The organism is Streptomyces sp. NPDC039424 (assembly GCF_055639495.1).
On sequence record NZ_JBVKAI010000006.1, the window covers coordinates 113086 to 168911 of the forward strand.

A 55826-nucleotide genomic window follows, 5' to 3' on the forward strand; every position below is an offset into this window, starting at 1 on the left:
CGAACACCGGCTCGGCACCGACGTACCGTACGGCGTTGGCGGTGGCGATGAACGACAGCGAGGGCACCGCGACCTCGTCGCCGGGCCCCAGTCCGAGCGCGACCAGCGACAGGTGCAGAGCGGTGGTGCAGGAGCTGACGGCGACGGCGTGCTCGGCGCCCACCCGCTCGGCGAAGGCCTTCTCGAAGGCGGCGACCCGGGGGCCCTGGGCGACCCATCCGGACAGCACCGCGGCGGAGGCGGCCTGGGCCTCTTCCTCTCCGAGCCAGGGGATCATCACCGGGATGCGGTCGGTGCTCACTTGGCCGCCTCCCGCTCCGCGCGCCACCACTCGACCAGGTCGCGCAGCCCCGTGCGCAGGTCGATCCGCGCCGTGAAGCCGAGCCGTTCGGCGGCCTGCGATGTGTCGGCGAGTCGCCGGGTCACCCCGTTCACCGCGCGGGCGGGCCCGTGCACCGGCTCCATGCCCTGTGCCCCCATCGCCTCCAGCAGGCCCTCGGCGAGTTCCTTGAGCGAGGTCTCCGTACCGCTGGCGATGTTGAACACCTCGTCGGTGAGGTCCGACTCGGCGGCCAGGACGTTGGCTCTCGCGATGTCGCGGACATCGACGAAGTCCATGGTCTGCGCGCCGTCACCGAGGATCAGCGGCGGCTCGCCCGCCTCGATACGCTCCATCCAGCGGATGAGCACCTCGGTGTAGAGGCCGTGGATGTCCATTCGGGGGCCGTAGACGTTGAAGTAGCGCAGTGCCACGTAGTCCAGTCCGTACATGGCGTGGAAGCTGCGCAGCATGCCCTCGTTGAAGGCCTTCGCGGCGCCGTAGAAGGTGTCGTTGTTGTACGGGTGGTGCCGCTCGGTCGTCGGGAAGGTCTCGGCCATGCCGTAGACGGACGCCGAGGACGAGGCGATCACCTTGGCGACCCCGGACTCGGCCGCCGCCTCCAGGACGTTGAAGGTGCCGTCGACCAGGACCTCGTTGGCGAGCCGGGGTTCCTCCGCACACTGGGTGATGCGGATCGCGGCGAGGTGGAACACCAAGTCGGCGCCCTCGGTGACCTTCCGTACGGTGTCGGCGTCCCGGACATCGCCCTCGACGATCTCCACCACACCGCTGGACAGGGCCTGGGCGAGGTTGGCCCGCCGGCCGCGCACGAAGGTGTCGAGTACGACGATCTCGCGGGCGCCGCCCTCGGCCAGCAGGTCGACGAGGTTGGAGCCGATGGTGCCCGCTCCCCCGGTGACCAGGATCTTCTTGCCTCGTACGCTGCTCAACTGCGTTGCCCTCTCGGTGAGTTGAATCCGCTCAACGCATGGCGCGCAGGCCGACGACCGCGCCCTTGAATTCGAGGCTTCGCGACGCCGCCTCCAGAATGTCCAGCACCCTGAGACCCGCCCGGCCGTCGGTCAGTGGCGTGCGGCCCTGTCTGATCGCGTCGCCGAACTCGTCGACCATGCTGCGCAGCGCTTCCTTCTCACCGATCGCGGGCGCGACCATGTCTCCGGAGCGGTACGAGATGAGCATGTCCCGGCGCTCGTCGGCGCCGATCTCCTGGGGCGAGGCCAGGTCCACGCCCCGGTCGAAGATCGCCACGCGCTGGGCGGGGTTGAGGTCGTCCCAGATCAGGGTGCGCTGGGAGCCGCCCACCATGGTGGTGCGCACCTTCGTCGGCGACAGCCAGTTGACGTGCACGTGGGCTATGGCCCCCGTGTTGAGCTGGAGCGTCAGATAGGCCACGCAGGCCTGTCCCGCTCCGATCGGATCGGCCCCGTGCGCGGCGACGGCGACCGGCTCGACGTTGTCCGGAAGGATGAAGTCCAGGATCGACAGGTCGTGCGGGGCCAGGTCCCACATCACATCGATGTCCTTCTGGACCAGCCCGAGGTTGATGCGGACCGAGTCGACGAAATGGATCTCGCCGAGTTCGCCGGAGCGGACCAGTTCGCGAATACGGCCCACCGCAGGGGTGTAGCAGTAGGTGTGGTCGCACATCAGGGTGAGGCCGCGTTCCTCGGCCTCGGTCACCAGGCGCATCCCGTCGGCGTAGGTCGCCGCGAGCGGCTTCTCCACGAGGACGTGCTTGCCGGCGCGCAGGGCGGCCAGGGCGATGTCGAGGTGGGTGCCGGCGGGCGTGGCCACGGCGACGGCGGCCACGGAGGGGTCGGCGAGGACGGCCGCGTAGTCCGCGGTGGCCTCGACCGTCGAGTAGCCGCCGAGGACCCCCCGTGCCCGGTCCACGTCGAGGTCGCACAGCCAGCGCAGCCGGAAACTGTCGCCGGCCTGGAAGTTGCGTACGAGGTTGGGGCCCCAGTAACCGGCCCCGACGACCGCGACCCCCAACGGCTCCTGCGTCACTGTCTTCCTCTTCCTCTGGTCCATCAGTAGGCCCCCGTTCCGCGCACCACCACGGCCCCGGTGCGCGCCAGGATCGACAGGTCCAGGCCCATCGACCAGTTGTCCACGTATCCGAGGTCGAGCCGGACCGCCTCGTCCCAGGGCAGGTCGGAGCGTCCGCTGACCTGCCACAGTCCGGTGAGACCGGGCTTCACCAGCAACCGGCGCTTGATGTCCGGCGGGTATTCCTCGACCTCCTCGGGCAGCGGCGGCCGGGGGCCGACGAGCGACATGTGGCCCTTGACGACGTTGACGAGTTGCGGGAGTTCGTCGAGCGAGCTGCGGCGCAGGAACGAGCCGACCCGGGTGATCCGCGGGTCCTCCCTCACCTTGAACAGCAGTCCGTCGCTGTTCTGGTTGAGGTGCTCCAGTTCCGTGCGGAGGGCCTCCGAGTCGGGCCGCATCGTGCGGAACTTCAGCATGGTGAAGTGGTCACCGTACCGGCCCACCCGCTGCTGCCGGAACAGGGCGGGGCCGGAGCTGTCCAGTCGGACGATCAGGGCGATCAGCAGCATCGGCAGCGCGAGGAGCAGCAGCAGCGCCGCGGCGAGGCAGCGATCCAGCAGTTCCTTCGGCAGCCGAGAGATCCGGGAGAGGTTCGGCGGCTTGATCCGCACCAACGGCACCCCGTTGGTGGGCCGTACCGCCAGCCGGGAGGCGGACACGTCGGTCAGCACGGGGGCCAGCAGGAAGTCGACGCCCTGCACGGCCGCGGTCCAGGACATCCGGCGCAGGACGGAGGCGTCGAGCTCGGGCGCGGGCAGCACCACCACGGTGTTTATGCCGAGGGCCCGGACGACGTCGTTCATGCCACCGACACCGCCGAGGGCGGGGAGCCCCAACTTGCGTATCTCCGGAGCGTTCTCTGGATCGGTCAGGCACACTCCGGCGGCCTGGAGTCTCGGTGTGCCGCCGCGCCTCAGCACCGCGACCAGCTCCGCGACGCCGCGCGACGGTCCGACCAGGAGCGTCGCGCTCCCGTCCCGGCTCCGGGCCCATCGCCGGTGCAGCCGGCGGCGCAGCGTGTACCGGGCCGCGAGGGCGATCACAGCAGCCGGCAAAGCCGCCATGATCATGTCATGAAGAAGGTTCGAATCGCGGGTGAACAGCCAGTACGCGACGGCTGCCAGCGCCGGCAGCGCGACGGCCCCCCGGAGCACCCGCCGGTACTCCTCGGTCCCCAGACCCAGCGTGCTGCGGTCGTAGGAACGATGGGCCAGCATGGCCACGATCCAGGTCGGGGGCAGCACCAGGGCCACCGCCCAGCGACCGTAGGCCGCGTGGATCAAGGAGGCCGCGGCAACGGCAGCGAGGCCGTCCGCGACCAGCAGGACGATGCGGTAGTTCTGTTCCCAACGTCTTCGGCGGCCATGTGGACTTCTTCGTTCCACAACCGCTTGTTCGTGCGTGACCTCAATGGTCATGCGCCCCCCACCACATGCGCGGCTAGCCCTGACCGAAGTGCCCCCGACACAGCGGCACTGGAAAGCGAGGGAGCTTCAGCGGTTCCCCAACCGCCTCACGCACCCAGCATGCTTGTACGTACTGCCTGTTCAGATCCGTTGGAAGCCGGGCCATGACCTGCAGCAAGAACGAGTTCCCCACCCAAACCGGTCCGGCGGTCCTCAATCTAGACCACGCGGCTCACTCTCGGGAACAGTTGGACGAAACGCATGTCGCAATAGTGACACCGACGGCATACTGCCCCCGTGACGAGCATCGTGATCCCGGCCCACAACGAGGCCCGAGTCATCGGCCGGCTCCTCGATTCACTGTTGGCTGATTCTTCTCCCGAGGACGACACCGACATCGTGGTCGTATGCAACGGCTGCACGGATGACACCGCGCGGATCGCGGCCGCCCGCGGCCCGCATGTCCGGGTGGTGGAGATACCCGTGCCCTCCAAGCACGCCGCGCTGCGGGCCGGCGACGACGACGCGCGCGGCTTCCCGCGCCTCTACGTGGACGCCGACGTCGTGATCGCGAGCGCCGACGTACGGGCGCTGACCGAGCCCCTGGCCGACGAGACCTCGGGCATCCTCGCCACCGCCCCCGAACGACGGATCCCGCTGGCCTCCTGCGCCTGGCGGGTGCGCGCCTACTACCAGGTGTGGCAGCGGCTGCCCGCCGTACGCGAAGGGCTGTTCGGCCGGGGCGTCATCGCGGTGTCCAAGGCCGGGCACGCCCGGATCGCCGCGCTGCCCCCGCTGATGGCGGACGACCTCGCCGCGTCCCTCGCGTTCACGCCGGAGGAACGGCTCGTGGTCGGCACGGCCGGCGTGGTGATCCAACCGCCGCGCACCTGGCAGGACTTGATCAAGCGGCGCATCCGGGCCGCGGTGTCCACCGCCCAGGTCGAACAGCATCAGGGGCCAGAAGGGGCCTCGGCGCGCACCAGCAAGGCCGACCTGAAAGCGCTGCTCCGCCGGGAGCCGAAGCTCTTCGTGGCTGTCGTGGTGTTCGCCGCGGCGGCGGTCGCCGCCCGGCGGGGGGCCGCGAAGGCCATCCGGGCACAGGACTTCGGCACCTGGCTACGGGACGAGAGCAGCCGGCAGAACTGACCCGCACCGCACCTGGAGTCCCAGCTTGTATCTCACCGACCGTTCCCAGCCTGCCGAGGCGGACACCGACCAGGACCGAAGACGCGGGCCGGGTCGCAGGGTCGCCCCGGTCGTGCTGGTGCTGGGCACGGTCAGTCTGATCACCGACATCTCCTCGGAGATGGTCACCGCCGTCCTGCCGCTCTACCTCGTCACCACGCTCGGCTTCAGCCCGCTGGGATTCGGCGCCCTCGACGGCGTCTACAACGGCGTCAGCGCACTGGTCCAGCTCACCGGCGGCCACCTCGCCGACCGCATGCGCAACCACAAGCTGCTGGCCGGGCTCGGCTACGGCCTGTCCGCGCTGTGCAAGCCGCTGCTCCTGTTCGCCGGCAGCATCGGCACGCTCGGCACTGTCCTCGCCCTCGAACGGACCGGCAAGGGCCTGCGCACCGCCCCGCGCGACGCGATGATCTCCCTGTCCACACCGGCCGGGAACCAGGGCCGCGCCTTCGGCGTGCACCGCGCGATGGACACCACCGGCGCGATGCTCGGCCCACTGGCGGCCTTCCTCATCCTGCGCGCGGCGGCCGACGGTTACGACGCGGTGTTCGGCGTGAGCGCGTGCGTCGCCGCGCTGGGCGTGCTCGTACTGATGCTGTTCGTGCCGGGCGGACGACAAGGCGCGCAGACCGACGAAGCGCGTACGACGGAAAAAGACGAAGCAGGCACGACGGAGAAAGTGGGTGTCCCGAACGGGAAGCCGCCGGTCCGCGGGCGGGAGGCGCTGGCGCTGCTACGCCTCCCCCGGCTCCGCGCGCTCGCCGGCTGTGCCGCGCTGCTCGGGCTGACCACCGTCAGCGACGCCTTCCTCTACCTGCTCCTGCAGCGGCGGGCCGGTGTCGGCGAGCAGTGGTTCACGCTGCTGCCACTGGGCACCGCCGCCGTGTTCCTGCTGCTGGCCGTGCCCGTCGGCGTGCTCGCCGACCGCATCGGACGGCGCATGGTGTTCCTCGCCGGACACGCGGCCCTGCTCACCGCCTACGCCCTCCTGCTCCGGGCCCCGGCCACCGCGGCCCTCGTCCCGCTCGTCCTCGCCCTGCACGGCACGTTCTACGCGGCGACCGACGGTGTGCTCCCCGCCGCCCTCGCCGGAATCGTGCCCGAGCGGCTGCGCGCCAGCGGTCTCGCCATCGTCGGCACCAGCCAGGCGCTGGCCCGGTTCTGCTGCTCGCTGGCCTTCGGAGCCGCCTGGACGATGTGGGGCGACGGCCCGGCACTGGCCGGCGCCGCGGTCGGCCTCCTCTGCTGCGCGGTCGTCGCGGGCACGGTGCTGCGCCCGGCCGACGGAAACGGATGACGACGACAGCAAGACCACGGCAGCAAGACCACGACAGCACGACCACCGCAGCGACAACAACCACGAGGATCCAGATGACATCGATGCACCGTCGCCTGCTCATACTCGTCGCGGCGGTCCTGGTGCTCGCGGGCGTGGGAACCGGTGTGGTCCTGCACGCCGCCGCCCGCGCGGACCGGGCGAACCAGCCGCACGCGGGCGACCCCACGGTCAGCGCGGGCCGGCTGACGCTCGGCCAGAAGAGCCGCCTGATGTTCGTCAACGGGGCCGCCGGCCCGCACCGCACAGCGGTCGCCTCGGTCCCGTCGGCCGACCCCGGGGGCGGCCGGACCGCCTCCGACCTGAAGTGCGCCCGCTTCTACGCGGCGGCCGGCACCGGCATCTGCCTCCAGTCCAACCCCGGCGTCCTCAAACAGAGCAACCGCGCCCTGCTCCTGGACGCCGGCCTGCGCACCAAGCGCACCTTCCCGCTCGCGGGCACCCCCAGCCGGGCCCGGGTCTCGCCCAACGGCCGCTTCGTCGCCTGGACCGTCTTCGTCTCGGGCGAGTCCTACTCGTCCGCCTTCTTCTCCACCCGGACCTCGGTCCTGGACACCCGCACCATGCGGCTGACGCCCAGCCTGGAGTCCTTCTCCATCATCAAGGACGGCACGTCCTACCACGCCTCGGACATCAACTTCTGGGGCGTCACCTTCGCCACCGACGACGACACCTTCTACGCCACCCTCAACACCGCCAACAAGACCTACCTGGTACGGGGTTCACTGTCCCGGCGTACGGTCACCACCCTGGTCGAGAACGTGGAGTGCCCCTCGCTCTCCCCCGACGGGACCCGGGTCGCCTTCAAGAAGCGGGTGTTGTCCCGTACCGACCTCTGGCACGAGTACGTCCTCGACCTGCGCACCCTGCGCGAGACGCCGCTCGCCGAACGCCACAGCGTCGACGACCAGGCCACCTGGCTCGACAACCGCACCGTCGCCTACGCCCTCCCCAGCAACGGCAGAGTCAACAGCACCGACCTGTGGACCGTGCCCGCCGACGGCACCGGAAAGCCCCGCCTGCTGATCGCGGGCGCGTCCTCTCCGGCGGTGCTGTAGGCCGGGGTGACCTCACCTCTCACCGGGGCGACGCGTCGATCCGGCTGACACAAGACGACGCCCCGCAAGCGAGCAGGATCCGGCAGGGTCACTGCTCACGAGGGGGCTGTCTCACCGCCCCGCCCGTTCGGAGATCGTCGGAAGAACCTTCTCAGCGATGTCGCGGAGAACGCTGTCGTCCGGGAGGGCTCCGGACGTGCTCCACACGGTGAAGTCGTAGTAGCCGCCCCGGTCCTTCCGGTCGAGGGCCACGGACAGCGTCCTGGCCAGGGGACCTTGTTCGACCGGTCCGCCGGATCCGCTGCTGCCGAGATTGATCTCGAGCTTCATGGTGTGATCCGAGGAGAAGACCGCGGGCCGCCCGAGCACCGTAAGGGTCTTGACGTCCTGCTCACCCCCGATCTTCATCAGCTTCACGTACTGAGCAGTCGACAGCTCGTTGTAAGTGGCCGAAACGTTCACGGTGTACGTCTCGAACGTGACCTCTGCCTCCGGCTGGGCGATTTTCCCATCAGTCAGGGGAGCGGTGTTGCTGGTGCCGGAAGCCGTGGTGGCGGTCTCTTCAGGCGTCCCAAGAAGCTGGGCCAGGTCGGGCCGGTTGAGCGCCTTGCACAACTCGTCACCGGTCACAGCCAGGGGCGTCTTGTCGTAGGCCTGCGGAAGCTCCTCGTGCTCCCCGGCCGAACAGGAGGCGGCCTGCGGCGTGCTGTCGTCGGACGGCAGCACGCGTGGCCCCAGCCACAGCGCACCCGCGAGTGCCCCGAACACGGCCACGGCTGCGACGGCCTGGCCCCACGCGTTGGGCTCCTTCTCCGAAGTGCCCGCGCCGGGACGCGGCCCAGCGACGGCCCGGGCTTCGGGCTGCGCCTGGGGCTGGGGCTGGGGCTGGGGCTGGGCGACAGCATCGACCGCCGCCTTGTCCGCGGATACCGCAGGACTCGGGTTCCGGCGTGCGCGCAACGCCCGCACCACCGCGTGGACGCGTATCGCGGTGAACACGAGGAACACCACGCCGAGACCGGCCGCGACCCGGTCGTGATCGCGGACGGCGAGATACATGATGCGTACGCCAAGAACGGACCCGATGGCAATGAGCAGGGGCTCGCGGACCCAGAAGGGCAGGAGACGGAGGAGGAAACCGAGCATCCGGCGATCTCACCACGTTCGCCGCGGCGGAAGCGACAGTTCCGAAAACGTGCAGGGCTTGTCAACAAGCGCCAAGGCACTAGACGATCAAGTCCGATGTGTTCAGTGGCCGCAGGCGATCAGGGATCGCATGGTTGGTGCTCCGGCCTTGTGGTTGCGCCCGATGGCCGTGGCAAGGGCCAAGACACGTTGGGCGACGCGAACGGCGACGCCCTCGTGGGTGCGGCCGCCGTGCTGTTCCAGGTCGAGCTGGCCCTTGAGGGTGTCGTTCACCGACTCGATCAACTGCCGTACCGACTTAAGCAGGCCCTCACCCTGGCGCTTCCTCTCCCGCTTGAACGAGGGCCGCAGCAGTTCGGTGTCGCGCATGGCGAGGTCGGTCTCGAACTGCTTGGAGGCAAAGCCCTTGTCTGCGATCAGCAGCAGACCGGGCCGGTCGGCCACCAGATCGGCGTCCAGGTCGAGCATGGCCTGAAGCACTTCGCGCTCGTCCAGCTTCGGGTTCGCCAGTGCCCACAGGATCGGCATGCCTACCGGGGTGCACACCAGGTACAGGCGCAGGCCCCAGAAGAACCGGGAATGGAGGCGCAGTACCCGTATCCGGCCCAGCCGGCCAGCTCTGACCGTTTCACCGTCAGCCGCGACATCCCGCTCGGGACCGGCGTGGAGTCCACGATCCAGTGGGTGTCGGAACCAGAAGTTTGTGTCGACGGCGAGCATCCGTATCGCCTTCTTCACCAGCGGCAACGCGCCTTTGAGGCGCTTGTTGTACCCGGACTGCTGTGGCAGATACGTGAACATCGACGCCAGGTGCCTGTTCGCGTACCGCAGCCAGCGCGTCTCAGAGTGGAAGCCGAGCAGTGCCTGGGCGACTGCGAGCGTGACCAATTCGGAGTCGGTCAGCTGCGGTGGCCTGCCCATCCAGCGGCCTGTCTCCAGCTCGTCGTCGATCTTCACGTACAGTGCGGCCAGCAGGGTGTTCAGCTCGTTCGTCACGCAATGATCTTGGATAGTCTGCTCGGGATCCCCGATGCCATTCAGGCGGTTCCCCCACTCGAACCGTCCGCTCTTCCGAACTGCCGAGCGGACAGGCCGAAGACGAGACCGCCGACCAGGAACCAGGGATTCCACAGCAGCAGTGTCCACAGTCGCTGTTCCGGGCTTACGTCTACCTCCTGGCCCGCTGTGTCGGTCAGCAACAACATCTCAACCGCGATGCCGCGCACCAGCAGTACAGCGCAAACAGACCAGCCCAGAGCCTTGACCACCCGTCCGGCCAGGCCACGGGGCCGAGGCCGGGTGAGAAGCCATCCCAGCACACCGCCGACTAGGCACAGCACCCCCACTCCCCACAAGCCCACCATCACGAACCACGCCGGGCGTTCCTCGGCCAGGGGCCCCGCCGAGACACTCAGACCCCAGTTGCCGCCCAGCGCCCAGTAGAAATGAAGCGTGGCGAAAGCGACCGCCCAGGTGCACGCGATACGCCCCCACACCCCAGCCTTTGTTCTGTCCTGCGGATCTTCATGCATAGTGAGGAGCGTGCCACTGCCGTGGCACGCCACTGTGAAAAGGGTGCGGATCCTTTGAGGGGAACGCCGCCTCGGTCTTACAGCTGCCCGGGCAAGGGAGCTTGCGATGGGGCTCCTCACGGTTGCTGCGCACCCCCGCGCGGCCGGTGAACGGCCTCGCGGTCGGGTGGGAGGACGATGCGGGCCGTGCCGCCGGCCAGGTCGATGCGCGTGTGCGGCGGGTCGCCGTCGTCCTGGTCGTCGCGGCGGTTCGCCTCATGTTGCTGCTGCTCGATCTCGATCGATTTGTTGCCGTTGAATATCAGGTCAAATTCGTTGAATGCGGACCCTGTCAAGGGGCGGAGCTCGGGACCACGGCCGCAGCGGAGGACGCTACGCCGCTTGGATCGCCGCATCATCAACTCGGCCGCGCCGCAGACGAACAGGACAAAGGCCAGCGCCGGAAGCGCGGCGCCCCACATAGCCAGCATGCGGGAGAAACGCGGCGCCTGCGTCGGAAGTTCCCGCGCTTTAGTTCGAGCCCCCGGCACGCCCGCCATACAGTTGGGTCGCCGCAGGCGATCGAACACATCGGACTTAATCGTCTAGGCCACCGCCGAGGTGGGTAACCGCGTCCTCCATCGGCAGTCCGGCAGTCCGGCAGTCCGGGCCAACGATCCGGTGATCGGACGGCACCTAGACGCCGTCGTCCGGGGCGGACGCCCGGGCCGTGCGGCGGAAAGCGGTCCGGTAGGCGCTCGGGCGGTGGCCGGTGTGGCGGGCGAAGAGGGCCGCGAAGGTGCCGGGGTCCTGGTAGCCGACGGCTGCGGCGACGGCGGCGACGGTGCGGTCGGTGGTCTCCAGTAGATGGCGGGCGCGGCGGACCCGGGAGGCCTGCAGATGGGCCAGTGGGCTGCGTCCGGTCTCTTCGGCGAAGCGGCGCAGCATCGTGCGGGTGCTGACCCCGAAGGCGTCCGCGAGCGCGGCGAGGTCGTACCGCTCGGCGAGGTTCTGGTCGAGCCGCCGCATGACCCGCTGGGAGAACCCCCGGCCGGGCTGTGGGAGGAGCCGCGGGTCGACGTACGGGGTCTGGGAGTTCCGCGCGTCGTCGACGAGCGCCAACCGTGCGGTGGTGCGGGCCACCCGGGCGCCGTTGTGTCGGCGGATCAGGTCCAGCGCGAAGTCGTACATGGCGCTGAAGGCGGCCGTGGTCGTGACCCCCGTGTCGGTGACGACCAGGTGTTCGGGCCGCACGTCGGCGTCCGGGCAGCGCCTGGCCAGTTCGCCGGCGTGCAGCCAGGAGGTGGTGGCCCGGCGCCGCTCGAGGAGCCCTGCCTCGGCGAGCAGGAACGCGCCGACGCAGAGGGAGACGATGGCGGTGCCGGCGGCGGCCTGCGCGCGGATCGCCGCGATCTCGGGGGCGAGTCGGGCGAGCCGCGCGTCGAGGTCCGTGTCCGGGTGCAGTTCGAAGCCGGGGACCACGAGAACGTCGACCTCGCACAAGGGACGCACGTCCAGGCTCGCGCCGCCCGAGGCGGTGATCCGGCGGCGAGGCGAGACGACCGACACCCGGTAACCGGGAGCGTCCGGTCCGGCGACATGGCCGGCCATCGTCAACAGGTCGGGGACGCCGAACACTTCGGACGCGAAGCAGTCCGGGTACGCCAGGACCCCGACCCGCAGTGCACCCGGCCCGGCGCCCGGCCCCGCACCCTGCTCCGCCTGCCGCGCCGCCTCCGCCATAGCTCCCGTACCCCCTGTTGTCCCCGGCCCGGCCCGCCGAGCACGCACCGCTCGCCTCCTTCGCGTGTGGCGAGATTACCTCTGGCCTTGGCGATCCCGCCCCTCACCCGGTGGCCGGCCCGGGGACCAGGCTGACCCCATGAGCGACGACGATCCGATCACCGACTTCACCCGCCGGAGCGTGGCCGTGGAGGGGGTGAAGAAGACGGTGTACGTGGCCGGGGCCGGGCCTGCGGTCGTGGTGCTGCCCGAGATGCCGGGCATCAGCCCCGACGTCCTGCGGCTCGCGCGCTGGGTGCGGGACGCGGGCTTCACCGTCCATGTGCCCTCCCTGTTCGGGACGGACGGCGCCTTCCCCACGGTCGAGGGCGGCCGGGAGGTCGTCCGCCGCGCCTGTGTCAGCGCGGAGTTCCGCGCCTTCGCCGGGGGCGGCACCAGCCCGGTGACGCTCTGGCTGCGCGGCCTGGCGCGCCAGGCCCACACCGCGTGCGGTGGGCCGGGGGTGGGCGCGATCGGCCTGTGCTTCACCGGCAACTTCGCCCTCACCATGGCCCTGGAGCCGGCGGTGATCGCCCCCGTGGTCAACCACCCGTCGCTGCCGCTCGACGACCCCGGCGGACTCGAACTCGACGCGGCGGACGCGCGCGCGGTGCGCGACCGGTTCGGCCGCGACGGACTCACCGTCCTCGCCTACCGCTTCGAGGGCGACCGCTGGTGCACGGGGCAGCGCTTCGCCGCCTACCGCGCGCTGCTCGGCGACGCCTTCGACGGGCGCGTCCTCCCGGACAGCGCCGCCAACCCGGCTCCGCCGCCCTTCTTCGCCGACCTGGTCGGCACCCCGCACAGCGTCGTCACCGCCCATCTCGTCGACGAGGCCGGCCACCCCACGGTCCGGCCCGCGACGAGATCCTCGCCTTCCTCACCGACCGCCTGCACCCGCACGGGAACCGACCGCTGCCCGCCACTTGACCGGGCCCTGATCCGCCGGCCACCCCTGGCAATCCAGCAGCGTTTCGCTATCTGGACTGGTCAGAGGCGTCGTCCGGAGGGGAACCATGAGCTCGACGAGCTCACGATGTTCCGTGACAATCGCGGCCCCAACGCTGCACCGCAGACGTTCGTGGTGGCGTGCTGGTCGGTTCCTGTGAGCTGGGTGGGCCGGGGTTTTCCCCTGCCCGCACCTTCGCGAGAGGCTGTTTGACTTAGAGAGCACTCGAATGCGTAGCGTTCCGGACATGAGCACTGCACAGCACAAGATCGGATCCGGCTTCAGCGCCACCAGCACCGCCGACGACGTCCTACAGGGCATCGATCTGACCGGAAAGCTCGCCCTAGTCACCGGCGGTTACTCGGGCATCGGCTTGGAGACCACTCGCTCGCTCGTCAAGGCCGGCGCCCACGTGGTCGTGCCCGCCCGCCGCCCGGTCACCGCCAAGCAGGCGCTGGCCGATATTCCCGGCGTCGAACTGGACGAGCTGGATCTCGGCGACCTGGAGAGCGTGCGCGGCTTCTCCGAGCGGTTCCTCGCCTCCGGACGGAACATCGACATCATGATCGACAGCGCCGGAATCATGGCGTGCCCCGAGACCCGGGTGGGGCCCGGCTGGGAAGCCCAGTTTGCCACCAACCACCTGGGTCACTTCGCCCTCGTCAACCGTCTGTGGCCCGCGATCGCGCCGGGCGGTGCCCGAGTCGTCTCCGTCTCCTCCCGCGGCCACCACTTCTCCGGCATCCGCTGGGACGACATCCACTGGCAGCACAGCTACGACAAGTGGGAGGCCTACGGCCAGGCCAAGACCGCCAACGTCCTGTTCGCCGTCCAGCTCGACAAGCTCGGCCGCGACGCCGGCGTCCGCGCCTTCGCCCTGCACCCCGGCGGCATCATCACCCCGCTCCAACGGCACCTGCCCAAGGAGGAGATGATCGAACGCGGCTGGATCGACGAGAACGGCAACGTGCTGAACCCCGAGGGCTTCAAGACCCCGCCGCAGGGTGCGGCCACCCAAGTATGGGCGGCGACCTCGCCCCAGCTGGACGGACTCGGTGGCGTCTACCTGGAAGACTGCGACATCGCTGAGCCCACGCCGGACAGCGACGAGCGCGTTGGCGTCAAGGACTGGGCGATCGACCCGGAACAAGCGGCTCGGCTGTGGGAGCTGTCGGCGGAACTGACGGGCGTCAACGCGTTCGCCACCGCTTAGAACTCTGCGGCACATCCCGCACGCCCACGCACCACCGCACACGGGCCCACCGGCACCGGCACGGCAGCCCGAACCCGCTCCCGTACCGGCTCTCACCTCGGCTCCGGCACTGACCGAGACGCCCGAATCCGAGACACCCGGGTCCGAGCCCTCGCCCAAGAATCCGGAGACGGCAGTAACCGGTGCCGGCCCGACCGCCCTCCCGTCCGGCCTGACCCACCGGCGGGCCCTGCTCGGCCTCGGCGGGGCCGCCGCCGCAGGGCTCGGCTTCGCCGGCTGGAAGTTCAGCGACGGCGGTTCCTCCGCCAAAGATTCCGAGGCCCTGCGCATCCCCCACGCCCACTCCCGCCGCCCCGTCGGCGTGGAGTGGTGGGGATTCGTCACGGACGGCCTCAGGTACGCGTCGCCGATCGTCGCTGTCGGCGTCGTCTACTCGTCATTCCTGAACCGCGAGGGCGCAGGGCCGAGCGCGGCGGGATCGAGATGCCGCAGCACGCCGCCGATACTCACGGCCGCTCCTGCCCCGTCTCACCGAAGACTGACAACTCATCGAAGCCTGAGCTACGCATCACGGCCCGAGAACGCCAGGATCCATACGAACGTCTTAGACATACGTATTGAACGAACGTATAGATCTCGCTATGGTGAAGCCATGGACACCGCCAGGCGCTCCGCGCTCACCATCGACGGCCGCACCCTCTCCTACGTGGACTTCGGCGGCCCGGGACGCCCACTGCTCGCTGTGCACGGACACATGTCCGCGGGCATGTCGTACGCCGATCTCGCCGCCCGCCTCGCCCCGCACTGGCGGGTCTTGGCGCCCGACCAGCGCGGCCACGGCGCCTCCGACCGGGCACCCGACTACAGCCGGGAGGGATACCTAGCCGACCTGGAAGCCCTCATGGACCACTTGGGCCTGGAGCGTGCCGCCCTGCTCGGCCACTCGCTCGGCGCGATCAACGCCTACCAGTTCGCCGCCCGCCACCCGGGCCGGGTCACCGCGCTGATCAACGCCGAGGGCTGCGCCGAGCTCGGCCTGGACGGCAGTAATCCACTGGCGTTCGTGCTGAACCTGCCGGACGGCACTGCTCCAAGCCGGGCCGCGTTCGTGGCGCAACTCGGCACCATGACACCGCACTTCGAGTCCGCCGTCCGTGAGCGACCGGACGGCACCTGGGGCCTGCACTTCCACCCACAGGACATCTACGAATCCGAGGATCAGGTGCACGGTGACCACTGGGCCGACTGGACCGGCTCCACCTGCCCTGCGCTGCTGGTGCGCGGCACCAAGGGCGGCCTGATCTCGGCGGATCAGGCAGACCAGATGGTCGCCCGACGGCCCGGCACCCGCCTCGCCGAGCTCCAGACGGACCACTTCGTGTACGCAAATGACCCGGCCGGCTTCGCGGACGCGGTCCGGGGCTTCCTCGCCCGGGTCTGACGCCCAGCCGGTGCCGGGTTCGAAGGGCGCCCACCCCGCACTCAAGATCAAAAATGCCTGACTCTCACGGCTCTGGGCCTCGTCAGAAACGGAGGTCCGCAGGAGTCGCGTAGACCAGGATGAGGGTTTCTGAACCGGGCTGAGGTGTGACGCGTACGATCCATTCGGGACTGATGAGACTCACCTGAGGCCGCGGAACGACCTGGTAGAGCGTTCGGCACCCTTTCTGCCCGAGGGCAGCGAGATCCGCCAGGTGTTCATCTGCCAGACCGCGCCAAACTTCGCCTTCTTCCTCATCACGTATCTCACAGGGCTCACGATGTTCTGGATCAAGTATCGCTGCGTCGCGGTCACCCAGGACGCGATCTACGTGCTGGAGAGCAGCAAGCGGTCGGGCGGTGCCAAGCCGGAGTCTCTGGTGGGCACGTTGCCACGCCACACCCGACTGGGGCCGGTCTCCGGTCGATGGGGCCAGGTGAACCTCCTCGCCGAGCGCCACTGGGTCCACAAGCGCTTCCACCGCGATATCGCTGCCGCCGACCATGAGGCCGGCCTTACGCGATGAAACACCGGCCGGGCCGATCGGTGCGCCCCATGTGCCGGACCATGTACAGGTCGAGCCCGCCGATCATGTCCTCCTGGCAGATCGGCGTTCCCTTCGTGGTGGAGTCCCACCGGTTCTCGCGTGTGAGGTGGTGGCGGATCGATGCGTGCAGGAGGCGGAACTTCTGGGCGGCGGGGATGAAGCGGCTGCCGGCCTCGAAGGCGTCGGGCTGCATCAGGTAGACGGTGAACTGACCGTCTCCGCCATCCGTTTGGACGGGTACTTCAGCCCGTGGGCGGCCGACAGCAGCTTCGCCACGTTCGGGACGACGTAGCAGGCGGGCATCGAGGCGAAGGACAGTGCGGTGGAGATGTGCACGTTGTTGTCGATGAAGAACGACCGGGCCTTTTCCATCTCCGACCAGTGGTCAGCCGACGAACGGGTGCAGTACCGCGTCGATACGTGTCTTGGGCGCCCACGCGCCATCAGCTCGTTCTCGGCCTCCCCCCAGCTCTGCGGCGTCCGAGCGGCGCCCGCAGGCCCCGAACCGTTCCCAGGGCAGAACCGAGCGTGCCACCGCCAGATCGGCCAGCCCGGCCATCAGCAGCACCGCCCGCTCGTCCAAGCCGTCGCGCCGTCCCGCTTCTCGCATCATGGTCCTCCCCACCCGCATCCGGGCGGCGCCGGTCACGCGCCGTTCTTCCGAGCATCGGGTCAGGCCGGGCGCCAGAGCGGAAGAACTCACGATCGAGTGATCAAATCGCTCGACTGTACGGATGGCTCACTCCTGCTGTGGCCACACCCGGGAGCATTACAGGGTGATGCGGGCGGTGATGCGCTTGCCGACCGGTTCCTGCTCGATGAGGAGGTCCTGGGTGACGGCCTTGACGATCTCCAGGCCGTGCTGGCCGATCCTGCTGGGGTCAGCGGCCCGGGCTGCGGGGACGGTGGGGTCGCTGTCCCACACGACGATATCGACCGCGTGAACGTTGATGCGCAGTTCCATCAGGACGGGGCCGGGGGCGTACTTGAGGGCGTTGGTGACCAGCTCGCTGACCACCAGCTGGGTGAGGTCCCTCGCGCGTGCGGGCACGGGCAGGTGGTGGTCGGTGTGGGCCTGGTCGAGGAAGGCGATGGCGTGGTGGCGGGCGTCGGCGATGCAGCCGTCGTCTCCGGCCAGGGCGTAGCCGGCGCGCATCAGGTGCTCGTCCGGCCCGGTACAGCCGTCACCGTCGGTATGGGATCCCACTGGTTTCGCCCTCACTCCCCCTTCACCCGCGCGCCCCTACCCGCAATCGCGCCATGCATGCCACCGAGGTCGCTCGGCACGGCCGCCCGGATGCATCCCGCCGTCGCGGTAGGGCAGAATCGTCCGCGCACGCTCTGACCGGGCAAGCCTAAGCGCAGTCGAGGAGACGGTGACCGACAACCAGCGAGGGGACCGGCCGGACCGGCTCTCCGTCCAGCCCAAAATGGTCGACGGCGTCCGTGTCGTGACCGTGCAGGGCGAGATCGACCACGACGTCAAGGACGTCCTCAGCGAAGCACTGATGACCGAGGTCGGCACGATGCCGCCCCGGATCGTGGTGGACCTCAGCGGTGTGACCTTCATGGACTCCAGCGGGATCAACGTGTTCATCGCCGCCCACCGGCGAGTGAGTGCCCTCCAGGGGTGGCTGCGCATCGCCGGCGCCCAGGAGTCCGTCGTGCGACTGCTGCACCTGGTCGGCGTCGACGCTGTGATCGGCTGCTACCCCAGCGTCGAGCAGGCCATGAACACCTGAGGCCCTATCGGGGCTGGCCCGGAGCATCTTCCTGCCGCGACTGCCGCCGCACGGCCGCGTCCGGCTCCGTGATCACTGCGGCAGACCGGCCTCAGCCGCTCGGCGGAAGACGTCTCCGCACGTGGGTGACGGCATCGGCGAGCGTTCGGCGAGGACGACCAGCGCATGGCGCAGTTCCCTGCTCAGCAACAAGAGCAGGAGGCTGTACTGGCCGCCCTTGTAGGTGTACAGGCGGAAGACGTTGACGGCATGTCCATCACGGTCGTCGGCGAGGGTGTCCGGGAGCCCGGCGAGTAGTTCGTAGTCGCGCTTGCCGGTCGCCGCGTCGGCCACGGCCTTGAGGGGCAGAGCGTCGAATTCCGCGGCGGATACGGATGCGTCGACCGCGACGGCGTGGGCGGCCAGGGCCGTGAAGATCTCGATCAGCCGCTCGCCTCCCGTCATGTCGATGCCCCGGGCCCTCAGGGTCTCGTGGCGCCGAGCCCGACGCCATGGCTCCTGGTCCACCAGCGGCAGCAGGACGCGGCCCAGGAGCGCGCGGCGACGCCACAGCATGTCGTGGTCCGAGGTCACGGTCGATCCTCCCTACGGCGAGTGGAAGGCCGGGGGCCGAGGACCAAACCGACGACCACCAGGCCCTCCAACTTCCCACTACGCGCAGGGCACGTACAGAACGGGGCTGTGCGCCGTGCCGCTGCCCGCGGAGCCGCGGCCTTTACACCGGCCCGCCTGCACCGCGCCATCACCGGGGAGATCACCGACGGGCAATGCCGCTCGGCGGTCGCGGCCGACCTCGCCGACCGTTACGGATCGAAGGACCGGGCCCAAGCCGCAGTCTCGGCCTCAGCTGGAGCAGGACCTTGCCCGCCAAGGACTCGCTGACCGCATCGCCGACTTCACTCATTCCGGGATGTCCAGGCCCAACTCGCGCAGCCGTGGCAAGCAGACGTCCAGGCATGCCTCAACGGAGACAGCGTCCGTGCGCACGAGCAGGTTCTCGTGGAACGGGGCTCCGCTCGCGACGAACGTCCATGGCTTCACGCCCTCGCGCATCCGCTCGGCATCAGCTTTGAACAGGACCGTGACTCCCTGCTCGGCCAACGACTCCATGATCCGCACCACGTCCACCGAAGCTCCCCTGCGCCCGCAATCGAACAGGCAGCAAAGCTACACGGACGTCTCAGCCACCCCTTGACGGCTTAGGACGGTGAGGTGTCCACCTCACCGCCTGCGGTCCCGACGCGACCCAGACGGTGTTCCACCTGCATGGCCACTTGGCCCCCCGCGCCGCCGACGACGGCCTCTCCCTCCCCTGGACCCACCCAGGCTCCCGCACGACGAAGCACCCCTTCCGCCAGGACGCCGACTGCCTTACCTCCGTGCTCGACGGGCAGGAGATCACCGTCGTGCCCGGGTGCACGGTCACGACAACACTCCGGATCCTCGGCCCCACTTGCGGGCCGAAGGCCCTGCATTCCGGTGCCCGGACGGCGGTGGCGTGGCATGTGCGAGGTAGCGTCCTCGGGTGACCGGGCATCCGAGGAGAAGGGCATCCGTCTGTGGGTCTGGGCATCATCGGGCAGGCGATCGGGCTGTTCGCCGTCACCAACGTCGACGACATCCTGATCCTCTCCCTGTTCTTCGCCCAGGGATCCGGACAGCCCGGTTCCGCCCGCCGTATCGTGCTCGGACAGTACCTCGGCTTCACCGCCATCCTCGCCGTCGCCATCGCCGCCGCGTTCGGCGCCACGTTCCTGCCCCGGCCGGCGATCCCCTATCTCGGTCTACTCCCCCTGGCGCTCGGTCTGAAAGCGGCCTGGCAGACGTGGAAGCATCGGGGCGAGGCGGACGAGGACGACCAGGCAGGCGAGGGCGGGCCGAAGGCCCTGGAAGTCGCCGCGGTCACCTTCGCCAACGGTGGCGACAACATCGGCGTCTACGTGCCGGTGTTCGCCACTGCCGGCGTGGGCGGGATGAGCGTGTACGCCGTCGTCTTCCTGGTGCTGGTGGCGGTGTGGTGCTTCGCCGGGCGGTTCTTCGCCACCCGGCCCGTCATCGCCAGGACACTCAGCCGGTGGGGCCACGTCCTGCTGCCGCTCGTCCTGATCGCCCTCGGCCTGCTCATCCTCGTCGGAGGCGGTGCCTTCGGCTTGTAGCGCCGCCAGTGTTCTCGATTCGCGGTCTCTGTGCCGACGCCGTGGACGAAGGCCCGTCAGTGGTGGTGGCCGTGCCGGCCGAGGGACTCCACGGGGGTCGCGCCGGGGCGGGTCCACTGCGGCACAGGGCGGCTGGTCGGGCCCCAGGTGGCGTTTCCGTCCGCGTCCGAACGCCAGAACCAGCACGGGCGGCGCCCCTCGGGCCAGCCCTCGGGGTTGTCCTCCCACGCCTCGCCTCGGCCGTAGGGCGTCATGTCGAGCAGGCCGAGGGAGCCGTTGACCGGCTCGTTGCCACGGCCCGTCGTGGAGTAGGTGAGGAACACACGGTCGCCGTCGCGCAGGAAGCAGGCGATGTAGCCCATGCTGCCGCCGACAGGTGCGTCCACGTCGCGCACCGAGTACCAGGGCTGGGTGTAGCCCATGAACTCGACGTACGAGGCCACCTCGTCCCACCGGCCCGTGGTCAGGATGGCGAACGAGACGCCGCGGGCGTTGAGGTAAACGGCGTCCTTCAGGTGCCAGGCCGTGGTGGTGCAGCCCTCGCACTGCCCTTGGTGCGGCGCGCCGTCGTACCACATGTGCTTGTAGACCACGAGCTCGTCGCGCCCCTGGAACAGGTCCAGGAACGGGACCGGGCCGTCAGGTCCGACGACCTCGACCGTCCCGTCGAGCTCCACCATCGGCAGTCGGCGACGGGCCGCGGCGAGGGCGTCGCCCTCGCGGGTGTGGGCCTTCTCGCGGACCAGGAGTTCGTCACGGGCGGCCTGCCAGGTGACCAGGTCGACGACTGGCGGGCGGCCGGGCTGCGTGGTGGTCGGGTCACTCGGCGTGGTTGTCATGGCGTCCTCCGTGGAGTCTCGTGCCGGGCAGCGTCGTACGACGTCCTGCGACACCAGATCAGACCGGCGACCGGGCCGGAACTCATCGGGGCGGGGCCCTTGGCCGAGCCGACACGGATTCGAGAGTTGCTCGGCTTGATCCCCCCGGGTAGACCCGGCTGACTTGCGGATGGGCGCCGCAAAGGGGCCGCCCGACAGCCAGGCAGCCCGTCAGGTGCGGATCGGTGTCGGCTCCGGCTCGGCGAGAGGCGCTGTCGCGCGGCGGGGAAGCAGCAGCGGGGTCGCCAGCAGGAGCACGCCGGCCAGGCCGATGGCGGTGCGCGGGCCGAGCAGGCTGCCCAGCACGCCCCAGACGGCCGTCAGGAGCGCGGTCGAGGCCTTGGTCGTCACCGCCCAGGCGGACAGCGTGCGGGCGGCCCGGTCGGTGGCGGTGCGCTCGAGGCGGTAGGTGGCGTAGACGGGGTTGAAGACCCCGCAGCAAGAGATGAGCCCGAGCTCGACGCCCATCACCAGCAACAGCCCTCCGTTGCCCGGCCCCAGGAAGGCCAGGCCGACGGGCCAGAGCGCGCGCAGCGCCCCGACCACGATGAGGACCTGGTGCTGCCCGAACCGGATGACGAGCGGTCGGACCAGCCGCGAACCGAGCAGTCCGCCGATCGAGGGCGCGGCGAAGGCGAGGCCGTACTGCCACGGTGTGAAACCGAGTCGGCCGAGCATCAGGACGGCCAGCAGCGGCTGGGCGGCCATCACCAGGCCGTTGAACAAGGCGGTGTTGAAGAACAGCGGGCGCAGCGTCGCGTCGGCGAGAATGTACCGCCAGCCGTCGAGCAGGTCCCCGGCCCGCATGCGCGTGGCCTCACGACGCTCGGGCCGCGGCTCGTGCCCGCCCATCGCGCGGATACCCAGGGCCGAGAGCAGGTAGCTGACCGCGTCGGCCACCACCGTCGCCACCGGACCGAAAAGCCCGATCGCCGCGCCGCCCAGCGGCGGTCCGATGATCGTGGTCGTCCAGGCCGTGGACTCGAATCGGGCGTTGGCGACCAGCAAATCCTCGGCCGGCAGCAGCGTCTTCAGATAGGCGCCGGAGGCGGCCCGGAAGGTGATGTCGGCCGCCGCGACGACGACCGAGACCAGCAGGAGCTGAAGGAAGGTGAGCACGCCGAGCGCGAACGCGGCGGGTACCGTCAGCAGCGCCGCGAACCGCACCAGGTCCATCGCGATCAGCACCGGACGTTTGCGGCGGAACTCCACCCACGGGCCGAGCGGCACCGCCACGGCCGCGCCCACCGCAGCCCCCACAGAGGAGAGCGCGGCGACCTCGGCCGGTCCGGCGTGCAGCACCCGGATGGCGATCAGCGGGAACGCGCCGAAGGCGAGCCACGTGCCGAGCGCGCTGGTCCCGTACGCTCCCCAGAGCCACCCGAACCGCCGCCCCAGCCGGTGTCCGAGCAGATGTCCCAGCCGGTGCCCGCTCCTCATGCCCGCCGCCCCTCGCCACTCGCCCGCACAACCGATCCGCGATCGGAAGCATCAAAGCGAGCACCACACACGGGGATCAAACAACCGCAGGACCGCCTGTCCACAACCAGCGGTTGTACCCATAGGGTATCGGCATGGACCTCGACACCGTCCGGACCTTCGTCGCCGCCGCCGACGCGGGGCAGTTCCAGGAGGCCGCCGCCGAGCTGTCGGTCACCCAGCAGTCGGTCTCCAAGCGCATCGCCACGCTGGAGCGCAACCTCGGCGTGCGGCTGTTCACCCGCACTCCGCGCGGCGCCGAGCTCACCATCGACGGGCAGGCGTTCCTGCCCCACGCGCGCGAGCTGCTGCGCGTCGCCGAGCGCGCGGTCGCCTCCGTGCGCCCCGGCCGCCGTCCGCTGCGCGTCGATGTGCTCGCCTCGCGCGGCGCGGCGTCGGGCCTGATGCGCGGATTCCACCGCGCGCATCCCGAGATCGAGCTCGACGTGGTGTGGCTGTTCGACATCGAGACGGCCGTCGCCGCCGTCCGGTCCGGTGAGATCGACGCGTCCTTCCGCGCCGTGGCCGTGCCCGGCCGGCCCCTTCCCGAGGACGTCGAGTCCGTCCGGGTGCTCGACGAGCCGCTCCAGCTCCTCACCGGCCCCGCCCACGCGCTGGCGGGCGCCCGGTCGGTGACCGTCGCTCAGCTCGCCGGGCACCGGATCTGGATGCCCGGCATCGTCCCCGGCACCGAGTGGGCCGCCTACTACGACGACCTCGTCGCCGAGTTCGGCCTCACCATCGAGGCGACCGGCCCCAACTTCGGGTCCGACGCACTCCTCGACACCATCGCCGACACCCCGGCCCTGGCCACCTTCATGGGCGAGCACACCCGCCTCGTCTGGCCCACCGACCACGGCCTGCGCCGTATCCCGGTGACCGACCCGACGCCCGTCTACCCGCACTCGCTCCTCTGGCACCGCGACAATCCCCACCCTGCGCTGGCCACCCTCCGCGCCCACCTCGCCGCCACAGCGGCCGGCCACGACGCCGCCGGGACCTGGGTGCCGAGCTGGGTGATCCCGAACTGAACGCCACCGCGTCTGCGATCATCGTGGCCGGATCGAGGGACGCTGAACGAGCGGGCGGCCCCGGCCGAGAGATCTGGGCTGTCGGGCCCCGTGCTCTCTCAGTCGGCGTGAAGGACCCGAAAGCGATCGAGTTCCGCCGGATCTCGGTCGACGACTTGGATCGGCGACCGAGTCCATTGCCAAACGCTGATGCCTGGCGTGCGGGAGAACCGGATCTGCCCGCGGGTGCCTTCGACTGAGAGGCGCGGCCAGGATTCGGCAGTGCGCGCCCGGTCCGCGCCGTGAGAACGCAGCACATCGGCGAGGGCGGCAACCGTGTCGTAGCCCTCGAAGGCGACGAAGGAGGGCGCTTCGGCCAGCCGCTCGCGGAGGGCCGTCTCGACTCGTGCGCCGAGTGGGGTGAGGCGCTCGGGCAGGTAGCGCAAGAACGGGATCGCGGCGCCGTCGCCACCCAGCAGGTCCGCCCATTCGGCGAACTCCGGTTGCCCGGCCGGAGCACCGATCATGATCTCGGCGAGGCGCCGGTCGCGGCGGACAGCCTTGACGATCGGCACTGCCGGCTCCGGGTGGCCGACCAGAAGAAGGAGTGCTGTCGCACGATTGCCGACGAGTTCGTCGCACACGGCCGCGGGGGTGCGCGCGCTCATGTCGAGCTCGGTGACGGTGCCGCCGCGTGAAGCGAGGTAGTCCCGCAGGATGCGGGTCCCGGATGCCCAGTAGACACTCGGCTGGGCTGCTACGGCGATTCGGCTGTGGCCCGCGCCGAGGAGGAAGTCCGCGTAGACCTGCCAGCCGCGGGACTGCGGCGGGGAGAGGCGCGCGACCCATTCCGTCGGCTGTTCGGTGAGCGCGTCGAGCACCGCTGACGAGCAGAGGAACGGCAGACCGAGGGCGTCGGCTCTGGCGGCAGCGGCGCGAGCGACGACGCTGTGATACTCCCCCGCCAGGGCGGCCACACCCAGGCGAGCCAACTCATCTACGGCCATCGCGGCCCTCTGCGGATCAGCCGCGGTGTCTCGGACCACCAGCTCGAGTGGCCTTCCGACGATCCCGCCGGCGTCATTGCCGTCGCGCACGGCCAACTCAAGTCCGGCGAGCAAGTGTTGACCTGCCTCGACCCAGCCAGGCCGAGTCAGCGGAACGAGAGCGCCGATCTGGACGGATGATCCGTCAGTCCGCTCCGCTCCAGGTGACGATGGTGGGGTGTTCATCCGTTGGCGTCTCCCGTGTGACGACTCGGGTGCAGGCTGCCCGGATCGCTGAGTGGCAAGGCCCTGTGGTGCGCGTTCATCTCAGCTCGCCGTGGCGGGCGCACCTGGGTGATCATGCCGGACATTGCATCCACCACCATCGCCAACAGGCAACCGATTATGCTGCGGGCTCTCGGTGATCACACGCGGAGGCGACCCGGCCCGTGGCAGGATGACGGCATGTTGACCCGCGAAGCCGATGCCGCGTAGGCGTCCGAAAGGGCTGCGCGCAAAGCGACGGGCGGAGAGCTGAGACATGGTCGCCTTCTACTTCTCCGCGCTGGACGGAGTCGCCGCCAATCCGGCCCTTCCCACACCGCTGTTGCTGCGACTGATCGCCTTCGACGGCGGGGGCCACGGCCCGCCCTTCCAAGCCCTCCACCGGCCGGGGCTGCCCGAGCCGGCCGTAGCGGCTGTCCTCACCCACCCGGTCCTGCACGCACGAGTCCAGTTCGCGCTGAGCGGCCAGGCGGAGCCCGAGCAGCGGGCCCGGCTCGCGGACGACCCCTCGCCCGAGGTGCGGGCCGCCGTCGCAAGCGGACCCGAGTGGACCCACGATCACCGGGCGAAGGTCCGTCCGCTGCCGGACGCCGTGTGCGGGCGCCTCCTCGAAGACCCCGAACCGTCCGTACGCGACGCGCTGTTGCAGTCGCGCCACTTGGCACCGTCCTTCCTCGCCTCCCTGGTCCGGCATCCCGATCCGGCCGCACGACGCGCCGCCCTTCGTGTCTGGGACGAGCTGACGGCGGGCGAGCGTGCCGCGCTGCTCGATGACCCCGACCGGGAGGTACGGCGGTCGGCCGCACTGTGCGCGTGTCCGAACGACGCACAGCTCACCGCGACGCTGCTCCGCGACCCCGGCACGCTGCCCGAGGCGCTGCGCCGGGGGCTTCTCGGTCGCGCGGACGCCGAGCGGTTCCTCGCCGAGGGCGTCCACCTGGTCGAACTCGCCGGAAATCCCTCCCTGCCCACCGACCTCGTGGACCGTCTCGCCGTCGACCCGGACGACGGGGTGCGGCTCGCCGTCTCCCTCCGGCCCGAGCTGACCGAAGCCCGACGCGCCGCGATCGACTTCACCGTGACCCCGCGCGCACACGGTGACGTGGACTGGGTGGCCGCCGGCATCGCCGATCAGGACGTGCTGCACCGGGCCGCCACCTCCGCACATCCGCTGCTGCGTCGCGCCGCGGCCCGCAGCCCCCATCTGCCACCCGGTCTCCTGCGGCTGCTGGCCGAGGACACGGACGTCCTCGTCCACACCCACCTGGCCGTATATCACCCGGACACCCCGGAGGAGGTCCTGATGAGCGTGTACGCACGACTCGGCGGGACGTTCTCCGCCTGGATGGCGACCGGCCACCCCCGCTTCCCCCGCGAAGGGCTCGCCGCCCGCTACGCGGACCATCCGGACGGGATCTACGGGCAGCTGGTAGTCCGCGATCCCGCCGCCGGCCCCGATCTGATCGAGCGGCTCAGCCATGACCCGGACGTCTGGACGCGCCAGGCGGCGAGCCGCGACCCGCGCCTGCCGCTCCCCCGGCTCCTCGAGGCCCTCGCCCTGCCCGAGCTGGCCTACAGCGCGGGTGCCAACCCGGCCCTTCCCGCGGGTGAGATGGCCGTGGTCATGGACGAGGCCGGGGTGCCCGCAGTGATGGCGGGCGCCTGAAGCGACGCAGCCGAGGTGCTCGGGGCCGATCCTCGGGGCGGTCGACTGGAGCTGGGGACGCGGCTGCCGCCGTACTGGTCGTTCGCTGCTGATCCGAGTCTGCCCGGACACCGTCACCGACGCGTACGTCGAGTTGGTCGCCGATCCCCGAGGTCCGCACCGGCAGATGCGGGGCCAGTGAGAGCGCCCCGTACCCTCGCTCCCTGTGCTGCCGGGCAGCGGACAGCAGCTCAGCCGCTCCCGAACAGGGCGATGGTGTCCGCGTCGGCGAGATGCGGCGCTTCCGCTTCCGCGACCATAAGGGCGGCGATTCCCGCACGCGGTGCCACGGGCGGGATCATTCGAGGCTTGAACTCCTCGGCACGGATGAGGCGCCCGTTGCCCTGGTAGGGCTTATTGGTCAGCGGCCCGGCATAGACGGTGGTTCCGCCTGCGTCGCGGACGGCACGGCCGGCGGCGTCCTTGGCGTCCCATTCGTGGCGCAGGATGCGCTTGAGGAGAGCACCGTTGACGGTGCCGAGCGCTCCTTCGGTGGCACCCATGCCCAGGGATGTGAGCCAGATGACGCGAGGCGCGGCCGAGGCGATCTGGCGGGCGCCTTCGACGAGAATCGCGGGGTCCTGCTTCTTGGTGACGCCCAGGCCGCTCACCACGACGTCAGCGCCCTCAACAGCGGCGGAGACACTGCCGGAATCGGTCACGTCCGCCCGGACCACACGCAAGTTTCGAGAGGCAGGCGCCTCGAGCTGGTCCGGCCGACGGGCCAGAGCTATGACGTCATGCCCGCGCTCCAAGGCGCGTGCAATGACCAGGCGCCCGGTCTGTCCGGTGGAACCGAGTACGGCGATCTCCACGATGATCTCCAGTCGTGGTAGCAGAGAGGGAGGGGGATGGAAGGGGACGCGCGGCAGGGCATCCACCCGGTCCGGGGCGGCTCGGGGCGGCCCCGGACCGGGCGGTGGGGTCAGCCCAGGTCGGACAGGACGTCAACGGCCTGGGCGTGCAGGCCGGGAGCGGAGGCGAGGAAGTCGTTGCTGGCCAGGCTCCACGGTTCTCCCCTGGTGTCGGTGACCGTGCCGCCGGCTTCGGAGACCAGCAGCGCGCCGGGCAGGAGGCCCGAGCGCACGTCGGAGAACTGCCAGAAGGTGTCCATGCGGCCGGACGCGACGTGGATGAGCTGCATCGTGGCCGGCACCGAGACCCGCACGACCAACGCGTTGATCAGCATGGCGGTCACCGAGGCGCCCATGCGTCGCAGGGCTTCCTCATCCTCACCGGGCTTGGCCTGGCCGGTTCCCACCAGAGCCGCCCGCAGGTCGGTCTTGGCGGAGGAGCGAAGCGGCTCACCGTTGAGGAGCGCCCCCCTGCCCTGGAGAGCGGTGTAGGTGTCGCCGGTCAGCGGCAGGTGAACCACGGTCAGCACGGGGGCGTTGTCGCGCACCAGCGTGGCGGTCACCGCCCACTCACCCATGCCGTGGATGTGGTTGATGTTGCCCTCGGCCGTGTCCACCACCCACCACTCGCCCTCGGGCAGCAGACCGCTGGCCAGCTCGTCCTCCACCCACTGGGACCCCGGACGCGCCCTGAGCAGCGGCTGCTTGATGAGCGCGAGGACCGCCTCGTCATTGGCGTAGATAGCGCGGACGATCTCATCGAGGTCACCGGGGCGCGCGCCCACGTCGTAGCGCTCGAGCAGATGCTCTCCGGCCGTCTTCACAGCAGTCACGGCGCGCTCCAGGACCGCTTCGAGGTCAGCGGTCTCGGCGGAGACGGTAGCGGGGACGGAGAAGGCGTTCATGATCGCTCCTGACGAAGAAAGGGATTTGGCCTTTCGGCCGTTCGCTTTCGACGGTAGGACCAGGCATCATTAACTTCAAATGCAATCTAGTTACGACTGGATTTACCCTCATGCAACTGGATTTGAATCTGCTCACCGCGCTCGACGCTCTGCTGGAAGAAGGCAGCGTGACCGACGCCGCCGCCCGCCTGAACGTCTCAGCCCCCGCGATGAGCCGCACCCTGGGCCGTATCCGCCGGGCCACCGGAGACCAGATCCTTGTCCGCACCGGCCGAACCATGACTCCCACCCCCCGCGCCGTCGCTCTGCGCGCGACGGTGCACGACCTGGTCCAGCAGGCCCGGTCGGTCCTCTCCCCCCACACCGAAGTCGACCTGGCAGCGCTGGATCGGACCTTCGTCCTGAAATGGCACGACGCCCTGGCCGCGGCAGTCGGCCCCGCCCTGCTCCACTCCTTGCGCGCCGAGGCACCAAGAGCGCGTCTACGCTTCCTGGCCGAAGCCAGTACCGACACCCACGACCCGCGACGAGGAGACACCGACCTCGAAGCCGGAGCCGGCAAGCCCACCTCGCCCGAGATCCGCCATGAGATCGTGGGCCACGACCGGCTCGTCCTCGCCCTGCGCCCCGACCACCCCCTGTGCCGCGGCCCACTCACCCTTGAGAAGTACACGGCCGCCGAACACATCACCGTCTCCCGCCGGGGACGGCTGCGTGACCCCATCGACGACGCGCTGGAGGCTCAGGGCGTGAGCCGACAGGTGGTGGCCGCCACCCCCACCAACGCCACAGCCCTGCAGTTCGTCCGCCATCACGACCTTGTCGTGGCAGTCCCCCAACTCATCAGCCGCCCTCTCCTGGAAGACCTCGGCCTGCGCACCCGGCCCCTGCCACTGACCATGCCCGCCATCCCCATCTACCTCACATGGCACCAGCGTTACGACAACGACCCTGCCCATGCCTGGCTGCGCGGGCGGGTCCGCACCGCCTTGCACGACGCATGCGGCCCCGGCGACGACGCCACCGAGGAACACACAAGAGCCTCGAGCCTCAACTGAACGGGGCAGGCCCACTCCTGGGGGGTGTGGTCGTCGCTGGAGGGCCGCGCGCTCTGTTCGACGGGCGGTGGTGTGACCAGTGAACAACCGGGTGCTGCTGAGCGTCGAGACAAACGGCCCGGACTCGCACGCATCACCATGTCAGTAACGGCCAGGCTGTCTCGTCTCAGGTTGCGAAGACGGGTTCTGAGAAGAACCCACCCTGACAACGAGGAGCTGGTCATGAGCGAGGAGACCACACATCAGAAGGTCGCGCTGGTCACCGGGGCGAACAAGGGGATCGGCCGTGGGGTTGCCGAGCAACTCGCCGCGCTGGGCATGACGGTGCTGATCGGCGCCAGGGACCCGCGGGGCGGCGAGGAGGCGGCAGCGGCGCTGCGCGCGGCGGGCGGCGACGCGTACGTGGTCACCTTGGACGTCACCGACGAGGCCACTGTCCGCGAGGCCGCGAAGCAGGTAGAGGAGCGCTTCGGCCACCTCGACGTGCTGATCAACAATGCCGGCATCACCGGTTCCGGACAGGTCTCGCCCCAGGACGCCCACGATCAGATCCCCAGCTTGGTCGATTTGAACATGGTTCGGGCCGTGTTCGAGACCAATGTCTTCGGGGTGATCTCGGTGAGCAACGCCATGCTGCCGCTGCTGCGGCGGTCACCGGCGCCGCGCGTCGTCAACGTCAGCAGTCATGCCGCGTCGCTGGCCCTCACCAGCGATCCGGACGGCCCTTTTGCCGCGCTGCTGCCGTCCGCGGCGTACTCGCCGTCCAAGAGCGCGCTGACCGCGCTGACCGTGCAGTACGCCAATGAACTGCGCAAGGACGGTGTTCTCGTCAACGCGGCCGCCCCCGGCTACGTCGCCACGGACAGCAACAACGACACAGGCTTCCTCACGGTCGAGCAGGGCGCCGCAGTCGTGGTGCGCCTGGCCACCCTCGGCGCGGACGGACCGACCGCCGGGTTCTTCGGCGAGGACGGCTCGGTGCCCTGGTGACGGTGATCCTGGACAGCGGCGCGGTCCACGGGCCAAGGCGCTTTGGCGGATCACCACTTGGCAGGCTCTGCTGCCGTCGGGACAACAGGCAGTGGCGTTGATGAGTGAGGGGCGCGGCTTCCGCAGCGGGGAGCCGCGCCCGTTGTGGCAGGCAAGTCTCAATGAGGAGTCAGGGTGACGAAGACCGAAGAGTTCCAGGGGCTGAGGCCGCTGCTGTTCTCGATCGCCTACCGGATCCTGGGCAGTGTGAGCGAGGCCGAGGACGCGGTCCAGGAGACCTGGCTGCGCTACCAGGCCACCGCCACCCAGGCGGGGTCGGCCAAGGCGTTCCTGTCGACCGTGGTCACCCGGATCTCGATCGACGTGCTGCGCTCGGCCCGCGTCCGGCGGGAGGAGTACGTCGGGCCGTGGCTCCCCGAACCGCTGCTGACCGACCCGTACGAGGATCCGGCGCGGTCGGCGGAGCTGGCGGACTCACTGTCGATGGCGGCCCTGCTCCTGCTGGAGCGGCTCACCCCGCTCGAACGTGCGGTCTTCGTGCTGCGGGAGGTGTTCGCCTTCGGCTTTTCGGAGATCGCGTCGGCCGTGGGGCGGTCGGAGGCGGCGTGCCACCAGCTCGCGGTGCGGGCGCGCCGTCACATGGAAGCGGGCCGCCCACGGTTCGAGGCCGACCGGAAGGAACGCGAGGAGCTCGCCGAGCGGTTCTTCGGCGCTTTCCGGGAAGGGGATGTCGACGGGCTGGCCGAGCTGCTGGCCGCCGATGTGTCGATGATCGGCGACAGTGGCGGCAGGGCCCCGCAGTTGAAGCCCGTCATCCTCGGTGCCGAGCACGTGGTCCGGGTTCTCGCGGCGTTCGTCCCGCTGGTCATCAGGGGGGCCGGTGTTGTGGAGCCGCAGCAGGTGAACGGCCAGCCGGGCGCGATCTTCCGCGACCGGGACGGCCAGGTCCTCAGCACCTGGGTGCTCGATGTGCTCGACGGGCGGATCCAGACGATCCGTACGGTGAACAACCCGGACAAGCTCCGGCACGTCGGCCCCAGGGCGGACGCCTGGGCGGCCCTCCGTGAGGCGAACCAGGCACAGCGGCCCACGGATTGACCGACGAGCCGACCGCGGGTCGGCCGCGATGGTCGACGCCAAGTGACCGCCTTGGTGGACACCTGCCCCGGCCGCCCGCACGTCCTTTCGGCTTACCGGGGCTTGGAGCGCAGGTCAGGCGTCGGGGGCCGCGTGGACGCGTTCCCCTTCCACGAAGGTCTGCAGGACCCGGGTGGCCGCGATCTCCTCGGGTGGGGCCGTGAACGGGTCGCGGTCGAGGACGACCAGGTCGGCTGCCTTGCCGATGGTGATGCTGCCGGTGAGGGTGTCGAGGTGGTTCACGTAGGCGCTGCCCGCCGAGTACGCGGCGAGGGCGGTGCCCAGGTCGAGGCGCTGTTCGGGCAGGAACTCGGGGGTGCCCCCGGGTGCGTCGGGCGAGACGCGGTTGACGGCGACGTGGATGGCCTGGAGCGGGTCGGGGCTGCTGACCGGCCAGTCGCTCCCCGCGGCGAGCGTCGCCCCGGCGCGCAGCAGGTCGCCGAACGGGTACTGCCGGGTGCCGCGTTCGGGACCCAGGAACGGCAGGGTGAGTTCGTCCATCTGCGGCTCGTGGGCGGCCCACAGCATCTGCAGGTTGGCGGTGGCGCCGAGCGCGCGGAAGCGTCGTACGTCGTCGGGGTGAACGACCTGGAGGTGTGCCAGGTGGTGGCGTGTGTCGCGGTGCCCGTTCGCGGTACGGGCGGCCTCGACGGCGTCGAGCGCCTCGCGTACCGCGCGGTCGCCGAGGGCGTGGAAGTGGACCTGGAAGCCCAGTGCGTCGAGTTCGGTGACGTACTTCCTCAGCTCGCCCGGTTCGACGAAGCTGATCCCGCTGGTGTCCGAGGCGCAGCCGCAGCCGGTGAGATACGGGTCGAGCATGGCCGCGGTGTGGTTCTCGGCGATGCCGTCCTGCATGATCTTGACCGTGCCGGCGCGGAACCGGCCTCCGGTCAACTCCTCACGCTGCCTTACGAGTTCGGGGATCTGCTCGGCGCCGCGTTCGCGGTCCCACCACAGCGCGCCGACGACGCGGGCGGTGAGCAGTCCCCGGTCCAGGGCCGTGCGGTAGGCGGGTGCCGGGTCGGTCATGTTGGCGTAGGAGCCGACGATGGCGTCCTGCCAGGCCGTGACACCGTGGGAGTGGAGCACGGCCTGGGCGCGCAGCAGGGCGGCGAGTTGTTCGTCGGCGGTGGGAGCGGGCACCAGTCGGCCCACGAGGTGGACGGCGCCCTCCTGGAGCATGCCGGTCGGGTTGCCGTCGGTGTCGCGTTCGATGCGGCCGTCGGCGGGGTCGGGGGTGCGGGCGTCGATGCCGGCCCGTTCCAGCGCTCGGGTGTTGACCCAGGCGCCGTGGTGGTCGCGGTTGGGCAGGAAGACGGGCCGGTCGGGGACGATCGCGTCGAGGGCGGCGGCGGTGGGGGCGCCACCGGGGAACGCCTCCAGGGACCAGCCGCCACCTGTGATCCATTCGGCGTCCGGGTGGTCGTCGGCGTACGCCCGGATCCGCCGCAGGTACTCGGCGGGGTCGACAGTGTCGGCGAGATGGCACAGGCCGAGCTCCAGGCCCGCGCCCTGCGGGTGCACATGGGCGTCCTGGAAGCCGGGCAGCAGCAGCTTCCCGGCGAGGTCGACGACCTCGGTGCCCGGCCCGATCAGCGCGTGCACCTCGTCGTGGCCGACGGCTGTGATCCGCCCGCCGTGCACGGCCACGGCGGTGGCGCGGTTACGGGCGGGATCGACGGTGTGGACGGGCCCGCCGGTGAAGACGAGATCGGCGGGGCCGGTGACCTGGGACTGCGACATGGGGGGTTGACTCCATGGTGGGGTGGGGCGGGAGGTGGGCTCAGACGGCCGTGCGGTCCATGGGGAGGGTGATCGCCTCGGCGTCGGTGCCGCGCCCGGTGCTGAAGTACGGCGAACGGCGGACGTACTTGGCGACCGCGGCCATCCCGAGCCCGGCGAGGACGATGGCGGCGGGCAGGGAGAACATGAACCACCCGTTGTCGGGGCTGAGTGCGAAGCGGTCGCTCATGGTCAGGTAGGAGTATCCGAGGTAGCAGCCGAGCCCCAGCAGCGCGAGACCGGACACGGCCGGCACGCCCACGGCGAGCAGCGCCGTACGGAGCCCTTCGCGGCGGTCGGGCCAGAAGCGGACGGCACACGCGAGAGCGGTGAGGCCGTAGTAGAGGGCGACGAGCAGGCCGATGGAGTTGACGGCGGCCAGCAGCATGTCGCTCAGCCGCGGGATGGCGACGGCCGACAGGGCGATCACGGCGCCGATCGACAGCACTACGACCGTTCCGGCGGCGGGGGTGCCGTACCGGCGGTGCACGCGGGTCCACACCGGCCCCATGGTGCGGTCGCGGCCCATCGCGAGCAGTCCGCGCGCCGTAGGGATCAGTGTGGACTGCACGGAGGCCGCGGCCGAGAACATGAGGGCGACCACGGGCAGGGTGGCCCAGGGTTCGGCGGCCAGCTTCTCACCGAGGTACGGCAGGGCCTGCGGTCCGTTCTTGATGAGTTCCGGCAGGCTCATCTCCCGCTGGAAGGCGACCGAGGCGAAGAGGAACAGCCCGAGCATCGCGAACAGGGCGATCAGGCCGCCGCGGGAGGCGTCGCCCGGGCTCTTGGTCTCCTCGTTGACGCTGAACGCCGCGTCCCAGCCCCAGAAGAAGAACACCGCGAGGACCAGGCCCTGGGCGAAGGCCGTGCCGTCGCTGATGGCGAAGGGGTTGAACCAGGAGAGAGAGAAGGACTGCTTGCCGGTGATCAGGGCCCAGCCGCAGAATCCCAGCAGCACGGTGTACTCGAAGATGAGCAGCACGACCTGGAATCGGGTGGTCGCGCGCGTCCCGGTGACGGCGAGAGCGGTGAGGCCGAGCAGGAGCACCAGCCCGACGGCCGTGGTGACACCGGTGGACGACGGGTCGAGGACGATGCCCGCCACCGAGTGCAGGCCGGCCTTGTTGGCGAAGATCAGGACGACCGAGCCCATGACCGCGCTGGTGTAGGCGCAGAAGATGACCGAGCCGACGATGGTGACCCACCCGGTCAGGAAGCCGGGCCAGGGGCCGAGGGTCTTGCCGACCCAGGTGTAGCCGTTGCCGCAGTTGGGTTCCGAGCGGTTGAGGCGGGCGTAGGCGGTGGCGATGCCCAGCACGGGCAGGAAGGCGAGGAGCAGCAGCGCCGGGGCCTGCAGACCGACGATGGTGGCGATCGTGCCCATGCCGATGGCGATGCTGGTGGTGGCGGCGGTGCTGGAAGCGGCGATGGCGACACCGTCGACGACGCCGAGGGAGCGGCGCAATGGTGTGGATGACATGTAAGGCTCCTCGCGGGGAGGGGACGAGGGAAGAGCCGCGCGGGACTGTGATGGAACACCTGGCCTTCGTGTTGCGTCAATCCTGTTGACATAAGGCGCCCGGGGCCTCTTCACTGCGGGTACGCGGTCCGGAACGACAGGAGCCCCCGGTATGACCACCCGTGTCCCGCAGGAGCGCAGACGCCGCCGGCCCACCCGCTCGGGGGTCCTGCTGTCGGAGGACCTGATCGTGGAGACCGCCCTGCGGCTGATCGGCGAGCACGGCCCGGAGGCACTCAGCGTGCGCCGGCTCGGCACCGCCCTGGGCTGCGATCCGAGCGCCCTCTATCGCTACTTCCACGGCACCGACGATCTGGTGCTCGCCATCGCCGACCGCATCATCGGTGACGCCATGACGGGGTTCGTCCCCAGGAGCGACTGGGTTGCCGACCTGCGCGAGATGGCCCTGCGGGTCCGCGCCGGATACCTCGCCCACCCTCGCGCGGCCGCCTTCGCCTCGTACCGGGTGACCCGGCGCGAGAACGAGATCCGTGCGGTGGAGACCGGGGTCGGCCTGCTGCTGTCCGCGGGCTTCGAACCGGCCGAGGCGACCCGTCTGTATCTGACCTTCATCGACACCGTGCTCAGCCATGCCGCCATGGACGCCGCGTTCCAGGCGCTCCCGCGACAGCAGCGCGAGGCCGACCACCGGGCATGGCGCGAGGTCTACCAGGGGCTGGATCCCGCTTCGTACCCCGCGCTGACCACCGTGCGCCAGGAGCTGCACACCATGGGGGACAGCTCCTTCGAGGAGGCGGTCGACCTCCTGCTGGAGGCACTGGCAGCCCGCGCCGCGAGACGGTTCGGCGAACCTTGACCCGGCCTCCCGGAAGTCAGGGCGGCCGAGAACCGCAGCCAAACCCCGTCGGGCAGCGGGTGGCAACAATCCATCTCAGTGGTAGAGAACGACGAGGGAGGCGAGCAGAAGCGTGGCTGAAGCTGTGATCCCCGGGATCCGGTAGCGGCTGCGTGTGGCCAGTGCGAGGGAGCATGACCATGCTGCGCCCGTGATGGCGACAGTCCACCAGCCGGCAGTCGCTTGTGCGGCGAGGAGAGGGAACGGTGCCAGCAGGATCGTCGGCGGGATGACTGCGAGCCGTGGCCTGATGTCCAGTTGCTTGTAGACGATGATCAGGATGATCAAGGCAGTCGTGAAGGTGAGGGGCGTGGCTGCCCAGTCCCACCAGGTCCAGCAGAGGCCGTCTGTCTTCTCGCATGCCCGGTCGCTGTCCTGCTCGACCCAGGAGAAGAAGTAGACGACACCGCAGGCCAGAACCGCACCGGTGACAGCCGCTCCGGACACTTGCGGTATGACGGGACGTGGTTCTGTGCGGGAGGTGTTCATGCCTGCAGCCTTCCCTGATCGATGGCCGGGGGGCCTGAGTAGAAGTACTCAGGCCCCCGGATCGATTAAGGCGTGGGTGCATGACAGTTGCTGCTTTGGGCGTCAGAGGTCGGTGAGGAGCCCGGAGCGGTCGTGGGGTAGCCGAGGTGGTGGGCGCGGTCGGCGTCGGGGCTGCCGCGTTGCCAGACCTGGTGCAGTTGGCGCCACTGCTTGAGTTCGGCGGCATAACTCGTGGGCCGGCGCAGCCCCATGGCGTCCAGCAGCAGCCAGCGGTGCACGTCGAAGGCCGCCCGGACCAGCTCCCCGTAGGCGAAGGCGGCCCGCAGGGCGGCGCGGAAGCCGAGCCAGGAAGTGAGGGCCCCGCCCGCGACGCACAGCACGGCGGCCTGCCAGGAGAGCACCGCGCCGGCCAGGGACCCGCCACACACGGCGAACACCGCGCCGAGGCCGCTGATCGTGACCATCAGGTCGAGCGTGGCGCAGGCGGCGGCGAAGTGGAGGGTGAACGTCTCGGGCAGCGTCACATAGAGGCGGGGCCAGGCTGTGGCCGCGTCCATGCCGTAGCGCTGCGCCTGCTGTTCGGCGGCGCGGATGACGTTGCCGATCCGTGTGGGCATCAGCCGGTCCGGTGTGGGAAGCGACCATGGCCGCTCGGTCCGCGCCACCGGATCCTCGCGTCTGCGGCGGAGGCGGTCGGCGATGCGGTCGCCGTACGGCAGGGAGCTCCAGTATCCCTCGTACAGGCGGATGAGCCCGGGCCTGGCGGCGGCGAGCAGTTGGGCGAGCACGGTGGTGACCGCGAGCGCAAACATCACCGTCAGTATCCGCAAATCGGCGGGCAGATTCTGCCAAGCCTGCCGGCTGCGGGACCAACCGGCACCGCGGGCGGTGAGTGCGCCGGTCAACGTTCCGAAAACCACGACCGGAAGCCAAGTGGTGGTCAGCAGCCGGCGCTCGAGGAGCGCGCCCGCTGTCTGCAGCAGCCCCGGCACGGCTCAGTCCAGGTCCGGGTCGAGGGGGTGGCCGTTCACACAGGCCTTCTGCTCACCCGGCAGGCAGTGGTCGTACGCGTTGACGTTGCCGCAGGTCAGGCATCGGATGCGGACGGCGTCGCTGACCGCCTGCGCGATCCCGTGCAGAAGCGGATCGGATCCCGTGTCGCCCCGCAGTCCGGTGTCGGCGAGGAGGGCGTCGACCAGTGCCCTGCGCGGCACGAACCCGATCAGACGGCCCGCCCCGGCGACCACGACACCCGGCACCGTGCGCGTCACCATGCGGACCAGTCGGCTGTTGGCGGCGAGGTCGCGCAGGCAAGTCCCTGGCGAAAGCACAACGGCGGGGAACACCCCCTCCGGCGTACTGACCCGGTACGGTTCGCCCCCGGCGTCCACCTCCACGGTCGGCTCCGGTCCGGGCCCCGGCTCCGACCCTGCCGCCCGCTCGCCGCCGTGGCGCCGCACCGTGCGGACGTCTCCCCTCGCCAGCTCGCCGATCGTGCCCTTCATACCCGCCTCCTCACGGACCGATGTGTACATACGAAGCCCACAAGGACGGCCGGTCCGGATGGCTCTCCCGGACCGCACGCACCGCGTGGTGCAGCGCTGCGGCGCCGTCGACCCGCCCTGTGATGCTGCCTGGGGGCGCGAGGTGGGCGTAGACGTCCTCGGCGACCTGCGGCGCCATGATGTCGTGCACGGGCCATAGGGTGCCGATGACCTGCCGGAAGCCCGCCGACTGGAGAGCCGAGGTCAGGTGGATCGACTCGTCCGTGAGTTTCACGCCGCCGACGGCGGTGGAGCAGGCCGAGAGATACGCCAGCTCGGCCCCCCGTAGGTGCAGCCGGCTCATGTCGAGGACGGTCATCGTTTCCTTCCCCAGGCGTAGACCCGAGGTGGAGGGGGCGAGTGGGTCGAAGCCCCCGTGGCAGGCGAAGTGCACGATCGCCGCCTGCGGCAGCGCGTCGAGGACCGCTTGCCGGGTGGCGCGAACGCCGGCGAGGACGGTCGCATCGGGGAAAGTCGAGCGGACGGCGTCGACTTCGGGACCGGCCGACGGCAGGTTCTCGTCGGGCCGGGCCACGACCAGGGCCCTCGGCGAGTGAGCTCCCCGGGCAGTGGGTTCGCCGGCGGCCTCGGTGGCGCGCAACAACGCGCCCAGGGTGGGCGTGTAGGACGGGATCACACGGTCCAGCAGGCCGCCCTCGGCCGGATCCTCAGCCGCGTGCAACGGGAGAAAGGCGAGGGAGCCGGTCGGGCACCACCACAACCGGGGCAGGTGTGCCCGAGGCGGGCCGAGCAGACCCAGCTCCCCCAGCACGGGACGGGCCACGGTCCGCCACAGCCACCGCAGCGTCTCACCGACCAGTGCGTCCAGCTCTTTGGGACGCAGAAGCATGCTTCTGACCAGCTCGGTGGCGCGCTCGCCCGCCTCTTGCGCGGTCAGCGCCAGAGGGACGACCCGCACGCCGTCCCCCTGCACGATGAGGGCGTCGCACCCGTGCATGCTGACGTTCACCATCACCACGGGTCCGGACGCGGCCGCCGAGCGCAGCCGGTCGATGCGCGGGGGGCTGAGGAAGTCGGCGAGGCCCGGCACCGTCCTGACCTCGGCGAGCGCGGCCTCCCACTCCTGTGCGGCCTGCTCGCGGGGGCGCCTGCGGCGCAGGTGGCCGTTGCCTCCGAGCGCCGGCTCGTCGTCGTCCGCCCGGAGCGCCGCCGCCGCTGATTCCAGCCGTGCGGCGAGGTCCGGTGCCAGGGCGTGTACCGTATCGAGCCCGGTTCGCAGCTCCGTGCCTCGTCCCAGCAGCAGGCCCCGGCCGGCCTCGAGAAGTTCCACGGCCTCGTCCGCCTTTCCCGTCCTCAGGGCCAGGGCCGCCGCGCCGGCCGGAATGTTCGACCAAGTGGTGAGGCGGCGTTCCTGCACCCGACGGCTGAGGTCGCGTCCGACCTCGGTGGGCATCAGGGAGACAGCGTCGGCGTAGTCCCGCGCGGCGCGCTCGAACTGGCCGAGCGAGAGGGCGAGCCGTCCGGCGGCCAAAGCCGCGTCGACCTGCAAGGAGGGTCCAGCGGCGGGTGTCCGGACGGCGTCGAGCACCGTCATGGCCTCCTTGGCGGCCTCGGGATCCCCCGCGCCCGAGCCGTGGCGGATGGCCAGAGCGCAGCCGAGGAGGAACAGCCGTCGCACCCGTGCGGACGGGTCCTCGGAGGGAGTTTCCGCCACAGCCCTACGCGCCATGCGGGTCGCCTCCTCCAAGTCGTCGGGTACACCGGCGGTTTCGTAACGGTCGAGCAGGATGTGGCCGACGAGGGTGAGGTAGGTGAGGAAGACCGGGTGGTCCGGTGGGCAGGCGTTCATGGCGGAGTAGGCCAGGCCGACGGCCAGGTCGAGGTCCTCCACGGAGCCGTTCTCCATGCCCCGTGCGCTCAGGATGCGGGCGGCCCTGAAGCAGAATCCGGGCTGGTCCAGATGGTCTTCGGGTATGTGCCGCACGGCCGCCAAGGCAAGTTCCCCGGCTTCATGGAGGTCACTAGGCTTTTCGGCGCAGTCGTACCGGCTGCGCAGCGACATGCTGAGGCTCGTCAGATACAGGCTGCGGGCGGGGTGGGCGGCGGGCACCGACTTCACGGCGCGGCGCCCCATGGAAATCGCCGCTTCCAGGTCGGCGGGGTCACCTGAGTGTTCGTACTGGTCGCGCAGCAGACGGCCCAGGACGTGAAGGTGCAACCCGCGCTCGGGGTTGCGTGGGGACGCCGCGGCAACGGTCTCCGCGGCGATGTCGGTGGCTTCGTCCAAGTAGACACGCTGCCCTGAGCAGTCGTACCGGTGCGCCAGGGCGAGGCACAGGTTGCTGCGCAGTCGCGGGCCGTAGGGGCTGTCCTGGGAGATGATCCGTACGGCCGTACGGCCGCTTTCCAGCGCGGTGTCCAGGTCGGACGGATCCCCGCCGTGTTCGTAGCGGACCCGGTGCAGGACTCCGAGGTTGCCCAACTGCTGGGTGTACTGCTCGTGCTCCTCGGGCAGGCCTTTGATGACCACCGCCATGATGTCGGCCGCCTCGTCAAGATCCGCGCGGGCGCCGGTCATGCCGAAGCGGTCCCGCAGTACACCGGCGACGTTGCCCAGCATGAGAAGCCGGAAGGCACCGGCGTCGGGGGCGTCCTGAGCGGCGGCCCGGGCCAGGGCCAGGGCCTCCTCCAGATCCTGCGGAGCCCCCGTCCGCCAGTGCCGTGCCAGCAGCGACCGGGACAGAAACGACGCGATCTCGGCGCGCATCACAGCTCCCGGCCGGCACTGGTCGAGAACGGTCCGGCCCAGCTCGACGGCCTCCTCGAGATCCCTCTCGGCGCCGGCGTCCTCGTAGCGGAGCAGCAGGGCGCCGCACAGCGCGGTCCCGTTCTCGACGAGGCCCGCGGTCCCCTCGGCGGCGAGCCCCGCACGGCTCAGCTCAACCGACTGGTCCAGGTCGTGGGGGTCGCCCAGAAGCGTGTAGCGCAACTGGAGCCAAGCCGCCAGAGCCGCCGGGCGCTCGGACCGGCGCTTCCCTCCTCCCGCAGCCATGACCGTGTCCGCGACTCCGGCGTCTCCCCGTGCCATCGCGGTGACAAGCATCTCCGTCAACGCCTCGGTGGAGCATGGCCGGGCGCGCAGCCGCCGGGCCGACGGAGGCAGCGGATCCTCCGCGTCGGGGTTCAGCAATAGGAACAGCTTCTTGGCCGCGGCCATGTCGGCCGGCGCCGCGGAGTTGGACGGCAGACGGCCTCGGAGCCAGTACAGCCTGCCTGCCAGACGGGCACCCTCGGCGTCGAGTACCACGGCACGACCACGCCGGAACCCGACGGCCGAGCGCTTGAGCAGACGGGCCTCCTCGGCAGCCTGCCGTGTGAGCAGGTCGTGGGCATCCCCGCCGCTCAGGAAACGTTCGATCCGCTGCCTCGCCCTTGCCTTGAGAAGGCCCTTGCTGACCATCCGCCAAGTGTGGGCCGAGGATTTCCGGAACTTTCGGGAATCATGGTTTTCCGGCGATTGAGCGGGCGGTGGGGTAAGGAGACAGGCACACATCGCCAGCGGCAACCTGAGGGCTGTCCGTAAGGCGTGCTTCCGCTGAGCGTCGTGCGCTCCCGCGGGCTCGGGTGGAGTCGTACGGTGCCGCGGTCGGCGGCGTCAGGGCCGATCGGGGCCGCGGTACGGCAAGGTCTGGCTGTAGACGACGCTGGTGGTCGTGCTGCCGAAGCCCGCCAGCTCGTCGACGAGGGTCTCCAGATGCTCCATGGAGGTCGCGGCCACCTTCAGGGTGTAGCAGTCGTCCCCTGTCGTACGCAGGCACTCCAGGATCTCGCGTCGCTCGGTGAGCAGCCGCCGCAGCGGCTGGTGCCGGTTGCCCGGGTACTTCAGCCGGACGACGGCGAGCACGGGGTAGCCGACCTTCGCCAGGTCCACCGCCGCCCGGTAGCCGGTGATGACGCCCTGAGCCTCCAACTGGCGCACCCGTTCCGTGGTGGCCGACGGGCTGAGGTGCAGGCGCCGCCCCAGCTCACTGAGAGAGATGCGGGCCTCCTGCTGCAGCTGGCTGATGATCGCCCAGTCAACGTCGTCGAGATTCGCGGCCATGACGCGAATCTACCGGGATATCCACGAGAGAAGGCCGGGGAGACCAGGAGAAGCATCTTCAGATCCTCATGATCGCGGGGATAGCCTCCGGTCATGCAACTAGGCGTCAACGTCCCGAACTTCGGGCCCGGAACCGACCCCGGCGTGCTGCGCGAGTGGGCACGGACCGTGGAGGGGCTCGGCTTCGACCTGCTCATGGTGTCGGACCACGTGGCCGTCACCCCGGACGTGGCCGAGCGGTACCCGGAGCCGTTCTACGAGCCGTTCACCACGCTGTCCTGGCTGGCCGGCCTCACCACCAGGGTGCGCCTCGGCACGACCGTACTCGTCCTGCCCTATCGGCACCCGTTGCTCGCAGCCCGCATGGCCACCAATCTCGACCGGCTCAGCGACGGCCGGCTCGTGCTCGGGGTGGGCGTCGGCTGGGCGCGCCAGGAGTTCGACGCGCTCGGGGTACCGTTCGGCGCGCGCGGCAAACTCACCGACGAGCACCTGGAGACCTTGCGGAGCCACAACCCCACCTCCATTCCCATCTGGGTCGGCGGCAACAGCGAGGCCGGCATCCGGCGCGCCATCGGATACGGTGACGCCTGGCATCCCCTGCGCGGCACCCTTCCGTGGATGCGCTCGGTCCTGGCCCGCCACACTCTGCCGGGGTTCGCCCCCCGCATCGCGCTGCGGCTGACCGGCACACCGGTCGACGGCCCCGAGCGGATCGCCGGTGTCGGCACCCTCGAACAGGTCCTCGACGACCTCGACCAGTTGCACGCGCTCGGCGCCGACACCGTCGTGCTCGACCCCTACCACGGAGACCCCGAAGAGACCCGGCGGCCCGAAGCGGCCTGGCAGGCGCTCACCGCCGTCGCCACCCATCGAAGGACAGCATCGTGATCACCCCCGCCGACGAGGCACTCCTGCGCCGCGCGATCGCCCTCGCGGCCCGCGCCATCACCCTGGGCGACGCCCCCTACGGCTCCCTGCTCGCCGCCGCGGACGGCACGATCCTCGCTGAGGCCCACAACACGGTACGGCGCGACAACGACATCACCGCCCACCCGGAACTGAAGCTCGCCCGGTGGGCGTCCCGCGAACTCTCCCCCGACACGGCGTCAGGCACGACCCTGTACACCAGTTGCCAGCCCTGCGGCATGTGCGACGGCGCCATCGTCCGCTCCGGTCTGGGTCGCGTCGTCTTCGCGGTCTCCACCGAACAACTCGTCGAACTCAACCCCCAGTCGGGCGCCTGGCCGACGATCCCCCACGACGGCCCGGCCCTCTTCGCCGAGGCCCGCATCCCGCTAGACGCGTACTACCAGTCCTGATCGGCCGGACAGGCCCGATCACCGACCCGTTCCCTACAGAGTGATCCAGTAGCGGCGCTTGATGCCCGCGTTGGTTGTGCGGACATCTTCCAGGACACCACCGTTGCGTTCGATGCTGCGTGCCGACCCGATGTTGTCGTCGTCGCAAGTGACGAGGACTCGGTCCAAGCCGAGCGCACGAGCCTCGGGCAGAACCGCCCCGAGAGCCCACGTCGCCAAGCCGCGTCTCCGGGAGGAGGGCCGGATGCTGTAGCCGATGTGTCCGCCGACGTCGAGCAGAAAGGCGTTCAGGTAATGGCGCAGATCAATGGCCCCCAGATACCTGTCGCCCTCGACGATCCACCAATGGGTGGCATGGACGCGCTCTTCCCCCACGGCAACCGACCTGTCCGACTGCTGCTGCAGTCGTACGACCCACTCCGCGAAGACCTCGGGGCGGTCGAGCTCGGCATCAGGCGCGAGACGCAGGCCCGTCCCGGCCTGGTGGGCACCTGGACACCACTCGTCCCGCGCTGCGAGCCAGGACGATTGCAACCAGCCTGTGGGTGTGATCAGTTCAGGCATGCGGGCGACGCTAGCACTCGTCCGTCCCCGTGATCGCATATTCGCCTCTTCCTTGATCACGAGGGATTCCTCGCCGGTAGAGTCGGCTTGAGGCGGTGTCACCTTGGGGGGTCGATGGCAGCGGCGGATGCGGTGCCCGTGGTCTTCGTTCACGGGACGCGCTTCAGCGCGGGGCAGTGGAGTACGCAGCTTGCCGCGCTCCGGGACGAATTCCCGGTGACCGCTGTCGACCTGCCCGGCCACGGAGAGCGCTCGGATCAGCCCTGGAGCCTGAGCGCCGCGACGGAGATCATCGCTTCCGCGGTGGACTCGCTCGGGCGGGGGCCGGCTCTGGTCGTCGGACACTCGCTCGGCGGCTATGCCGCGCTGGAGTTCGCGCGGCGCCGTCCGGAACGACTGCGCGGGCTGATCCTCGCGGGCGCCAGCGCCTCCACCCGCGGCCTCAGGGCGATGCCGTATCGGTGGGTCGCCAGACTCGTTCCTCGTATACCGGCGGATCGGCTGACCCGGTGGAACGACCGGTTGCTTCGGCGGCTCTATCCGCCAGAAGTGGTGGAGGAGACCATCCGCGCCGGCTACGCCTTCCATACCCTGCCGAACGCCTGGGGCGAGGTACTGGGACGCTTCGACGCGGGTGCGATGCGTTATGTGGAGGCTCCGGTGCTGATCCTGAACGGCGAGAAGGACGCCGTCTTCCGGGCTGGCGAGGCGGACTTCGCCCGCGCGCATCCGCGCGCTCGTGTGGAACTGATCCCGCGGGCAAGACATCTCGCGAACTTCGACGCCCCAGATGCGTTCACCGACGCTGTCCGCCGGTTCGCCCGCCAACTGTCCCCGGTCGGCTGAGCGGTTCGCGGCCTACCCGGCGGGCGGGGTGCGGGTCCTGGCGCGGCGGCTCGCACCGGCCGAGGCCGTGGACGGGACCGGGCCGATCGCCTTGACCATGCGCAGGACGGGGGCGGTCTCCAGGCTGCGGATCGCTTCCAGGACACCCGCCTTCTCGATGAGATAGCGGTGCAGCGCTGCCGGGTCGGGGCACAGTGCCTGGGCGACCAGGTTGCTGGAGCCGGTGACGGCGGCCACGTAGGCGAGTTCGTGGTGCCCGGCCAGGGTGCGGGCGACGTGGTCGAGGTGGGCGGGGGCGACGGCCATCCACAGCATCGCCTGGGTGGTGACGCCGAGCAGGGTGTTGTCGAGCTCGACGTCGAGGAAGAGTTCGCCGCCGGCCCGTAGGTCGGCCAGTCGGCGCGCGACGGTGGCGGCCGACCAGCCGGTGGCCGCGGCGAGTTCGGTGAGGCCGGCCCGGCCGTCGCGCTGGAGGGCGGCGAGCAGGTCGCCGTCGGCCGGGGTGAGGCCCTGCCGCGCGGGACGGGCGGACGCGGTGGCGGGCTGGAGACGGCGGCGCTGCGCGGCGTCGAGGCTCTGTTCGCGGCCGGGCCAGGTGGTGGGTCCGCCGAGGTAGGTGTGCAGCACACAGTGTGCGGAGACGGCGGTGATGCCGGCCGTACGCGGGATGTCGTGCAGCAGCAGCGCGTGCCCGTCCTGGCCGGCGGCGGTGGGTGTGTGCACGACCGCGAGGATCTCGGTGCCGCCCGAGGCGAGCATGACCCAGGAGGTGTCGGCGCGGCGAGCGAGCGCGGCCGCGAGGTCCTGGGCGGAGTGCGGGCCGGCGGTGAGCCGCAGCAGCCACTGGGTGCGCCCGGCCCGGTGGGGGTCCGCCAGGCCCACCACCCGTAGCGACGCCTCGGCGCACAGCCGCCGGTAGCGGCGGGAGACGGTCTGTGTCGAGACGCCGAGGACATCGGCGATCGTGCTGAACGGCGCCCGGCCATCGATGTGCAGAGCGTGGATGAGACCGCGATCGATGGGGTCCAGCATGTGAGCATCATGCACTGAAGAGGGCATAGTGGAAAATTCATTCAGATCTGCTGGCGAAAGTGGAAGCGGGATCGCGCCTCGGCGCACCGTCGACCCATGCGTGACGAATCCACGACCACACCTCATCCGCACCGGTGGGCCGCGCTGGCAGTGCTCCTGCTCGCTGAAGCGATGAACCTCCTCGACGCCACCGTCATGACCGTCGCCGCCTCGGTGATCCGCGCCGACCTCGGCGGCTCCGACGCGGCCATCCAGTGGTTCAGCGCCGCCTACACGCTGCCTTTCGCCGTCTTCCTGATCACCGGCGGGCGCCTGGGCGACATCGCCGGCCGCCGGAGGGTCTTCCGCGTCGGCATGGCCGCCTTCACCCTCGCCTCGCTGCTGTGCGCCCTGGCCCCGTCCACCGCGGCGTTGATCGCGGTACGGGCCGTGCAAGGGGCCGCCGCGGCGCTCATCATCCCCCAGACCATCGGCATGATCCGTGCACTGTTCAACGGCCGCGAGCTGGCCCGAGCCATGGGCTGCGTCGGCCCTGTCATGGGTCTGGCCGCTGTCACCGGTCCGGTGCTCGGCGGCGTGCTGACCCACGCCGATCTCTTCGGCTCCACATGGCGCGCGGTGTTCCTCGTCAACGTCCCCCTCGGCGCCGCGGTCCTGCTGGCCGGCCGCCTGCTGCGCGAGGACCGCGCCGCGCGGCGGCCGCGGCTGGACCTCACCGGTACGGCGCTTGCGGTGTTGGGCATCGGCCTGGTCGTCCACCCCCTGATCGAGGGCGGCGCGTCGGGGTGGCCGGGCCGGCGCTCGGCGCTGCCGGCGGTCGGCGGCGCGATGCTGGTCGGCTTCGCTCTCCACCAGCGGTGGCGCGGGCGATGCGGGCGCAGCCCGCTGGTCGAGCCGAGCCTGTTCCGCGAGCGTGGCTTCCCCGCCGCTCTGTTGGCATCCATGCTGTTCTTCGCCGCGGTCAACGGTCTGATGCTGGTGATCGTGGTGCAGCTGCAAGTGGGGCTGCACAGCGACGTGCTGACGGCGGGCTTCACCCTGCTGCCGTGGTCGGTGGCGATGGCCCTGTCGTCCTTGGCCGCCGGTATCTGGCTCGTACCGCGGTACGGGGCTCGCGTCATGTCCGCCGGCCTGCTGGCCCTGCTCGTCGGCACCTTGGCCGCGGCGGTGGTGTACGCCGCCTGCCGGCCCGGCTCCTACCCGTGGCCGCTGCTCCCGGCGCTGGCCGTAGCCGGTCTCGGCCAGGGCCTGTACGCCGTGCCGTTCTTCACCACCGCTCTGCACCACGTCCGCCCGCACGAGACGGGCTCGGCGGCCGGCCTGCTCAACGCCGTCCAGCAACTCGGCGGCACCCTCGGCGTCGCCCTCCTCGGCAGCGTCTTCTTCCACACCACCAGGGCCGGCGCTCTCGCGCAGGGGGCCGCCTCGCTGGCGGGGGCCCGGAACGCCTTCTGTGTCGCGGCCGGGTTCGTCCTCGCCACGGGGGCCGCCACCGCCTTCATGCGCCCGCGGCAGCGGCGGAGTTCCACGCCCACCGGTCCCGCCCGAGGACACGCGCCGGTCGCCCCGCGTGTCGGTTCACCGCGGTCAGGTGGCGGCCGGGGTCAGGACCCGCTGACGTAGACCCTCGTCACCTTGCCCTCCAGGTTCGCCTCGAGGTAACCACCGCCCCCGTAGTCGTCCGACAGGTAAAGGTAGACGGCCGGTGAGCCGGTGATGATGTCGCCCTGCACGACGATGTAGCGCGAGCTGGTCCCCTGGACCTTCAGGCGCTTCTCCGCCTGCTTCCACAAACCGGGCAGTGCGTCCCAGTTGACCGAGTTGAGGTCCACCAGGGTCTTCTTGGCATCGATCGCCGAGACGGGATCCGGTCCGCTGCGGGTGGCAGCGCCGTCGCGGTAGTCGAAGGTGTCGAAGCGGTGCTTGTCGGCCCTGGTCGGCGCCGTGGCTCCGGCATACTCCGGGTAGACGTTGAAATCGATCACCTTGCTGCCTCCCATCACCGGGGTCAGTTCGGCGACCACTCTCCTCACTCCGGCCGGGGTCAGCAGGCTGCCCGACGAGTCTTCTGTCCTCCCGTCGGGCGTAGCGCCCGGACTCGACGCCACCGGAACCGCGCCAGGAGCAGTCGTCCCGGTCGGGCGAGAGGTGGTCGAACCGCTGCTGCCGGACTTGTCGCCCATCGAGGCGTGGGAATCGATGCCGTACCGGAAGAACAAGGTGGCCGTCACCGAGATACCGACCACGGCACAGGCCAGGCCCAGGCCCACCCTGACCTTGGTCCGCCTGGGCGGCGTCGACGGGGTGTGCGTACCGGGCAGGGAAGGCGCCGACCAGGGTGGAGTATCGCCCCGTGTGCCGGTACTCGGGCTCTGCTCGGCGGCGGCCAGCATGTGGTCCAGCTCCTCACCGCTGGGCCGGGCGTCCGGATCGGAGACCAGCACCGCGGTGAGGGCCGGGGTGAGAGGCCCGGAGCGCAGCGGTGGAGGTACGGGCTCGCTCATCACGGCCACCAGCGTGGCCATGGTCGTCGCGCGCCGCAGCGGGTGGTGTCCTTCCACGGCGACGTACAGCATCATGCCCAGCGACCACAGGTCGGAGGCGGTCCGGCCCTCGTCGCCGCGAATCCGCTCCGGGGCGATGTACTCCGGGGAGCCGATGAGGTCGCCGGTCGCGGTCAGGCTGGTGGCGTCCCGCAACGCGGCGATACCGAAGTCGGTGAGCACCGGGCTTCCGTCGTTGCGCAGCAGGACATTGGCGGGCTTGACGTCGCGATGCTGCACACCGGCCGCATGGGCGGCCCGCAGGGCGGAAAGGACGCCGCGGCCTGTGCGGGCGGCTTCCTGCGGCGTGAGCGGGCCCTCCCGCAGCCGGTCGTACAGGGAGCTGCCGGCCACCAGCTCCATGACGATCCACGGGTACGGAGCATCAGGGCTGTCCACGATGTGATGGATCGTCACCACATGCGGGTTGCTGAGCCGCGCCAGCGCCCGGGCCTCCCGCAGGACCCGCTCCCGCTGCATCCGCGCCATGACCGGGTCGGACTCGGCCAGCGCGGGGTCCGGCGGCCGCACTTCCTTCAGCGCGACCTCGCGGTGCAAGGCGATGTCGCGGGCGCGCCAGACAGTCCCCATACCGCCGCTGCCCAGCCGTGCCAACAACTCGAAACGGCCGTCTATGAGCCGTCTGTCAGATTCCCCGTCCGTCATGGGGGGTCAGCCTAACCGGCCACGGAATCACTCTGCCGCCGCCCCTCCTCACGGTCGTAGCGGCGCCGCGCCGCCTTCCCGGTCGGACGACGGCCACACATAGGGCAGATCGTCCGGAACGCCGGGGAACGCGTGCGTATACGTCTCCGGATCCTTGCGGACGAGCGCGGACTGATGGCTGCGGTGGAAGGCCTCGTCACCGAGCCACGGCGGGAGTTCCCCGGCGGCGGCGAGAGCGGGCTGATCGCGCACGGGAGCGACCGGACGGCATGCCGCGTATCCGGCGATCAACGAGGCGGCACAGCTGTCCTGGTGTCCGTGCTCGCGCCATACCCGGCAGACCTCCAGGCCGTAGCGGACCAGTGCCTCCTCGTATCCGCTCCACATACGCACTGCCGGGTGCCTGCGCCAGCCGTATCCGGGGACGGTCAGGCCGCGAAGGACCTGGAGCGCCTCGACCCGCTGTTTGCCCAAGCGGCGACGGTCCAGCAGCAGGGCGGAGCGCCGGAAATCGGAATCGGGCAGGAACGTCTGCATGGACGCCGTCCTGACGTGGGTGCGGGGCCTCGGCTCACTTCTTGCGCAGGGCCGATGGCTTGTGGACCGCCGACCTGCCCGACTTGGCGCTGCGGACCTCGTACTGGGGCTCGTCCGCCGAGGCGTCCACGGTACGGCCGGCGGCCTCCGTCCGCCGGATGATCTTGCGTTGCACCTCACCTTCGGCAGTGGATCCGTGGCTGCTCCAGGCCACTTTCTCGCCTTCGGTGAACTCCGCGTCCGGACGGTCGTGCTGCTTCTTCCCGGCCATGGTCTCGGCTCCCTTCCCGGATGCTCTTCGAGGGCTCAGCTCTCCGCGGCGGGAGGGCGGGCGGTGTGGTGGGGGTGTCCAGCGGTGCGGCGTGCCTCCTTCATCTCCGCCTCGTAGAGGTGGTCGCGGCCTTGGGCGAGTTCGCTCACCGCGTCGCGCTCCAGCTCCTGGAACGGCCCGTAGTACGTGGCGTTGTAGGCCTCGACGATCTGGAACGTCCAGTGGCCGGGGATGACGTTGCGGCCGAGGATCTCGGTCTGGACCTTGTCGGCCCAGGAGTGATGCCCCGCTTCGCGCAGCAGCCGAACCGCCCGGTCCAGTTCCAGGTCGGCCCCGCCGGTCAGCTGGTGGAAGCTGTAGAGGTGACCGCGAGCACGCTCGGTGGTCTCCAGGGCCTTGGACAGTGATCCGAGTGCCTCGACGGTCTTGTCATCGACACCCTCGGGGCGCCGGTGCCGGCGGTCGGGCCGGTCCTGGTACTCGCGCATGCCGCTCCCTGGACTCCTTGGCGTACGTCCTGTGTCACTCTCTCTTCCCCGTGCGCCGGGCATTCGGATGCGGAGTCCCCTGAAATGTCTAGTCGGTGCTTGCGCCCGCCGTGCGGTCACGCCGACGGGTGAGGAGGGCGCCGGGGTGGTCGAGGATGCCGGTGGGCCCCAGCCGGTGCTCCGGCACATATTCGGAACCGGACCGCTGCGGCTCAGCGCTGCGGGCCCGGTCTGGTTGCGGCCGATCGGCGGCGATTGCCGTGCCAGTCCAGTATCAGGACCGTGGCGTCGTCCCGGAGGTTGCCATGGCAGGCATCGAGCACCGCGGCGGTCAGGCTCCGGACGGCTTCCCTCGGATGCAGCGAGCGGGTGTCGTGAACGACCGAGGCCAGGTCGGCGGCGGCACCGCGCTCCTGCATTCCGTCGGTGAGCAGGATCAGGCGGTCTCCGGGACGCAGTCGCAGTTCCTGTACGCGGTAGGAGGTGGGTGCCGCCACACCGAACGGCAGGTTGACGGCGAGTTTGACCTCTTCGACGGTGCCGTCGCGCAGCCGCAGTGGCCAGGGGTGGCCGGCGTTGACCAGTTCACAGAGGCCTGTTTCGAGGTTGACGCACAGCAACTGTCCGGTGGCCAGACCTCGGCTGTGGCTCAGCAGGGCCTGGTGGGCGTGGTGGGCCTGCTTGAGGGCGTCACAGCCGCTGCGGCGTGCCCGCCGCAGTGCGCCGACCAGCAAGGTGGCCAGCAGAGCGGAGTTCGTGTCGTGGCCCATGGCGTCGGTGATGGACAGGTGCAGGGTGTCGCGGTCGAGGCTGTAGTCGTAGGTGTCGCCACCGATGTCGTCGGCCGGCATCAGACCGGCGGCGAGGGTGAACTGCGCCGCCTCGCAGCAGGGGGCCGAGGGAAGCAGCTGGTGCTGGATCTCCGCGGCCAGGCTGGTCTCGGTGGTGCGCCTGCCCAGGTGGTACAAGTCGGTGAAGCGGCGGTCCGTGACGATGATGTAGGCCAGCGCGTGCGCCGCGTCGCGGACCTGCCGGAGTACGGTGTCGTCGGCGGACTGCAGGGTCACCTCCAGGACACCGACGCAGTCGCCGCGGTTGGTGACCGGCGTGATGACGCGCCGTCCGCCCTGGCCGTCCGGTTCCACATGCTGGCGCTGGCTCCGCAGAACGCTGTCGTAGAGGCTGCCGTGCAGGTCGATCGGCTCAGCGTGGTCCGCGACATCACCGCCGGCCGCGGCGAGCCGTACCAGCCGCTGACCGATGAGGTCGACGAACAGGAAGGACACACGCTCCGCACCGAATCGCTTTTGCAGGTCGTGTGCCACCACGTCGACGGACTCACCGGGCGGCGCCGCCTCCGCAGCGGCCAGCAACTCGCCCAGTTCCAGATCTTTACCCTCCACGGCAACCTCCCATCGGCTGCCGCAACTTTTTCCCCGAGTTTCCGCAACTTCACCCAATGTGCTCATCTTGCCTGGTCAGGACGGCGGGGGATCCTGGGGAAGCGGCATGTCGACCTCGAAGCCGGGTGAAATGGCGGGCGGCGGCCGGGACAAGGACCACCAGAGCTGCCGGTACCGCGTAGGCGAGACGGAAGTGGCCGGTGGAGCCGAGCAGCCCGCTCAGGGCGCCGCCGGTGACGACGCCGACGTAGTTGAAGAGGTTCAGGCGCGCCAGGACCGCCCCCGAGGCCGTGGGACTCAGCCGGGCGGCGGAAGCCAGACACAGCGGAGCCAGGACGGATGCCCCCAGGCCCACCGCCCCGGCCGCGAGAACGGCGAACGGCCAGCTCGGCGCGGCGGCCAGAGCTGCCAGGGCGCCCGCGGCCAGCAGGGCCGCGGTGCGGACGACGGCGACCGTTCCGAGCTTCTGTACGAACCGGTCGGCAGCGGCTCGGCCGATGACCGTACCGGCCTGGTAGGCCGTGTACGCCAGCGGCGCGACCGTGAGGGAGGCGGCGAGAGTCTGCCGAAGATAGACGGCCGACCAGGCCGAAACGGTGGATTCGACCACGTAGACGACCAGGAGAACCAGGCCGAACGGAATGAGCCGGACCCACGATGTCGCACCCGGAGTTCCCCCCACTCACGACCAGGACCCGCTTGCCCCGCAGCTCCTCCGCGCCGCGATAGCCGACAGCGTGCCGGACCTCTCCGCTGAACTCACGAAGTGGGCCGATTCGTACATCGGGCTGCCGGGATTGTCGATGTCCCAGATACCGCCGGGCCCGGTGTGCCGTTCAAGGTGCGTGTACGGCAGATTCCGCTCCGCCAGAGCCCTGGCGACCGCCAGCCCGGCAGGTCCCGCTCCGATCACACACGTGTCCAACTGGCTTTCCTTCACGAACCTGCCTCCTCTTTCATCCCGCTTCACGGGGCGGGTGCTGGAGGAAAACGTATGCACCGGCCGTCCATCGTGAACTGACCCGCGCGGCCACGGACCGGACCTCAGCGGCCGCACCGGCGGACCACACCACTTCGACGGCTCGCTGAATTCACCGATCGACTCCGATCATTTCGATCAGCGTTACGGTCATTCGGCGACACTTATGGAGCCAATTCACCGGCGAAACGGGCAGCCGCTATCAGCGGCTTCCTCACCTGCCGAGCTGCTCACTTCCGTCCCGGAAGACATGTCGGCTCCCACGCTCCCGCGCCCTTTCCGACTGTCGTCATATCGCCCGCTCAATTCCGTACCATGACTGGTTTTCATCCGCTGAGCGGTGGCATATTTCTGACCATGTCCAGGCCCGGCCGGGGGGAGCACGATGGGTTGGCTGGAAAAATTGCGCCTGCCGCCGACGCGTACCGGCGGGGGCGGTGCCCGAGGCGCCCAAGGGAACGGGTATTCGCAGGCGGGGCCCACGCATCATGAACCCGGGCGTCTCGCGGCCGAGTTGCACGATCTTGCCGGGCATCCGCGGTGCACGGTGCACGCGGACGCGCTGCGCCGTCTCGCCGACGCGGTACGGACCGGCAGGGAGGACGAGTTACGCCTGTGGGCCGGCGGCGGCCTGGTCGCCGCCTACTGCGGGCCGGACTCGCTCACCGTACCCGCCGCGGCCGAATCGGGCCGGGCTCGGCGGCTGCGACGCCTCTCCGCGCTGCCCTCCGTGCTCGTCTTCGTCCCGCTGCTGGTCACATGGGCGGGGCTGGGGGCAGCCACGCACGCGTACCAGCAGATGCGCGAATCGGATGCGCGTACGAGCGGCGGTGCCGGCCCGTCCGGCTCTTTCCTCACCCTCTGGCAGCAGGGATTCCAGGGCCATCTCTGGCCGTTCCTGCGCTTCGACATGATGGTCGTCTACACCGTCGTGGCCCTGCTCGCCCTGATGGCGGGCACCGTCCTGAGCCGCTTACGGGCCCGCGCGGAGGAGACCGAACGACACCTGTTCGTCCAGCGTCTGTCGGGGGCGCTGGTCCAGGTGGAGGCGCTGGCCGCGCGCGCCGCGCACTCCTCCCCCGCACGCTTCGCCGAGGAACTCCAGGGCGCAGCGGCGGGCCTGCGGACGCTGCTGACCCGGGCGGCGGACGTCCAGGCAAGCGCTCACACCCTGCAGACGCGCGCGGCGACGGCTGCCGAGCGGCACCTCGACGCCGTCAAAGCGCTGGAGTCGGCCGTCGCGGAGCTGCGCGCGGGAACGGTGGACGTACGCCGGTCGGTGCACTCGGCCGCGCAGGCGGCGGGTGAAGTGGCCGCCGGCGCGCAGCAGCTGACCGACGAGCTGGCCAGGTCCGGCGCAGCGATGGCGAACAGCGTGGACCGGGCCGGGCAGTTGGCCGCGGACCGGATCGGCGCTGCCGGGCAGTCGACGGCCGAACGGATCGACAAGGCCGCGCACGAGGCGCGGGAGCGGGACGGCGAGGCGGCCGGCCGCGCGGCGGAGTGGATGCGCAGGGCCGTGCACGAGGTGACCGAATCCCTCGACGCCGTGCGGGCGTCGAGCGCGGAGTCGGCCCAGGTCCTGAACGCGACGCTGAGCGGTCTCGACCGCACCTTGGCGAAGCTGCCGGACGCCTTGGAAGGCGCCGCGGCCGAGGGGGCCGAGCGCATCGGCGGCGCCTACGACCTGGCGATCGCGGCCCTGGCCGCTGCCCTGCGCGAGGAGGTGAACACTCTGACCACGGAGCTGGCTGCGCGCATGGCGGAGCTGCGGGACGCGGGCTCCGCCCAGCAGGACGGCCAGATCCGGGCGCACACCCGTCTGCTGGAAGCGGTCGAGCGGTTGCACGGCGTACTCCGGTCCGTCACGGACGCTCCGGTGACACCCGGTTCCGTCGCGAGCACCCCCGCAACACCCCGCCCGGTCGCGGACACCCTGAACGTGTCCCCTTCCGCGCCGCCCCGCCCGCCCGCGCCGCCGCGGCCGTCCGTACCGCCCGAGCCCCGCTCCACGCCCACGAAGGTCCTGCGCCAGCCCGCGTCCGGGGATGAGCGGCCGGCCGCCGGAGCGCCCGGCACAGGTGCCGAACGGCATCCGGCCCGGCCGGGGCCTGCCGAGGATCCCCGGACCCGGCGAGCGGCGGCCGAGGAGGACCGGTGAGCAGGCGTGGGCTGCCGGTGGCGCGCCTGGCGGGCTGGCTCTTCGCGGATCTGCTGCTGGTCATGGTCCTGGTGGCGTTGGGCGGGACCGAGTGGCCCAGCGCCGGCCAGGTTCCCTGTGCCCGGTCGCCCCACTCCGCCTGCACACCGCCGACCACCCCCATACCCTCCACCTCGACGCCCGCCCGAAGTCACGACCGCTCCGCCCCGCCGAGCGGCGGACTGGACCCCGTCACCAAGTCGATCAGCGTGCACACCGATCCCGAGGCCCTCATCTCCGGCTCGAAATCGGCCGAGACCGGCCTGAAGCGTGAAGTCGCCCGGAAGGTACGGAAGTTCCAAGGCGAACGGGCCGCCTTCGTCATCGTCTTCGGCAACGCGGGGCGACTGCCGAGCGGAGCGGTCGACACCGGATCGAGCACGGCCTACGCGGAAGCCGTCGCCAGGCTTCTCCCCTCCGCCGCGCCGCGGTTCTTCCCGCCCTACGACGAAAAGATCATTCGCGGCTACCACAACACGGACCGGCGCGTGGCCTCCGGCACCGCCCGCATCGAGTTGTTCTTCCTTCTCCACTGACCCGAGGCATCACCGGCCCACGGCCGCGCCGACCACCCCACCGCCCCACTCTCGACCGCACTCACCGCGGAGTCGCCATGCCCCGTCCAGCCGCCCCGGCCGCCGCACGTCACCCGGCGGCCCCGCCCATCGGTCTCGCCGATCTGCAGCGGTACGTCAAAGAGGTCCAAGCCATGCTTCAGGACCAGGAGATACCGGACACCCCGGAGTGCCACGCCGCCCGGGACCGCGTCCGGGAAGCCGCCCGGGAGCTGTGGGAGCGGGCCACGTCCCCGGTCACCATCGGCGTCGTGGGGGAATACTCCATGGGTAAGTCCCTGCTGCTGGGGACCCTCCTCGGCAGCCCCGACCTGCTGCCGGTCGAGGAACGTGCCACCACCGGCAACATCACCGTGCTGTCGCTCAAGGCGGGCCGGCATGGCAGCCCGACCGGCGCGGCCGAGGAGATCGAGGTCCGCTATCTGACCGAGGCACAGCTCAGCCGCTGCGTACAGGACATCCTCTCCAGCCTGATCACCAGACTGGACGAGCGGCACCCGGAACTGGGCGCGGGCAAGGCGCTCGGCGGATACGACCCGGTGACCGACCCGGACGGCTGGGCACGTTTCGACGGCTGGTACCCGTGCCTGTGGCCGGCCCCGCCGGGCGCGGCCCCCCGCCCCGTACCTCCCGAGGCCGTGGGCGACACCTACCGGGACACCGTGGCCGAGTTGTGCCGGATCAGGGACGCGTTCCTCAGCCAGCAGCGGGAGGGCGTTCTCGGACAGCGCGTCCCCGTCAAGCGGGCGATCTCCGACCAGGCCCTGAAGCTGCCGACGGAGATGCTCACCCCTCCCGCGCCGCCCAAGCCCGTCTTCCAGCCGTTCGACCGCGAGAGCGTCAAGAGAGACCCCGTGGCGCTCGGCCACAGCTTCCCGCTGATCGAACGGGTGGTCCAGGAGGTCACGGTGTCTCCGGACCACTGGTCCCTGGGCGGCCTGCTGT

Annotated in this window: 55 protein-coding genes and 2 pseudogenes (2 of these 57 only partly in view); 22 read left to right on the top strand and 35 right to left on the bottom strand. The window is 70.5% G+C overall.

The features are described 5' to 3' along the window. The 4 genes in view from ACZ7L0_RS17425 to ACZ7L0_RS17440 are tightly spaced (at most 31 nt apart) and all read right to left on the bottom strand, a layout consistent with a single transcriptional unit that may run on beyond the window. Positions 1-301, bottom strand: partial view of a DegT/DnrJ/EryC1/StrS family aminotransferase gene (locus tag ACZ7L0_RS17425; protein ID WP_471243321.1) — the 5' portion only. The gene continues 839 nt to the left of window position 1, outside the view; 301 of the gene's 1140 nt are visible here — the first part of the coding sequence; its start codon is at positions 299-301; the stop codon falls past the left edge of the window. Then, a complete protein-coding gene (locus ACZ7L0_RS17430) occupies positions 298-1272 on the bottom strand; it encodes an SDR family NAD(P)-dependent oxidoreductase (protein WP_471243322.1) in 975 nt (324 codons plus the stop codon). Before ACZ7L0_RS17430 ends, ACZ7L0_RS17425 begins: the two co-directional genes overlap by 4 nt. Before the next feature lie 31 nt (positions 1273-1303). Next, entirely contained in the window at positions 1304-2353 is a 1050-nt protein-coding gene (locus tag ACZ7L0_RS17435) for a Gfo/Idh/MocA family protein (protein WP_471243323.1), read from the bottom strand. A 23-nt stretch (positions 2354-2376) separates the two neighbouring features. Continuing rightward, positions 2377-3816, bottom strand: a complete 1440-nt coding sequence (locus tag ACZ7L0_RS17440; RefSeq protein ID WP_471243324.1) for an exopolysaccharide biosynthesis polyprenyl glycosylphosphotransferase — start codon at positions 3814-3816, stop codon at positions 2377-2379. A 285-nt stretch (positions 3817-4101) separates the two neighbouring features. On the opposite strand from ACZ7L0_RS17440, the gene ACZ7L0_RS17445 reads away from it, so the two are divergent. The 3 genes from ACZ7L0_RS17445 to ACZ7L0_RS17455 all read left to right on the top strand — a co-directional run bounded on the left by ACZ7L0_RS17445 (position 4102) and on the right by ACZ7L0_RS17455 (position 7389). Further along, positions 4102-4953 carry a glycosyltransferase family 2 protein gene (locus tag ACZ7L0_RS17445; protein WP_471243325.1) on the top strand — a complete coding sequence of 284 codons (852 nt, stop codon included), beginning with the start codon at positions 4102-4104 and terminating at the stop codon, positions 4951-4953. A 25-nt stretch (positions 4954-4978) separates the two neighbouring features. Further along, positions 4979-6292 (top strand): MFS transporter, encoded by a 1314-nt coding sequence (locus tag ACZ7L0_RS17450; protein WP_471243326.1) that lies wholly within the window; start codon positions 4979-4981, stop codon positions 6290-6292. Between the two features lie 74 nt (positions 6293-6366). Then, positions 6367-7389, top strand: coding sequence for a TolB family protein (locus ACZ7L0_RS17455; RefSeq protein WP_471243327.1), 1023 nt, complete (start codon positions 6367-6369; stop codon positions 7387-7389). Positions 7390-7500: 111 nt separating this feature from the next. On the opposite strand, the gene ACZ7L0_RS17460 is transcribed toward ACZ7L0_RS17455, so the two are convergent. From ACZ7L0_RS17460 to ACZ7L0_RS17480, 5 genes and pseudogenes are all read right to left on the bottom strand, one after another. Further along, a complete protein-coding gene (locus tag ACZ7L0_RS17460) occupies positions 7501-8535 on the bottom strand; it encodes a DUF6215 domain-containing protein (RefSeq protein WP_471243328.1) in 1035 nt (344 codons plus the stop codon). Between the two features lie 102 nt (positions 8536-8637). Next, positions 8638-9531 (bottom strand): annotated as a pseudogene (locus ACZ7L0_RS17465) (IS982 family transposase). A gap of 41 nt (positions 9532-9572) precedes the next feature. After that, positions 9573-10067, bottom strand: a complete 495-nt coding sequence (locus tag ACZ7L0_RS17470; RefSeq protein ID WP_471243329.1) for a DUF3995 domain-containing protein — start codon at positions 10065-10067, stop codon at positions 9573-9575. 116 nt (positions 10068-10183) lie between these two features. Further along, complete coding sequence (locus tag ACZ7L0_RS17475; RefSeq protein WP_471243330.1) at positions 10184-10636, bottom strand: DUF6191 domain-containing protein; 453 nt, start codon at positions 10634-10636, stop codon at positions 10184-10186. Between the two features lie 106 nt (positions 10637-10742). Further along, the gene (locus ACZ7L0_RS17480; RefSeq protein WP_471243331.1) at positions 10743-11789 is read right to left on the bottom strand and encodes a GlxA family transcriptional regulator; all 1047 of its coding nucleotides are present in this window, start codon (positions 11787-11789) and stop codon (positions 10743-10745) included. Between the two features lie 139 nt (positions 11790-11928). On the opposite strand from ACZ7L0_RS17480, the gene ACZ7L0_RS17485 reads away from it, so the two are divergent. The 4 genes from ACZ7L0_RS17485 to ACZ7L0_RS17500 all read left to right on the top strand — a co-directional run bounded on the left by ACZ7L0_RS17485 (position 11929) and on the right by ACZ7L0_RS17500 (position 15996). Then, positions 11929-12990 (top strand): dienelactone hydrolase family protein, encoded by a 1062-nt coding sequence (locus ACZ7L0_RS17485; protein WP_471243332.1) that lies wholly within the window; start codon positions 11929-11931, stop codon positions 12988-12990. 34 nt (positions 12991-13024) lie between these two features. Further along, entirely contained in the window at positions 13025-13990 is a 966-nt protein-coding gene (locus tag ACZ7L0_RS17490) for an SDR family NAD(P)-dependent oxidoreductase (RefSeq protein ID WP_471243333.1), read from the top strand. Between the two features lie 652 nt (positions 13991-14642). Then, on the top strand, positions 14643-15431 hold the full coding sequence (locus ACZ7L0_RS17495) for an alpha/beta fold hydrolase (RefSeq protein WP_471243334.1): 789 nt from the start codon (positions 14643-14645) through the stop codon (positions 15429-15431). Positions 15432-15684: 253 nt separating this feature from the next. After that, positions 15685-15996, top strand: coding sequence for a hypothetical protein (locus tag ACZ7L0_RS17500; RefSeq protein WP_471243335.1), 312 nt, complete (start codon positions 15685-15687; stop codon positions 15994-15996). Between the two features lie 55 nt (positions 15997-16051). Here ACZ7L0_RS17500 and ACZ7L0_RS17505 read toward each other — a convergent pair. From ACZ7L0_RS17505 to ACZ7L0_RS17515, 3 genes and pseudogenes are all read right to left on the bottom strand, one after another. After that, positions 16052-16398: pseudogene (locus tag ACZ7L0_RS17505) on the bottom strand (oxygenase MpaB family protein); the annotation flags it as partial. Between the two features lie 4 nt (positions 16399-16402). Then, positions 16403-16666, bottom strand: a complete 264-nt coding sequence (locus tag ACZ7L0_RS17510; protein ID WP_471243336.1) for a hypothetical protein — start codon at positions 16664-16666, stop codon at positions 16403-16405. A 120-nt stretch (positions 16667-16786) separates the two neighbouring features. Beyond that, positions 16787-17224: an ATP-binding protein gene (locus ACZ7L0_RS17515; RefSeq protein ID WP_471243337.1), complete on the bottom strand. Its 438-nt coding sequence runs from the start codon at positions 17222-17224 to the stop codon at positions 16787-16789. A 169-nt stretch (positions 17225-17393) separates the two neighbouring features. Between ACZ7L0_RS17515 and ACZ7L0_RS17520 the strand changes: the two genes are divergently transcribed. Beyond that, positions 17394-17759, top strand: coding sequence for an STAS domain-containing protein (locus tag ACZ7L0_RS17520; protein ID WP_471243338.1), 366 nt, complete (start codon positions 17394-17396; stop codon positions 17757-17759). Between the two features lie 72 nt (positions 17760-17831). On the opposite strand, the gene ACZ7L0_RS17525 is transcribed toward ACZ7L0_RS17520, so the two are convergent. Then, positions 17832-18332: a hypothetical protein gene (locus tag ACZ7L0_RS17525; protein ID WP_471243339.1), complete on the bottom strand. Its 501-nt coding sequence runs from the start codon at positions 18330-18332 to the stop codon at positions 17832-17834. A gap of 327 nt (positions 18333-18659) precedes the next feature. Beyond that, positions 18660-18887 (bottom strand): hypothetical protein, encoded by a 228-nt coding sequence (locus tag ACZ7L0_RS17530; protein WP_471243340.1) that lies wholly within the window; start codon positions 18885-18887, stop codon positions 18660-18662. A gap of 431 nt (positions 18888-19318) precedes the next feature. Here ACZ7L0_RS17530 and ACZ7L0_RS17535 point away from each other — a divergent pair, with 431 nt between their 5' ends. Then, positions 19319-19915 (top strand): cadmium resistance transporter, encoded by a 597-nt coding sequence (locus ACZ7L0_RS17535; RefSeq protein WP_471243341.1) that lies wholly within the window; start codon positions 19319-19321, stop codon positions 19913-19915. Positions 19916-19971: 56 nt separating this feature from the next. On the opposite strand, the gene ACZ7L0_RS17540 is transcribed toward ACZ7L0_RS17535, so the two are convergent. Beyond that, positions 19972-20754 (bottom strand): DUF899 domain-containing protein, encoded by a 783-nt coding sequence (locus tag ACZ7L0_RS17540; RefSeq protein ID WP_471243342.1) that lies wholly within the window; start codon positions 20752-20754, stop codon positions 19972-19974. 210 nt (positions 20755-20964) lie between these two features. Continuing rightward, a complete protein-coding gene (locus ACZ7L0_RS17545; protein WP_471243343.1) occupies positions 20965-22233 on the bottom strand; it encodes an MFS transporter in 1269 nt (422 codons plus the stop codon). A 134-nt stretch (positions 22234-22367) separates the two neighbouring features. Between ACZ7L0_RS17545 and ACZ7L0_RS17550 the strand changes: the two genes are divergently transcribed. Further along, a complete protein-coding gene (locus ACZ7L0_RS17550) occupies positions 22368-23303 on the top strand; it encodes a LysR family transcriptional regulator (RefSeq protein WP_471243344.1) in 936 nt (311 codons plus the stop codon). Between the two features lie 98 nt (positions 23304-23401). On the opposite strand, the gene ACZ7L0_RS17555 is transcribed toward ACZ7L0_RS17550, so the two are convergent. Next, complete coding sequence (locus tag ACZ7L0_RS17555; protein ID WP_471243345.1) at positions 23402-24514, bottom strand: ABC transporter substrate-binding protein; 1113 nt, start codon at positions 24512-24514, stop codon at positions 23402-23404. 295 nt (positions 24515-24809) lie between these two features. Here ACZ7L0_RS17555 and ACZ7L0_RS17560 point away from each other — a divergent pair, with 295 nt between their 5' ends. Continuing rightward, complete coding sequence (locus ACZ7L0_RS17560; protein WP_471243346.1) at positions 24810-26219, top strand: Mucin-2; 1410 nt, start codon at positions 24810-24812, stop codon at positions 26217-26219. A 230-nt stretch (positions 26220-26449) separates the two neighbouring features. On the opposite strand, the gene ACZ7L0_RS17565 is transcribed toward ACZ7L0_RS17560, so the two are convergent. Together ACZ7L0_RS17565 and ACZ7L0_RS17570 are read right to left on the bottom strand one after the other, a co-directional pair. Beyond that, positions 26450-27073: an NAD(P)-dependent oxidoreductase gene (locus ACZ7L0_RS17565; protein WP_471243347.1), complete on the bottom strand. Its 624-nt coding sequence runs from the start codon at positions 27071-27073 to the stop codon at positions 26450-26452. A gap of 110 nt (positions 27074-27183) precedes the next feature. After that, positions 27184-28017, bottom strand: a complete 834-nt coding sequence (locus ACZ7L0_RS17570) for an inositol monophosphatase family protein (RefSeq protein WP_471243348.1) — start codon at positions 28015-28017, stop codon at positions 27184-27186. Between the two features lie 110 nt (positions 28018-28127). Here ACZ7L0_RS17570 and ACZ7L0_RS17575 point away from each other — a divergent pair, with 110 nt between their 5' ends. The 3 genes from ACZ7L0_RS17575 (at position 28128) to ACZ7L0_RS17585 (ending at position 31163) form a co-directional block, all read left to right on the top strand. Beyond that, complete coding sequence (locus ACZ7L0_RS17575) at positions 28128-29075, top strand: LysR family transcriptional regulator (protein WP_471243349.1); 948 nt, start codon at positions 28128-28130, stop codon at positions 29073-29075. Positions 29076-29297: 222 nt separating this feature from the next. Further along, positions 29298-30065 (top strand): SDR family NAD(P)-dependent oxidoreductase, encoded by a 768-nt coding sequence (locus tag ACZ7L0_RS17580; RefSeq protein WP_471243350.1) that lies wholly within the window; start codon positions 29298-29300, stop codon positions 30063-30065. 174 nt (positions 30066-30239) lie between these two features. Next, positions 30240-31163, top strand: a complete 924-nt coding sequence (locus ACZ7L0_RS17585) for an RNA polymerase sigma-70 factor (RefSeq protein WP_471243351.1) — start codon at positions 30240-30242, stop codon at positions 31161-31163. Positions 31164-31277: 114 nt separating this feature from the next. Here ACZ7L0_RS17585 and ACZ7L0_RS17590 read toward each other — a convergent pair whose 3' ends face one another. After that, complete coding sequence (locus tag ACZ7L0_RS17590; RefSeq protein WP_471243352.1) at positions 31278-32945, bottom strand: amidohydrolase; 1668 nt, start codon at positions 32943-32945, stop codon at positions 31278-31280. Between the two features lie 40 nt (positions 32946-32985). Continuing rightward, positions 32986-34464, bottom strand: a complete 1479-nt coding sequence (locus ACZ7L0_RS17595; protein ID WP_471243353.1) for an APC family permease — start codon at positions 34462-34464, stop codon at positions 32986-32988. A gap of 151 nt (positions 34465-34615) precedes the next feature. On the opposite strand from ACZ7L0_RS17595, the gene ACZ7L0_RS17600 reads away from it, so the two are divergent. Continuing rightward, positions 34616-35320, top strand: a complete 705-nt coding sequence (locus ACZ7L0_RS17600; protein WP_471243354.1) for a TetR/AcrR family transcriptional regulator — start codon at positions 34616-34618, stop codon at positions 35318-35320. Positions 35321-35395: 75 nt separating this feature from the next. Here ACZ7L0_RS17600 and ACZ7L0_RS17605 read toward each other — a convergent pair whose 3' ends face one another. From ACZ7L0_RS17605 to ACZ7L0_RS17625, 5 genes are all read right to left on the bottom strand, one after another. Then, a complete protein-coding gene (locus ACZ7L0_RS17605) occupies positions 35396-35848 on the bottom strand; it encodes a hypothetical protein (protein ID WP_471243355.1) in 453 nt (150 codons plus the stop codon). A 65-nt stretch (positions 35849-35913) separates the two neighbouring features. Beyond that, entirely contained in the window at positions 35914-36660 is a 747-nt protein-coding gene (locus ACZ7L0_RS17610) for a hypothetical protein (protein WP_471243356.1), read from the bottom strand. A 183-nt stretch (positions 36661-36843) separates the two neighbouring features. Next, positions 36844-37353 carry a hypothetical protein gene (locus ACZ7L0_RS17615; RefSeq protein ID WP_471243357.1) on the bottom strand — a complete coding sequence of 170 codons (510 nt, stop codon included), beginning with the start codon at positions 37351-37353 and terminating at the stop codon, positions 36844-36846. Between the two features lie 10 nt (positions 37354-37363). Next, a complete protein-coding gene (locus ACZ7L0_RS17620; RefSeq protein ID WP_471243358.1) occupies positions 37364-40813 on the bottom strand; it encodes a CHAT domain-containing protein in 3450 nt (1149 codons plus the stop codon). Between the two features lie 195 nt (positions 40814-41008). After that, on the bottom strand, positions 41009-41455 hold the full coding sequence (locus ACZ7L0_RS17625; RefSeq protein ID WP_471243359.1) for an Lrp/AsnC family transcriptional regulator: 447 nt from the start codon (positions 41453-41455) through the stop codon (positions 41009-41011). Between the two features lie 93 nt (positions 41456-41548). Here ACZ7L0_RS17625 and ACZ7L0_RS17630 point away from each other — a divergent pair, with 93 nt between their 5' ends. Both ACZ7L0_RS17630 and ACZ7L0_RS17635 read left to right on the top strand, forming a co-directional pair. Further along, complete coding sequence (locus ACZ7L0_RS17630) at positions 41549-42346, top strand: LLM class flavin-dependent oxidoreductase (RefSeq protein ID WP_471243360.1); 798 nt, start codon at positions 41549-41551, stop codon at positions 42344-42346. Next, positions 42343-42777, top strand: a complete 435-nt coding sequence (locus ACZ7L0_RS17635; RefSeq protein WP_471243361.1) for a nucleoside deaminase — start codon at positions 42343-42345, stop codon at positions 42775-42777. Before ACZ7L0_RS17630 ends, ACZ7L0_RS17635 begins: the two co-directional genes overlap by 4 nt. A gap of 33 nt (positions 42778-42810) precedes the next feature. Here ACZ7L0_RS17635 and ACZ7L0_RS17640 read toward each other — a convergent pair whose 3' ends face one another. Next, positions 42811-43341, bottom strand: coding sequence for a GNAT family N-acetyltransferase (locus ACZ7L0_RS17640; protein WP_471243362.1), 531 nt, complete (start codon positions 43339-43341; stop codon positions 42811-42813). 114 nt (positions 43342-43455) lie between these two features. Between ACZ7L0_RS17640 and ACZ7L0_RS17645 the strand changes: the two genes are divergently transcribed. Further along, a complete protein-coding gene (locus ACZ7L0_RS17645; RefSeq protein WP_471243363.1) occupies positions 43456-44187 on the top strand; it encodes an alpha/beta fold hydrolase in 732 nt (243 codons plus the stop codon). A 12-nt stretch (positions 44188-44199) separates the two neighbouring features. Here ACZ7L0_RS17645 and ACZ7L0_RS17650 read toward each other — a convergent pair whose 3' ends face one another. After that, the gene (locus ACZ7L0_RS17650) at positions 44200-45219 is read right to left on the bottom strand and encodes an Lrp/AsnC family transcriptional regulator (RefSeq protein WP_471243364.1); all 1020 of its coding nucleotides are present in this window, start codon (positions 45217-45219) and stop codon (positions 44200-44202) included. A 96-nt stretch (positions 45220-45315) separates the two neighbouring features. On the opposite strand from ACZ7L0_RS17650, the gene ACZ7L0_RS17655 reads away from it, so the two are divergent. After that, entirely contained in the window at positions 45316-46842 is a 1527-nt protein-coding gene (locus ACZ7L0_RS17655) for an MFS transporter (protein WP_471243365.1), read from the top strand. Here the strand turns inward: ACZ7L0_RS17655 and ACZ7L0_RS17660 are convergent. The 7 genes from ACZ7L0_RS17660 to ACZ7L0_RS17690 all read right to left on the bottom strand — a co-directional run bounded on the left by ACZ7L0_RS17660 (position 46824) and on the right by ACZ7L0_RS17690 (position 52184). Then, the gene (locus ACZ7L0_RS17660; RefSeq protein WP_471243366.1) at positions 46824-48428 is read right to left on the bottom strand and encodes a serine/threonine-protein kinase; all 1605 of its coding nucleotides are present in this window, start codon (positions 48426-48428) and stop codon (positions 46824-46826) included. The genes ACZ7L0_RS17655 and ACZ7L0_RS17660 overlap by 19 nt on opposite strands. Before the next feature lie 48 nt (positions 48429-48476). Beyond that, the gene (locus tag ACZ7L0_RS17665; protein ID WP_471243367.1) at positions 48477-48965 is read right to left on the bottom strand and encodes an MSMEG_6728 family protein; all 489 of its coding nucleotides are present in this window, start codon (positions 48963-48965) and stop codon (positions 48477-48479) included. 34 nt (positions 48966-48999) lie between these two features. Next, complete coding sequence (locus ACZ7L0_RS17670) at positions 49000-49236, bottom strand: hypervirulence associated TUDOR domain-containing protein (RefSeq protein ID WP_471243368.1); 237 nt, start codon at positions 49234-49236, stop codon at positions 49000-49002. A gap of 35 nt (positions 49237-49271) precedes the next feature. After that, positions 49272-49724: a hypothetical protein gene (locus tag ACZ7L0_RS17675; RefSeq protein WP_471243369.1), complete on the bottom strand. Its 453-nt coding sequence runs from the start codon at positions 49722-49724 to the stop codon at positions 49272-49274. Between the two features lie 212 nt (positions 49725-49936). Further along, positions 49937-51127 carry a PP2C family protein-serine/threonine phosphatase gene (locus tag ACZ7L0_RS17680; RefSeq protein WP_471243370.1) on the bottom strand — a complete coding sequence of 397 codons (1191 nt, stop codon included), beginning with the start codon at positions 51125-51127 and terminating at the stop codon, positions 49937-49939. A gap of 49 nt (positions 51128-51176) precedes the next feature. Then, the gene (locus tag ACZ7L0_RS17685; RefSeq protein WP_471243371.1) at positions 51177-51809 is read right to left on the bottom strand and encodes an MFS transporter; all 633 of its coding nucleotides are present in this window, start codon (positions 51807-51809) and stop codon (positions 51177-51179) included. Continuing rightward, positions 51810-52184: an NAD(P)-binding protein gene (locus tag ACZ7L0_RS17690; RefSeq protein WP_471243372.1), complete on the bottom strand. Its 375-nt coding sequence runs from the start codon at positions 52182-52184 to the stop codon at positions 51810-51812. It lies immediately after the preceding gene. 469 nt (positions 52185-52653) lie between these two features. Between ACZ7L0_RS17690 and ACZ7L0_RS17695 the strand changes: the two genes are divergently transcribed. From ACZ7L0_RS17695 to ACZ7L0_RS17705, 3 genes are all read left to right on the top strand, one after another. Then, entirely contained in the window at positions 52654-54267 is a 1614-nt protein-coding gene (locus ACZ7L0_RS17695) for a hypothetical protein (RefSeq protein WP_471243373.1), read from the top strand. Further along, a complete protein-coding gene (locus ACZ7L0_RS17700) occupies positions 54264-54842 on the top strand; it encodes a hypothetical protein (protein ID WP_471243374.1) in 579 nt (192 codons plus the stop codon). Before ACZ7L0_RS17695 ends, ACZ7L0_RS17700 begins: the two co-directional genes overlap by 4 nt. A 77-nt stretch (positions 54843-54919) precedes the next feature. After that, positions 54920-55826, top strand: the start of a protein-coding gene (locus ACZ7L0_RS17705) for a hypothetical protein (protein WP_471243375.1). 1814 nt of this gene lie beyond the right edge of the window; 907 of the gene's 2721 nt are visible here — the first part of the coding sequence; its start codon is at positions 54920-54922; its stop codon lies off the right edge, out of view.

Bases quoted from the DNA above. Each gene is read 5' to 3' on its own strand.
- ACZ7L0_RS17460 (WP_471243328.1), bottom strand. From the start codon at position 8,535: ATGCTCGGTTTCCTCCTCCGTCTCCTGCCCTTCTGGGTCCGCGAGCCC.
- ACZ7L0_RS17540 (WP_471243342.1), bottom strand. From the start codon at position 20,754: ATGACAACCACGCCGAGTGACCCGACCACCACGCAGCCCGGCCGCCCG.
- ACZ7L0_RS17590 (WP_471243352.1), bottom strand. From the start codon at position 32,945: ATGTCGCAGTCCCAGGTCACCGGCCCCGCCGATCTCGTCTTCACCGGC.
- ACZ7L0_RS17625 (WP_471243359.1), bottom strand. From the start codon at position 41,455: ATGGCCGCGAATCTCGACGACGTTGACTGGGCGATCATCAGCCAGCTG.
- ACZ7L0_RS17455 (WP_471243327.1), top strand. From the start codon at position 6,367: ATGACATCGATGCACCGTCGCCTGCTCATACTCGTCGCGGCGGTCCTG.
- ACZ7L0_RS17630 (WP_471243360.1), top strand. From the start codon at position 41,549: ATGCAACTAGGCGTCAACGTCCCGAACTTCGGGCCCGGAACCGACCCC.
- ACZ7L0_RS17605 (WP_471243355.1), bottom strand. From the start codon at position 35,848: ATGAACACCTCCCGCACAGAACCACGTCCCGTCATACCGCAAGTGTCC.
- ACZ7L0_RS17655 (WP_471243365.1), top strand. From the start codon at position 45,316: ATGCGTGACGAATCCACGACCACACCTCATCCGCACCGGTGGGCCGCG.
- ACZ7L0_RS17560 (WP_471243346.1), top strand. From the start codon at position 24,810: ATGGTCGCCTTCTACTTCTCCGCGCTGGACGGAGTCGCCGCCAATCCG.
- ACZ7L0_RS17645 (WP_471243363.1), top strand. From the start codon at position 43,456: ATGGCAGCGGCGGATGCGGTGCCCGTGGTCTTCGTTCACGGGACGCGC.
- ACZ7L0_RS17480 (WP_471243331.1), bottom strand. From the start codon at position 11,789: ATGGCGGAGGCGGCGCGGCAGGCGGAGCAGGGTGCGGGGCCGGGCGCC.
- ACZ7L0_RS17675 (WP_471243369.1), bottom strand. From the start codon at position 49,724: ATGCGCGAGTACCAGGACCGGCCCGACCGCCGGCACCGGCGCCCCGAG.
- ACZ7L0_RS17620 (WP_471243358.1), bottom strand. From the start codon at position 40,813: ATGGTCAGCAAGGGCCTTCTCAAGGCAAGGGCGAGGCAGCGGATCGAA.
- ACZ7L0_RS17485 (WP_471243332.1), top strand. From the start codon at position 11,929: ATGAGCGACGACGATCCGATCACCGACTTCACCCGCCGGAGCGTGGCC.
- ACZ7L0_RS17600 (WP_471243354.1), top strand. From the start codon at position 34,616: ATGACCACCCGTGTCCCGCAGGAGCGCAGACGCCGCCGGCCCACCCGC.
- ACZ7L0_RS17595 (WP_471243353.1), bottom strand. From the start codon at position 34,464: ATGTCATCCACACCATTGCGCCGCTCCCTCGGCGTCGTCGACGGTGTC.
- ACZ7L0_RS17440 (WP_471243324.1), bottom strand. From the start codon at position 3,816: ATGACCATTGAGGTCACGCACGAACAAGCGGTTGTGGAACGAAGAAGT.
- ACZ7L0_RS17555 (WP_471243345.1), bottom strand. From the start codon at position 24,514: ATGAACACCCCACCATCGTCACCTGGAGCGGAGCGGACTGACGGATCA.
- ACZ7L0_RS17575 (WP_471243349.1), top strand. From the start codon at position 28,128: ATGCAACTGGATTTGAATCTGCTCACCGCGCTCGACGCTCTGCTGGAA.
- ACZ7L0_RS17550 (WP_471243344.1), top strand. From the start codon at position 22,368: ATGGACCTCGACACCGTCCGGACCTTCGTCGCCGCCGCCGACGCGGGG.
- ACZ7L0_RS17545 (WP_471243343.1), bottom strand. From the start codon at position 22,233: ATGAGGAGCGGGCACCGGCTGGGACATCTGCTCGGACACCGGCTGGGG.
- ACZ7L0_RS17580 (WP_471243350.1), top strand. From the start codon at position 29,298: ATGAGCGAGGAGACCACACATCAGAAGGTCGCGCTGGTCACCGGGGCG.
- ACZ7L0_RS17490 (WP_471243333.1), top strand. From the start codon at position 13,025: ATGAGCACTGCACAGCACAAGATCGGATCCGGCTTCAGCGCCACCAGC.
- ACZ7L0_RS17570 (WP_471243348.1), bottom strand. From the start codon at position 28,017: ATGAACGCCTTCTCCGTCCCCGCTACCGTCTCCGCCGAGACCGCTGAC.
- ACZ7L0_RS17650 (WP_471243364.1), bottom strand. From the start codon at position 45,219: ATGCTGGACCCCATCGATCGCGGTCTCATCCACGCTCTGCACATCGAT.
- ACZ7L0_RS17470 (WP_471243329.1), bottom strand. From the start codon at position 10,067: ATGCATGAAGATCCGCAGGACAGAACAAAGGCTGGGGTGTGGGGGCGT.
- ACZ7L0_RS17665 (WP_471243367.1), bottom strand. From the start codon at position 48,965: ATGCAGACGTTCCTGCCCGATTCCGATTTCCGGCGCTCCGCCCTGCTG.
- ACZ7L0_RS17610 (WP_471243356.1), bottom strand. From the start codon at position 36,660: ATGTTTGCGCTCGCGGTCACCACCGTGCTCGCCCAACTGCTCGCCGCC.
- ACZ7L0_RS17660 (WP_471243366.1), bottom strand. From the start codon at position 48,428: ATGACGGACGGGGAATCTGACAGACGGCTCATAGACGGCCGTTTCGAG.
- ACZ7L0_RS17640 (WP_471243362.1), bottom strand. From the start codon at position 43,341: ATGCCTGAACTGATCACACCCACAGGCTGGTTGCAATCGTCCTGGCTC.
- ACZ7L0_RS17670 (WP_471243368.1), bottom strand. From the start codon at position 49,236: ATGGCCGGGAAGAAGCAGCACGACCGTCCGGACGCGGAGTTCACCGAA.
- ACZ7L0_RS17615 (WP_471243357.1), bottom strand. From the start codon at position 37,353: ATGAAGGGCACGATCGGCGAGCTGGCGAGGGGAGACGTCCGCACGGTG.
- ACZ7L0_RS17495 (WP_471243334.1), top strand. From the start codon at position 14,643: ATGGACACCGCCAGGCGCTCCGCGCTCACCATCGACGGCCGCACCCTC.